This window comes from Desulfovibrio desulfuricans, assembly GCF_004801255.1.
Taxonomy (GTDB): Bacteria; Desulfobacterota; Desulfovibrionia; order Desulfovibrionales; family Desulfovibrionaceae; genus Desulfovibrio; species Desulfovibrio desulfuricans_C.
Genome location: NZ_CP036295.1, coordinates 2223524 through 2281194 on the forward strand (window position 1 = coordinate 2223524; position 57671 = coordinate 2281194).

Annotated in this window: 37 protein-coding genes and 1 pseudogene (2 of these 38 running past the window's edge); 25 read left to right on the top strand and 13 right to left on the bottom strand. The window is 60.1% G+C overall.

Annotation, left to right across the window (positions count from 1 at the left end; genetic code table 11):
- From DDIC_RS09365 to DDIC_RS09400, 8 genes are all read left to right on the top strand, one after another.
- Positions 1-133: the 3' end of an OmpP1/FadL family transporter gene (locus DDIC_RS09365; protein WP_136400190.1), read on the top strand. Its footprint begins 1148 nt before the window's first position; 133 of the gene's 1281 nt are visible here — the last part of the coding sequence; the start codon falls outside the window, past its left edge; it ends in the stop codon at positions 131-133.
- 295 nt (positions 134-428) lie between these two features.
- Positions 429-1106, top strand: coding sequence for an outer membrane protein (locus DDIC_RS09370; protein ID WP_136400191.1), 678 nt, complete (start codon positions 429-431; stop codon positions 1104-1106).
- 815 nt (positions 1107-1921) lie between these two features.
- Positions 1922-3472: a DnaA ATPase domain-containing protein gene (locus DDIC_RS09375; protein WP_136400192.1), complete on the top strand. Its 1551-nt coding sequence runs from the start codon at positions 1922-1924 to the stop codon at positions 3470-3472.
- Positions 3473-3727: 255 nt separating this feature from the next.
- Positions 3728-4480, top strand: a complete 753-nt coding sequence (locus DDIC_RS09380; protein WP_136400193.1) for a molybdenum ABC transporter ATP-binding protein — start codon at positions 3728-3730, stop codon at positions 4478-4480.
- Positions 4458-5225, top strand: a complete 768-nt coding sequence (modA, locus tag DDIC_RS09385; RefSeq protein ID WP_136400194.1) for a molybdate ABC transporter substrate-binding protein — start codon at positions 4458-4460, stop codon at positions 5223-5225. Before DDIC_RS09380 ends, modA begins: the two co-directional genes overlap by 23 nt.
- A complete protein-coding gene (locus DDIC_RS09390; RefSeq protein WP_136400195.1) occupies positions 5212-5910 on the top strand; it encodes a molybdate ABC transporter permease subunit in 699 nt (232 codons plus the stop codon). The genes modA and DDIC_RS09390 overlap by 14 nt, the downstream gene beginning before the upstream one ends.
- A gap of 69 nt (positions 5911-5979) precedes the next feature.
- Entirely contained in the window at positions 5980-6855 is an 876-nt protein-coding gene (gene modD / locus DDIC_RS09395; protein ID WP_136400196.1) for a ModD protein, read from the top strand.
- A gap of 15 nt (positions 6856-6870) precedes the next feature.
- Positions 6871-7077 carry a 2-hydroxymuconate tautomerase family protein gene (locus DDIC_RS09400; RefSeq protein WP_136400197.1) on the top strand — a complete coding sequence of 69 codons (207 nt, stop codon included), beginning with the start codon at positions 6871-6873 and terminating at the stop codon, positions 7075-7077.
- Between the two features lie 103 nt (positions 7078-7180).
- On the opposite strand, the gene DDIC_RS09405 is transcribed toward DDIC_RS09400, so the two are convergent.
- Positions 7181-8005 carry a nitroreductase family protein gene (locus tag DDIC_RS09405; protein ID WP_136400198.1) on the bottom strand — a complete coding sequence of 275 codons (825 nt, stop codon included), beginning with the start codon at positions 8003-8005 and terminating at the stop codon, positions 7181-7183.
- Between the two features lie 544 nt (positions 8006-8549).
- On the opposite strand from DDIC_RS09405, the gene DDIC_RS09410 reads away from it, so the two are divergent.
- The 5 genes from DDIC_RS09410 (at position 8550) to DDIC_RS09430 (ending at position 16524) form a co-directional block, all read left to right on the top strand.
- Positions 8550-10970 carry a methyl-accepting chemotaxis protein gene (locus tag DDIC_RS09410; protein ID WP_136400199.1) on the top strand — a complete coding sequence of 807 codons (2421 nt, stop codon included), beginning with the start codon at positions 8550-8552 and terminating at the stop codon, positions 10968-10970.
- 362 nt (positions 10971-11332) lie between these two features.
- Positions 11333-11971 carry a carbonic anhydrase gene (locus DDIC_RS09415; protein ID WP_136400200.1) on the top strand — a complete coding sequence of 213 codons (639 nt, stop codon included), beginning with the start codon at positions 11333-11335 and terminating at the stop codon, positions 11969-11971.
- A 611-nt stretch (positions 11972-12582) separates the two neighbouring features.
- Positions 12583-14565, top strand: a complete 1983-nt coding sequence (locus DDIC_RS09420; protein WP_168732521.1) for an ATP-binding response regulator — start codon at positions 12583-12585, stop codon at positions 14563-14565.
- A 417-nt stretch (positions 14566-14982) separates the two neighbouring features.
- A complete protein-coding gene (locus tag DDIC_RS09425; RefSeq protein WP_136400202.1) occupies positions 14983-15597 on the top strand; it encodes a rhodanese-like domain-containing protein in 615 nt (204 codons plus the stop codon).
- Positions 15598-15654: 57 nt separating this feature from the next.
- Positions 15655-16524 carry an MBL fold metallo-hydrolase gene (locus DDIC_RS09430; protein WP_136400203.1) on the top strand — a complete coding sequence of 290 codons (870 nt, stop codon included), beginning with the start codon at positions 15655-15657 and terminating at the stop codon, positions 16522-16524.
- Between the two features lie 154 nt (positions 16525-16678).
- On the opposite strand, the gene DDIC_RS09435 is transcribed toward DDIC_RS09430, so the two are convergent.
- Positions 16679-17992, bottom strand: coding sequence for a serine hydrolase domain-containing protein (locus DDIC_RS09435; RefSeq protein WP_136400204.1), 1314 nt, complete (start codon positions 17990-17992; stop codon positions 16679-16681).
- A 148-nt stretch (positions 17993-18140) separates the two neighbouring features.
- Here DDIC_RS09435 and DDIC_RS09440 point away from each other — a divergent pair, with 148 nt between their 5' ends.
- Positions 18141-19235: an NADH:flavin oxidoreductase/NADH oxidase gene (locus DDIC_RS09440; protein WP_136400205.1), complete on the top strand. Its 1095-nt coding sequence runs from the start codon at positions 18141-18143 to the stop codon at positions 19233-19235.
- A gap of 136 nt (positions 19236-19371) precedes the next feature.
- On the opposite strand, the gene DDIC_RS09445 is transcribed toward DDIC_RS09440, so the two are convergent.
- From DDIC_RS09445 to DDIC_RS09485, 11 genes and pseudogenes are all read right to left on the bottom strand, one after another.
- Positions 19372-19986, bottom strand: a complete 615-nt coding sequence (locus tag DDIC_RS09445; RefSeq protein ID WP_211088869.1) for a hypothetical protein — start codon at positions 19984-19986, stop codon at positions 19372-19374.
- A 153-nt stretch (positions 19987-20139) separates the two neighbouring features.
- Complete coding sequence (locus DDIC_RS09450; protein WP_432612333.1) at positions 20140-21204, bottom strand: sulfite exporter TauE/SafE family protein; 1065 nt, start codon at positions 21202-21204, stop codon at positions 20140-20142.
- A gap of 141 nt (positions 21205-21345) precedes the next feature.
- Positions 21346-21504, bottom strand: a complete 159-nt coding sequence (locus DDIC_RS13980) for a hypothetical protein (RefSeq protein ID WP_247647442.1) — start codon at positions 21502-21504, stop codon at positions 21346-21348.
- Positions 21505-21596: 92 nt separating this feature from the next.
- A complete protein-coding gene (locus DDIC_RS14065) occupies positions 21597-22088 on the bottom strand; it encodes a proton-conducting transporter membrane subunit (protein ID WP_282097267.1) in 492 nt (163 codons plus the stop codon).
- Between the two features lie 7 nt (positions 22089-22095).
- Positions 22096-22470 carry a proton-conducting transporter membrane subunit gene (locus DDIC_RS14070; RefSeq protein WP_282097268.1) on the bottom strand — a complete coding sequence of 125 codons (375 nt, stop codon included), beginning with the start codon at positions 22468-22470 and terminating at the stop codon, positions 22096-22098.
- Positions 22471-22931: 461 nt separating this feature from the next.
- Positions 22932-23132: a hypothetical protein gene (locus tag DDIC_RS09460; RefSeq protein ID WP_136400207.1), complete on the bottom strand. Its 201-nt coding sequence runs from the start codon at positions 23130-23132 to the stop codon at positions 22932-22934.
- A 37-nt stretch (positions 23133-23169) separates the two neighbouring features.
- Positions 23170-23256 (bottom strand): annotated as a pseudogene (locus DDIC_RS14195) (proton-conducting transporter membrane subunit); the annotation flags it as partial.
- Between the two features lie 148 nt (positions 23257-23404).
- A complete protein-coding gene (locus tag DDIC_RS09470; protein WP_136400208.1) occupies positions 23405-25066 on the bottom strand; it encodes a bifunctional diguanylate cyclase/phosphodiesterase in 1662 nt (553 codons plus the stop codon).
- A 70-nt stretch (positions 25067-25136) separates the two neighbouring features.
- Positions 25137-26045, bottom strand: coding sequence for an HDOD domain-containing protein (locus DDIC_RS09475; protein ID WP_136400209.1), 909 nt, complete (start codon positions 26043-26045; stop codon positions 25137-25139).
- Positions 26046-26905: 860 nt separating this feature from the next.
- Positions 26906-30361, bottom strand: coding sequence for an alpha/beta fold hydrolase (locus DDIC_RS09480; RefSeq protein WP_136400210.1), 3456 nt, complete (start codon positions 30359-30361; stop codon positions 26906-26908).
- Complete coding sequence (locus DDIC_RS09485; RefSeq protein WP_136400211.1) at positions 30361-47184, bottom strand: non-ribosomal peptide synthetase; 16824 nt, start codon at positions 47182-47184, stop codon at positions 30361-30363. The genes DDIC_RS09480 and DDIC_RS09485 overlap by 1 nt, the downstream gene beginning before the upstream one ends.
- A gap of 255 nt (positions 47185-47439) precedes the next feature.
- On the opposite strand from DDIC_RS09485, the gene DDIC_RS09490 reads away from it, so the two are divergent.
- From DDIC_RS09490 to DDIC_RS09535, 11 genes are all read left to right on the top strand, one after another.
- Complete coding sequence (locus tag DDIC_RS09490) at positions 47440-48549, top strand: KamA family radical SAM protein (RefSeq protein WP_247647443.1); 1110 nt, start codon at positions 47440-47442, stop codon at positions 48547-48549.
- Between the two features lie 10 nt (positions 48550-48559).
- Complete coding sequence (locus tag DDIC_RS09495) at positions 48560-49270, top strand: thioesterase II family protein (RefSeq protein ID WP_168732522.1); 711 nt, start codon at positions 48560-48562, stop codon at positions 49268-49270.
- A 2-nt stretch (positions 49271-49272) separates the two neighbouring features.
- Positions 49273-49983, top strand: a complete 711-nt coding sequence (locus DDIC_RS09500) for a 4'-phosphopantetheinyl transferase family protein (protein WP_136400214.1) — start codon at positions 49273-49275, stop codon at positions 49981-49983.
- A 235-nt stretch (positions 49984-50218) separates the two neighbouring features.
- Positions 50219-51367: an ABC transporter substrate binding protein gene (locus DDIC_RS09505; protein WP_136400215.1), complete on the top strand. Its 1149-nt coding sequence runs from the start codon at positions 50219-50221 to the stop codon at positions 51365-51367.
- Positions 51368-51407: 40 nt separating this feature from the next.
- Positions 51408-52010, top strand: coding sequence for a YcjF family protein (locus DDIC_RS09510; protein ID WP_136400216.1), 603 nt, complete (start codon positions 51408-51410; stop codon positions 52008-52010).
- Between the two features lie 266 nt (positions 52011-52276).
- Positions 52277-53959, top strand: coding sequence for an ATP-binding cassette domain-containing protein (locus tag DDIC_RS09515; RefSeq protein ID WP_136400217.1), 1683 nt, complete (start codon positions 52277-52279; stop codon positions 53957-53959).
- The gene (locus DDIC_RS09520; RefSeq protein ID WP_136400218.1) at positions 53956-54459 is read left to right on the top strand and encodes a hypothetical protein; all 504 of its coding nucleotides are present in this window, start codon (positions 53956-53958) and stop codon (positions 54457-54459) included. The genes DDIC_RS09515 and DDIC_RS09520 overlap by 4 nt, the downstream gene beginning before the upstream one ends.
- Positions 54456-55712, top strand: coding sequence for a prohibitin family protein (locus DDIC_RS09525; RefSeq protein ID WP_136400219.1), 1257 nt, complete (start codon positions 54456-54458; stop codon positions 55710-55712). Before DDIC_RS09520 ends, DDIC_RS09525 begins: the two co-directional genes overlap by 4 nt.
- Before the next feature lie 12 nt (positions 55713-55724).
- Positions 55725-55892, top strand: coding sequence for a hypothetical protein (locus tag DDIC_RS13800; protein WP_168732426.1), 168 nt, complete (start codon positions 55725-55727; stop codon positions 55890-55892).
- A gap of 52 nt (positions 55893-55944) precedes the next feature.
- The gene (locus tag DDIC_RS09530) at positions 55945-57060 is read left to right on the top strand and encodes an ABC transporter substrate binding protein (RefSeq protein ID WP_136400220.1); all 1116 of its coding nucleotides are present in this window, start codon (positions 55945-55947) and stop codon (positions 57058-57060) included.
- A gap of 10 nt (positions 57061-57070) precedes the next feature.
- A protein-coding gene (locus DDIC_RS09535; protein ID WP_136400221.1) for an MFS transporter crosses the window boundary here: on the top strand, positions 57071-57671 show its 5' portion. 1784 nt of this gene lie beyond the right edge of the window; the window shows 601 of its 2385 coding nt (coding positions 1-601); the start codon lies at positions 57071-57073; its stop codon lies beyond the right edge, outside the window.

The following is a 57671-nucleotide window of genomic DNA, read 5'->3' on the forward strand; positions in this document are numbered from 1 at the left end:
CCTGTGGATCAACTCGCTTGACTACGGCACAACCGACGCTGCCGGTATCTCTGGTTCTGCAGGCATCACCGGTGGCAACTCCAAGGATGTTTCCGCAAATATATATATGCTTTCAGTTGGTTACACGTTCTAAAAACAGAGTTGCCCCTGGTCTGCCAGCTGTAATTCTCCATTACGCCTGACGGTTGCAATACCGAAAAGGACCTTGCCCGGCTGTTTTATCCAGACAGCCGGGTTTTCTTTTTAAAGGGCACAACGTCCAGCCTTGCCCGACACAACAGAAGTAACACAAACGTCATGCAGCAAGACTGCATCAAATATACATTACAGGTACTTGCAATATAGAAAAAATATTGACATTTTCTAATGATTGTTTCAACTTTAAAGCTGCCTTCATTTTTTGAAGGAAAGTACCTAGGAGGACTGTCATGAAACGCTTTATTCTTGCGTTGGCGCTGGTGCTGAGCTTGGCACTGCCCAACATTGCCGCTGCCGAGGGCAACGGTATGTATCTGGCCCCCAAATTTTTGATGAGCTTTCAAAACTCTGGCCAAATTGAACGCTCCCGCGCTCTGGCCGGGTCGGGCGTAGACCAGTACAGCCAGTTCACCCTTGGTGGCGCTCTGGCCCTGGGTTACGACTTCTGGCCCCAACAGATGCTGCCCCTGCGTGCCGAACTTGAATTCGCCATGCGCGGCAACAACGAAAAAACCTGGAGCGACGGCGGAGCCCTCGTCAATCAGGTCAAAGGCACCTGGAACAGCTCGACCCTGTTTGCCAACCTGTTCTGGGACTTCCACAACGATTCCATCATGACCCCGTACGTGGGCGCCGGTCTTGGCATGGCCTTCAACTACGCTGGCTATGACTTTACCGACAATGCCGGCAACAAGTTCTCCGGCGACGAACGCGTCACCAACTTTGCCTGGAACGCGGGCGCCGGTGTTGCCTTTAACATCAACGACCACTTCGCCATCGACGCGGGCTACCGCTTTGTGAGCCTTGGCTACAACGATGTGAGCGTCACCTCTGGCGGCAACAAGTACGACGTGGGCAACCGCCCCTATAACAACGAATTCATGCTCGGCCTGCGCTACGGCTTCTAGCCGCAGCCTGATCCTGCGCCAGACAAAAGCAGCAGTGCATCCCTGCCAGGGGATGCGCAAGCGTGTGGGCGTGATTGCCTTGTTGTAAAACACAGTTATCTTGCACTGCGTCCAGCACGAACAAAAACCCCGGCCTTTGGCCGGGGTTTTTGCGTTGCGGGCCTGTCGCGACGCCCCCGGCGTAATACATAAAACAGGGCTTGCCCGCCAACGCGCAAGCTAAACTGCAAACGTTCCACAGCAGACCAGCCCGATAGAGAGCCTCCGAGTCAGACAGAATGGACCGACTATAGCCAAGCCCTCTCAAAATCCATAGTCCGGTCAGGCCGCGCCCCCAAGAGGCAACGCAATGCCCGTCCGCCCCATTTACGCTGTCTGCACAGCTGCTTGGAACTTTCTGGATTTTCTTTAAATTCAGCATGTTTTGAGAATCATGTTCACTAATGACAGCTGACGCGACCCGCAGACAGGGTCGAAAATTTCTTTTTCCCTCTTGACAATCTGCCTGACCGTGCAGTGCGCATGCTTTGGCATACCTATATTAAAAAACAAAGAATAAATGAGGAAAATTGAGTAAATTAAAATTCTTTTTGTTGAAAACTTTTTTTGGCATTGTGGAAAATATGACATGAAGGCAAAAAAGCCTTGCAGCCTAAGGATATCCCCCTAGGGGGCTGCAAGCCGCATACTCAAAAAAATTCGATATTCAAGCATATTAGGCACAAATTGGCTTGGGGATAAGAAATTGGCTCCCTGCCTTAAACAGCTCGTAATCCTCAATTGCCCCAAAATCTTATTTTGGGCTATAAGGCGGCATGCGCGAACAATGGTCAGAAATTTCTGAAAATCTCAAGAAAATGCTACATTCCGGCGTTTTCAAGGTCTGGATTGCACCCCTGCAGGCACAAGTGCACGCTGGGGGGCTTCTGCTCACCGCGCCCAATGCCTTTGTGGCCAGCTGGCTTGAAGGCAAGATGCTCCCCACCCTGCGCGAAGCCGCAGCCCCGGTCTTGGGGCTTGCCCCCGCCTCTGTTGACGTGCGCATCACTTTCGCCGCCGACGCCGTACAGGCCCAGGCAAACGCAAACGCCCAGGGTTCACCTGGGCAATACGGCATGCAGCCCCAATTTTCCAGCGCGGTGCGCACCGCCGACGACAGCATGGGCCACGACGAGACCGCTTCGCTGGCGCACGCTTCTTCAGTGCTGAGTTCGGCTTTTTCGGGCCTCACGGCAAACGGCGGCGCGTCCGCCAGCCAGCAAGAAACAACAGCGCTCACTGCCCCTGCCCGCGTGCAGGTGCAGGGCACGCTGCCCATCAGCAGCGCCCCGGCCTACCGGCTGGCCACCAACTGGCGTTATTCTTTTGCCGACTTTGTTGTTGGCCCCAGCAACAATATGGCCGTTGCGGCCGCCCAGGACGTAAGCCGCAGCAGCGGCTGCGTGCGTACCCTCTTTATGAATTCCGCTCCGGGTCTGGGCAAGACCCATCTGGCCCAGGCTGTGGGCCGCGCCATTGCCGAAGAACGCAGCGGAGCGCGCGTGGGCTACCTGACAGCAGAGGACTTTGCCACGCGCTTTGTGGCCGCCTTGCGCAGCCACGACATTGAAAATTTCAAGACCCGCTTCCGTGACCTTGACGTGCTGCTGCTTGAAGACGTGCACTTTTTGCAGGGCAAGGAAAAAATGCAGGACATGGCTCTGGCCGTTGTCAAAAATCTGCAGGCCAAGGGCGGCAGGGTCATCTTTACCTCGTCATTTTCGCCGCGCGAACTGCAACGGGTGGACAGCCAGCTGGTTTCGCATTTTTGTTCCGGTATCCTCACCGACATTGGCCGTCCCAACGAGGACATGCGCCGCCACATTCTTGAGCGCAAGGCCAGGAGCTTTCAGGTTTTGCTGCCCGACTCGGTGTGCGAGCTGCTGGCCTGCCGCCTGGACGGAGACGTGCGCCAGATGGAATCGTGCCTGAACAGCCTTATTTTCAAGGCGCGTCTGCTCAATTGCGGACTTAACCTTGATCTGGCCATGGAAGTGCTCAGCCAGTACACCGAGATTTCGTGCGGCCCGGACCTGCAGACCATTGTGCGCCTTGTATGCGAGAGTTACGGCCTCGACGAGCGCCAGCTCAACTCGCGCTCGCGTCGCAAGGAGTGCGTGCTGGGCCGCAACACAGTGTACTATCTGGCGCGCAAGCACACAGAACTCACTCTTGAGGAAATCGGCGGCAAGTTCAACCGCCGCCATTCCACGGTTATCAAGGGTATTACCAGCGTGGAACGCGAGCTTTCAAAAGAAACCAGCCTTGGCCGCCAGATCGCCAGAGCGGTAAAACTTATCGAACGTAACGCGGGCATGGGCGCGTAAGCGCCCGTGGGCCTGCAGCCCTCCCTGCCCCCGTATCTCCGCATTTTCCCCGTTTTCGCCCATTCGCAGCCGTTGCCGCCTGCAACGGCCCCGTCCCCTTGCGGTCTTGCGTCTGCCACATCACGCTTTTTGCGTAAACCGTGTATTCATTGATACATACCAGTGCGCCCCGTATGCTCTCAAACAGGTAGAGCTTGACGCTGCCGCCGCGTGATGCGGCCTGCAGAACCGCTGTTGCGTAGTCAGGACCGGGGCATGCTTGAAGTAAACATCAGACAAAAGCACGGCAATTTTGAGCTGCGGCTGGGTTTTCACCTGACCGAGTGCGGCATTGCCGTTATTTTTGGCCCTTCCGGATCTGGCAAAACAAGCCTCATCAACTGCATTGCCGGGCTTGAAACTCCCGATGCGGGCCATATCGCCTGCCACGGCGCGACCTGCTTTGATGCCGAACAGGGCATCAACCTGCCGCCGGAAAAAAGACGCCTTGGCTACGTCTTTCAGGATGCCCGTCTGTTTCCGCACCTCTCCGTACGCGACAATCTGCGTTTTGGCATGCGTTTTAACGCCGAGCCGCGCCTTGATGCCGCGCCGGGCGTTGACGATGTCGCCGACCTGCTCGACATAGGCCCCCTTTTGCACCGCCGCCCCGCGCACCTCTCGGGCGGCGAAAAGCAGCGCGTCGCCATTGGGCGCGCCCTGCTCTGCAGGCCCCGCCTGGTGCTCATGGACGAGCCGCTGTCGTCGCTGGACATGAACCTCAAGGAGGGGCTTACGACCTACATTGCGCGTATACCCCGCCAATGGCATGTGCCGGTGCTCTATGTTACCCACTCGCCCGAAGAAGCCCTGGCCCTTGGCGACAGCATGCTGCTGTTGCAGCATGGCCGTCTAGAGGCCCAGGGCGAGGTTGACGTCACACTGGGCAAGGCCCGCCAGGTGGGCCTGTTGCCCTACTCACCCCTTAGTCTGTCAGGAGCCCAGCATGAAGCCTCTTACCGTGCATGACCGGTTTTGCCTGTTGGTCGCGCTGGCCGCGTTCAGTCTGTTTTTTGCTCAGGCGGCCTGCGCTGGCGGGCCTTCGATCACCACGGGGCTGGGCTACAAGCCCATGGTGCAGCAGCTGTGCGCGGCCTACGCGCAGCAGACGGGCACGCACCCTACCGAGATGTACAGCGGCAACATCGGGCAGATCATTGAACAGGCCAGGGCTGGCAGCGGCGTCAGCATTATTGTTTCTGAAAAAGCTTCGCTGCAGGAATCCGGTCTGCCTTTTGCCGAATTTCACCCCCTTGGCGAAGCCGTGCTCGTACTGGCCTGGCGCAAGGGCCTGCACCTTGCCTCGCCGCAGGATCTCAGCAAGCCGGAATTTGCCAAAATCGGCTATCCGGACGCCAAGGCGGCCATCTATGGCCGGGCGGCAGTGGCTTTCATGAAGGGAAACAATCTTCTGGAACCGCTCAAGGACAAGCTCTCCATGCTTTCAACCGTTCCGCAGGTGTTTTCATACCTTGTTTCGGGCGATCTTGACGCCGCTTTTGTCAATGAGGCCGTGGCCCGCAAGCAGGGCGACGGCGTCGGCGGCTGGATGGAAGTGCACGAGGGCTACACGCCGCTGCTGCTGGTGGCGGGCGTTGTGGCCGGGCAGGAAAACAACGCCGATGTGCGGGCTTTTTTGCAGTTTTTAACAACGCCCGAAGCCCAGCGCATTCTTGCGGGCAACGGCCTGCGCCCGGCCCATGCCGCTAAATGAGCTGTGGCGCGCCCTGTGCGCGCCTGAAGTCAGCTTTTCCGTGCTGCTGACCCTGCGGGTCTGCGCCGCCTGCCTTGCCCTGCATGCCCTTACGGCCATACCCCTTGCCCGTCTGGGCATGGCCAAAAATCCCTGTCTGCGGCGGGTGGTCAATTTTGTCATCACCCTGCCGCTGGTTTTTCCGCCCATGGCCATGGGTTTTTTGCTGCTCATGTTCTTTGGCCGCAACGGCTGGGGCGGCATGGCCCTGCAGCAGACCTTTGGCGTCAGCCTTGTTTTTTCGCAGGGGGGCATCATCCTGGCCGCATGGCTGGCAGGGCTGCCCCTGGTCGTCAAGCCCGTACAGACGGCCCTGGTCAACCCCGAGCTTTTGCGCTTTGAGCAGGCGGCGCGCGTCTGCGGCGCATCGCCACGCAGCTGCTTTTTTCTTGTGACGCTTCCGCTTATCCGCCACGGGCTGGGCGCGGGCCTGCTGCTGGGCATCACGCGGGCCATGGGCGAGGTGGGCATCAGCCTGATGCTGGGCGGCAACATTGCCGGGCGCACCAATACACTCTCACTTGAAGTTTTCAACGCCGTCTCCACCGGCGAATTTCAACGGGCGGCCATGCTCTGCGCCGTACTGGCGATCATCAGTCTTTTGCTGTACCTTGGCATTGAATGGTGTCAAAAACGATCGTTTTAGGGCACGCGGCACTGAGGGGCTTTTGCGCGTCAGTGCCAAACCTGCCCCGACATTTATCAGGAGCGCGGCATGCACTTTCACTGTCCCGACAGCTGGCTGGACACACTGCTGGCAGACGACTGCCCCGGCCTTGACCTTACTGTCGAACTGCTTGGCATCGGTGCGTCGGAGGGCGTCATGCGGCTTGCCCCCAAGGCGGATTGCGTGATCAGCGGCGTTGAGCAGGCGGAGTTGCTCATGCGCAGGGGGGGCCTTGACGTCAGCCGCACCGCCGCCAATGGCGACAGGTTGCAGGCCGGGCAGCAATGCATCGAGGCCAGGGGCAAGGCCGCAAATCTGCACCGCTGCTGGAAGCTCGGCCAGACCCTTATGGAATACATGACCGGCATCGCCACCCGCAGCGCCCGCATGGTCGACCAGGCCTGCTCTGTAAACCCCGACGTACGCGTCGCCGTTACGCGCAAGAACTTTCCCGGCGCAAAGACCATCTGCCTTGAGGCCGCCATGAACGGCGGCGCAACGGTTCATCGCCAGAACCTCTCGGACAGCATCCTTGTCTTTGAGCAACACAGGGTTTTTTTGCCGGGTACGGCGCAGACCTCGCTGCGCAGCCTGGCGGCCATGATGGACAAACTGCGCGCACGAGCGCCCGAGCATAAAATCAGTGCCGAGGTCGATTCGCTCGAGCAGGCGCTGCTTGTGGCAGAAGCAGGCATCGATATTGTGCAGTGCGAAAAATTCGCCTATGAGACGCTGGCCGAAACCGTCGGCGCGCTACGCTCTGTGCGTGAAGACATTGTTATACTGGCGGCGGGCGGCATTAACGGCGACAACGCCGCCCAGTTTGCGGCAACCGGTGTTGACGTGCTGGTCACGAGCTGGCCTTTTTTTGGCAAACCGGCGGATATCAAGGTTGTAATGGAAAAAGCGCCCACCGAGTCATAACTTGCGGAGCAAACCATGCCTTTTATCAATATCAAGGTCACCGGCGGGGCCGAAGCCCCCACCGCAGAGCAGAAAGAAGAACTCATCAAGGGCGCTACGGAGCTTTTACAGCGGGTGCTGAACAAAAACCCCGCCACCACAGTTGTTATTATTGAAGAAGTTGCCACGGACAACTGGGGCATCGGCGGCGAAAGCATCACCAAAAGGCGGCGCAAGCAGTAGCCGCCCCTGTTGGCCGTATGGTCAGCGCAAAAAGGCCAGACGACAAGACGGCAGCCCAGGCATCAACCCGGGCTGCCGTCTGTGCATACGGTTGCCGTTGCGCCTACAGCCAGCTCACATCCAGAGCCTTGCGCGGCGGCCTGAAGTGAGGCGCAAGCAGGGGAAAGCCCATCATCTGCACCGCGTAGACCTGCTCGTGCGCCTGCAGGCCCGCAAAGGCATGCAGGTCGTGCGCCTCGGGATGCCCCAGCGCAAAGGTGACATAGCCGCCCCAACAACAGCCCACATGGTGAGCATGGGCCACCAGCTCAAGATAGGCAGCCGCAATGGCTGCGTCGGCCGGGGCCCAGTGCCCCTTGGGGGCAACAATCAGCGCCAGCTGCGGGGCATTGCGGCATATGACGTCGTAGCCGGCTTCCCAGGTGCGCACCAGGCTCTCGGCATGCGCGGCTCGGGCAGTTTCCGGATCCACTTGCGGCAGTTTGCGCATCCAGTCGATTACCAGCGCCGCCAGTTTTGCCGTCTTTTCACGAGATTCAAGCACCACCCAGCGCAGCTGCTGCGAATTTTTTGCCGTAGGCGCAAAGCGGGCCACGTCAAGAATGCGCGTCAGCAGGTCGCGCGGCACGGATTTGTCCTTGAACGTGCGGACCGAGCGGCGTGAAAAAACGAGTTCTTCGACCTGTTCGGCGCTCGGCATGAGCTGCCGCCGCAAAGGCTGGTTGTCTTGCGCGCGCATGCCTGGCGCAGAACAGGCATTGGCCGGGCAAAAGGCCATGCACTGGCCGCAGCCAATGCACACGCGGGCCTTGTGCGCCGACATGGAGGGGAATTCGCCCACCTTGGCGTCAATAATCTGAATTGGGCAAACCCTGGCGCAAATACCATCCTTGCGGCACAGGCTTGTATCAACGGTAAATGGATTCATACGCTCCTTGGCGCTAAAACGCGGGGTCAAAGCTGCAAACAGTAGCGCTGCGGCATGGGAGCCGCAGCGCGGAAATTTATGTGCTCACGTGGCGGCACGCGCCGCCCTGCTCCAACCAATACGGCATGCAGCTGTAAAAGGCAAAATCTGGTGCGCGCACGCGCCTTGCTGCCCGCCACGCCTTGCCCATAGCTGGCGCAACAGCGCCCGCAACCGACGCCCAACCACGGCTGGCTGAACAATCAAACACACTGCGCGTTGAGCTCCATTCTGCTGATTTCAACAGTTAAAATACTCTATTCATTGTGCAAGTCGCTTGAGAATAAATTCTCACCCCTGGGCATTGCCATCTAGAAACTTGTTTTTTTACACCAATATGTTATTGTAGACAACATTCTTGTTGTGGAAAGTTTCTATATGTTGCCTAAAACTCTACCAAAATGGCAACATCCATGCTTCATCATTGCCGTTCAGCAGGTCAGAACCATAATAATTTCTTTAAACCTGCCGATAAAGCAATCAAACTATTGCATATGGAGTTTTTATGCAATTACGCGCCAAAGTATGCACGCCTATCGCCGCCATCACTCTTGCCATAGGCATTAGCTGCTATTTTATAATTCAAAAGCAATTTGAGCAGCTTAACGATACAAACATACAGAACCTCGTGGAGGCCCGCGCCTCGCAGATGCAGCAGGCCATTGAGCTGTGCAGCGAGCAGGCCATGCGCATGGCTGCACTGGTGAGCAGATTGCCCGAGGTGGAAGCCGCTTACAAAACCGCTCTGGCGGGCAACATAGATGACGAAAACAGTGCGGCCTCGCAAAAGGGCCGCGAAATGTTGCGGACTTCGCTGGCCCCTATGATTGACGGCTTTACAGCTGTCATCGGCGAAAAACCCCAGATACACTACCATCTGCCCCCCGCGCGCAGTTTTGCGCGCCTGTGGCGCGACAAGCAGACAAAAAAGGGCGGCAAGTGGGTTGATATCTCGGACGATCTTACATCCTTTCGCCCCACGGTGCTCGACGTAAACAAAAACGGCAAGGCGCTGAGCGGGGTGGAGATAGGCAGCGGCGGTTTTGAAATCCGTGGTCTGGCCCCGGTTACCGGGCTGGCTGGCAACCGTCTGGGCTCGGTGGAAGTGCTGGTCAGTTTTACCCATGTGCTTGACGGCCTCAATTCCGGCGCGGGGCAGACCGCACTGCTCTACATGAACGCCGAACATCTGAAGTTTGCCACCGGCCTGCAGGATAAAGACAAATACCCCATTGTCGCCGAATCGTACGTACTTGTGAGCGGCACAAAAGAAGGCAAGGCCGAAAGGCTGACGACCAAGGCCTTTCTGGACGCCAGCCGCAAGGGCGTCACAACCCGGATTGTCGGCTCTTCGCTGCTTTCGGGCATGCCCGTTACCGATTATCAGGACAAGCAGATCGGCATCCTTGTTTTCAGTACCGACCTGACCGAGCAGCAGGGCATAATGAGCCGCGCGGGCATTATCATTGCCGCCGCCTTTCTTACCCTGCTGGTGGTGCCGCTTGTCATGACAGTTTTTGTGCTCAGCGTTACGGTATTGCGGCCTGTGCAGAGCATGCGCCAGACAATCCAGGAGATTGCCGAAGACCGCGCCGTGCTGGCCCACCGCCTGCAGTATGCCTCGAACGACGAAATCGGCACGCTGGCCGCCTGGTTTAACCGCCTGCTCGACAAGATAGAGAGCATGCTCTCAGAGGTGCAGGGCTACAAAAACCTGCTGGATGCCGTACCTGACCCCATTTTTGGCGTGGACGACGATTACCGCATCATCATCGCCAACACTGCCACAGAAAAGCTGCTCAAGCAGGACATCAGCAAGCTGAAGGGGCAGTTTTGCCACGACCAGTTCAACACGCCCGTGTGTCAGACAGACGACTGCCCCATTGCGCAGTCAAAGTGCAGTGGTTCGTCGGTGCTGGCGGGCATCATCGACATCGGTTCGGCGGAAAGCCCCCACTTTATCCAGCCGGTCAGCGATGTGCTGCGCGACGGTCAGGGCAACAAGGTAGGTTATGTGGAAATTGCCCGCGACGTTACCAGCCTGGTGCTCAAAGAGCGTGAAGTTGAAGTAGCCATGAGCCACATGCGCGAGGTCAACTCGGCCATTGCGCAGGCCTCCAGCCGTCTGGCCGACGCCTCGGCGCTCTTGACCGACCGCTTTGAAAAAGTCGCCGAGGGGGCTGATGCGCAAAACAGCCGGGCGCAAGAAACCGCCACCGCCATGGAGGAAATGACCTCCACTGTGCACGATGTGGCGCAAAACGCCGCAGCCGCAGCCGACCAGACCGAAGGGGCGCGGCAAAAGGCCCAGGCGGGCGCTGGGGTTGTCGATGAAGCCGTTGCCGCAATTTCGGAGGTAAATGCGCACGCCTCCGAGCTGCTCAGGGAGATGGAGTCGCTCGAAACGCGCACAGAGGGTATTGGCAGGATAATGGGCGTTATTTCAGACATTGCCGACCAGACCAACCTGCTGGCGCTCAATGCCGCCATTGAAGCGGCCCGCGCGGGCGATGCGGGCAGGGGCTTTGCCGTTGTGGCCGACGAGGTGCGCAAACTGGCCGAAAAGACCATGCTGGCCACCAAGGAGGTGGCCGAGGCCGTCACCGCCATCCAGTCAGTGGCGCGCAACAACATGCAAAAGATGCGCGAGACGGTCGACACCGTCAGCCGCGCCACCGACAGGGCCTACCAAAGCGGTTCGGCGCTTACCGAAATTGTGGAAATAGTCGGCAATGCAAGCAGCAGCGTGCACTCCATCGCTGCGGCGGCGGAGCAGCAATCGGCTACGAGCGAAGAAATCAATCAGGCCATTGTGGACGTGAAACATGTTGCGGAAAGCACCCACATGCTGACCAACGAACTGCACAACACCGTTGCAGAGCTCTCGCACCTGGCGGAACAGCTCAAGGATCTTTCGCAAAAATAGCGCTTGTTGCAGGCCCCAGACCAGCACGACCCGACGGCGATCAGCCAGAAACGGCTGGACTGGGGCCTTCTTGACCTTTTGGGCAAGATACCCTAGGCACTTTTTAGAGGGCAACGGCTCAGCCCAGGCCAAACATACACATTAGCGGCCCCTACCCTCGTGCAAAACCAGCCGCCCCCTGCATCACGGGGCAGCGCAAAAGTGGTTTGCAAACAGGCCCACCTGCCCAGACGCCCCTATTAGCAGCATATCCATGCCTGTGCCTCTGCATACTTCATTTTCAACATGGTCGGCACTGCCTACCGGCGGCCCTGTTGCGGCCACTGCCGCACCCTCTCCATCAAGGTTATTGAGGTTTTTTGATGAAAAATGTCGAACGCTTGCTTCAGGGAAACGAATTTTTTCAAAAAAACTATTTTTGCAAGCATGAAGAAGAGCTGCTTGAGCTGGTCTCCAGCGGCCAGCACCCAAAGGTGCTGTATATAGGCTGCGCCGATTCCAGGGTTATCCCCTCGCTTATCACCAACACCCCGCCTGGACAGCTTTTTGTGTTGCGCAACGTGGGCAACTTTGTAGCTCCCTACAAGCCAGACGAAGACTATCACGCCATGGCAGCTGGCATTGAATACGCCGTAACAGCCCTCAGGGTTGAAGAAATCATCATTTGCGGCCATACCTATTGCGGCGCTATCGCGGCCCTGTACAAGAACATCCACGGCGAGGCCTTTGTGCACACGCAAAAATGGCTTTCGCTGGGCAAAAAGGCCAAGGAACTGGCAACCCTCGCACTGGGCAAAAATGAGGAACAGGAAAAACTTTTGCGCCTGACCGAAAAGCTTTCCATCATTTTTCAGATTGAAAACCTCATGACCTACCCATGCGTGCGCGAAAAGGTTGGCACGGGCGAGCTGCACGTGCACGGCTGGCTGTACCACATCGAATCCGGCGAAATAAAATACTACGACCCCGACGAGCACGACTTTCTGGCCCTGAAAAAATAGCGTCCGGCAGACGCAGCAGGTGCGCCGGACACGCGCATTGTTACAGCAGCGGATTCCCAGCCATGGGAGCCCGCTGCTTTTTTACGCATCACCCGCTGGCACCTGACGTGTTGACCTGCTTCAGCTTCCGCCCCTGCCCCAGCCCGCCTGCGTGGCGGCAAGCCCGCACAAAGACTCGCAAGCAACCAGTGCACATAAAAAATCATATAAATCAAGCCAGATATAAATTAATTAGCGGGCACGGCAGCCCTGTATTTACACAATCTGCTTTTTATATTTAAATGAAAAGGAATAGAAAGTTTTTTTATAATTGTAGCAACATGCAAGGAACTACTTCCATGAATAACGATTTGATAAATCAATTTATAACGTGGAATGGTTCTGTAAATATCCCCTGTTGCCTCATCCAATGCACAGGAAACGACTCATATGCCGTAACAGCATACAACACTGCATTTTTTAATTTTTTAAAAATAGATGGTAATATTGATTCTCTTGATAATGTTATTAAAATTAAACAGCATCTAGACAACCTTATTTTTAATAATGGCGCAAAAGAATGGACAGAATACAGTGAAGAACTGAATACGTTTATTGACTGCCAGTGCCAGTTGATCAAGGAAAAAGCGTACGCGCTGTGGATTACTGCTGCAGAACACAAATCTACTGACATTCTCGGCAATATCCCCATTGGCATTATCCGCATGCGAGTCGCCCATGGCTCAACCGGGCTGCGCTGTTCATACATCAACAGCAAGGCCCTGAGCATGATCCCCACGTCGGGCCGCGATGCGGGCAATCTGCTTCAGACAAGCAAGATCATGCATGTCCATGATGCTGACGCGAGCGCCGTGGAACAAACCGTGGCAGCCTTTATTGGCGGCGGCGACGGGCATACGTTCGAGTGCAGGCTCTGCCCGCCAGAGGCTCAATGCCGCTGGATTCGCGCCAGCCTTGCGTGGATTATCCCGCAAAAGCTTTTGCAAATCGCCTTTGTCGATATTTCCAGTGAAAAACAGACCGAAGAGCACAACCGGCAAAACCAGCTGTTGCTGCAAAAAATTCTCGACACCACGCAGGCGGCTATATTCTGGAAAGATGCGGAAAGGCGCTTTATCGGCGTCAACAAAGCTTTTCTGGAATATTACGGCTTTGATTCAGTAGACGTTTTGCGGGGCAAAAATGATGAAGACATGGGCTGGCACAGCGACCCTGACCCCTACAAAAATGACGAATTGCGGGTTCTGCAGGGCGAAACAACCACGCGTGTTCCCGGCATGTGCTTTTGCAAGGGCGAAAACCGCCATATTGTTGCCAGCAAAAGTCCGCTGCTGGAAAATGACAAAATAGTAGGCCTGGTCGGCAGCTTTGAAGACGTTACAAACGAGGTCCGGCTGCGCAACGACGTTATTGAGCTGAATTCACGGCTGAAGGCGGCTCTGGAAAATGAACGGCAGGCCAACCACGCCAAGTCGGAATTTCTGCTGCGCATGAGCCACGACATGCGCACCCCGCTGACCACGATTATTGGTTTTTCAGACCTCGAGTTGCAAAAAAACCATGACCCTGACCTCATCAGGGTGTTTTCCACCATCAAATCCTGTTCCAATTTTCTTCTGGCCATCCTCTCGGATATTCTCGATCTGCAAAAAATCTCCAAGGGCAAGGTTGATATCAGGCCGACCATCTGCACCGGTGCGGAGAGCGCAAAAAATATCGAGGCGATAATACGCCCGCAGGCAGAGGCCAAAAAAATAAACTTCATCGCGCACTTCAACTGCGCTTCCACAAACTGCCATGTTCAGATCGATACGCGCAAGGTTCAGCAGATCATCGTCAACCTGTTGAACAACGCCGTCAAATATACCCAACCCGGCGGCACCATCACATGGCGCACTGTCATCAGCGGCGAAGAGGGGGACAATCTTTCAGTCACCCACGTCATCTCGGACAACGGACCGGGAATCAGCAAAAAATTTCAGGCCAGGATGTACGCCCCATTTACGCAAGAAAGTTCTTCCCCAAGCTCGGGCAGCGGCCTTGGTCTGGCGATTGTGAAAAAGCTGGTCGATCTTCTTGGTGGAAGCATTGCCTGCAACTCCGCTCCCGGCCAGGGAACAACCTTTACGGTTGTTTTGCCGCACAAAAAGGCAAATGAAATTGATATTACAGAATATTACGCGCAAAAAAACCGACAGACCGACACCAACGGGCTTAAAGGCAAAACAGTCCTGATCTGCGAAGACAACACCATCAACAGCCAAATTCTAAAAGAACTGCTCGAAGGCGAGGGCATGACCTGCGACCTGGCGGTCAATGGCCGCGAAGCCGTAACCATGGCCCGCAGCGCCCGTTACCACATCATCCTGATGGACATCCGCATGCCCCTCATGGACGGATATGAGGCCACGCGCGCCATACGCGATTTTGACATGGACACGCCCATTGTGGCCCTGTCGGCCAATGCCTTGTCAGACGAAAAACAAACTGCCTTTGAATCCGGCATGGACGATTTTCTGGAAAAACCCATCGTCCTCCCCCTGCTGTTTTCAACCCTGGGACAGTTTCTCTCCGCCCCCGTCCCAACCCCGTAGCGGTATTTGCACGGAGGCGCGAGCCCGCGCCTGACGGCGGGCTTTTAATCCATATTGCCTCCGCCTTGCAGGCGTTGCAGCAGCGCATTCTTCCCCACCACTCTGACAGTACTTGTCAGACGTTGCCCCGTGATTATTCTTACATACATGGTTGGATGCGCTGTAAATTGCATAGCGCAAAAGCAGACCAGAACAATATGGTATTACAAAGCAAACCAACAAAACATAAGGAGCTGCGGCAGCTTTGTTGCCCGCAGACGCTGGTTCGCTTTTTTATCACAGCCGTCAGTGCTTTGCAGTTTGCCCATGTTGGGATATTCTGCATTCGTGTAGGATACCAAAAGACATACAGCGGCAAAGGCAAAAAAACAGGGTTCGTCCTCCAATGCAACCGGGGGCCAACACCCAAGGAGGCCAATGATGACATCCGTTAAAAGCATCAGCGCCCAGGCCCTGCTGCAAAAAGACATAACACAGGCTCTTGTGGTCGATGTGCGCACGCCCATGGAATTTGCGGAAAAACGCCTCGCCCGCCCTGCTGCTCTGGCTCCGGTTACGGAGCTTGAACCGCGCGATGTCGCCCTGCGCAGCGGAGCCTTGCAAACTACCCCCATTTACACCCTCTGCGCCAGCGGCAGACGCGCGCAAACTGCGGCAGCAAAATTTGTCGAAGCCGGTTTTGCAGACGTCACCGTTATCGAAGGCGGCATAGCCGCCTGCAAGGAAGCCGGTTTTGCAACCGTGGGGCAGGCCCTGCCCAAAACAGGCGAGACCTCGCCCACGCTCGACAGGCAGGTGCGCCTTGCAGCGGGCGCGCTCACGGCGGCATTTGTTTTGCTGGGCCTTTTGGTGCATCCGGCATTTTTGCTCGGTGCGCTCTTTGTTGGTTGCGGGCAGGTTTTTTCGGGCCTGACCAACTGGTGCGGGCTGGCCCTGCTGCTGGCACGCGCCCCGTGGAACAACAAAAAAGGCTGCGCAGGCGCCGCCTGCCCCATCGGCGCGGGCAAAAGCCCTGGCGCAAGCTGCCAGTAGCCCCGCCTGCGTACAGCGCCGCACTTCATTCTTCAGTCTTTTGCAAAGGAGTTCGCCATGTCCGCACCAAACGTGCGCGGGTTTTTTGACCCCGCAACCGCCACCTGGACATATGTGGTCTGGTCCGACACCGACACCCAGAGCCGTTGCGCCATTATCGACAGCGTGCTGGATTTTGACCTGCATGCCTGCCGCACGTCCACGGTTTCCGCCGATACTGTCATCGACTTTGTCCGCCAGTATAATCTGGTGGTTGAATGGATACTCGAAACGCACATCCATGCCGACCACATTACTGCCGCCAGCTACATCAAGGAAAAAATGGGCGGCAAGATAGCCATCAGTAAACACATGCTGGACATCATCGCCACCTGGACGCCCATTTTTCAGACGCAGGAGGACACCCCGGCGGACGGATCCGCCTTTGACCACCTATTTGAAAACGACGAGGAGTTCACCATTGCCGACATGCCCGCCAAGATAATCCACACCCCCGGCCATACCCCGGCGGACACGACATATATTGTGGGCAACGCGGCCTTTGTGGGCGACGCCATTTTTCTGCCCGACGTGGGCTCCGGCAGGTGCGATTTTCCTGGCGGCAGCGCGGATGACTCCTATGATTCTTCGCGCAGGCTGTTGGCCCTGCCCGACAACACGCGTATTTACGTGGGGCACGATTACCCGCCCGAGGGCGTGCGCGGCCCGCTGTGCATGGCCACCGTGGGCGAGCAAAAGGCAGGCAACGTGCGCCTCAACCTGCAGATAAGCAAGGCGGATTTTGTGGCAAAGCGCCGTGCCGACGATACGGGCAAGGCGGTGCCGCCGCTGATTTTGCCCTCGCTGCAGGCCAACATGCGCACTGGCCGGTTTGGCAAGGCGGTCAACGGCATGCAGTACGTAAAACTGCCCCTCAACCGGATGTAAGTTTGACTGCGGCAGGCCGCGCCATTGAAGGATGCGGCAGCCATAAAACGTCAAGCCCCTCCGTGGCGCCAACGGCAGCGACACGGGGGGGCTGTATTTCCGCCATGCAGTTCAGGCCTGACATGCGCTGGGCAGCCAGACCCGACGATGCTCGCTATTTCTGACCGTACACGGCCCTTGCCAGCGATACTGCAAACGGCCCGGCCATGCCCGTGGGGGTGGTGTTGGTAAGCGCCACAAATGAAATTCCGTTTGCCCGGTCCATAAAAAAGTGGGTCCCGTAAGCGCCGCTCCAGCTCCAGGTTCCGGGCCCGGCGGCGTATTCCGCCTTGCCAGGCTGCAGCAGCACAGCCGCTCCAAAGCCAAAACCCCAGCCGGGTGCGACAACCTCTGTCGTTTTAGCGGCTGTTTTGTCCATCCGGCGAGAAAAAACCGGGCCAATCTGGTCGGCGGTCATGGACTGGGCGGTTTCCGGCATCAGGATGGACCCGCCGTTGTTGCGTATGGCTTCAAGAAATTTAAGGTAGTCCGCCGCTGTTCCCACCAGCCCTGCCCCGCCCGACGGGTAGGCCTGCGCGTCCAGCGCCCGGCCGGGCGCATAACGCGTTGCCGATACGCCGTTGGACACAGTCTCCGCCTCCGCCATGCGGCGAAGTTTGCCGTCGTCCCACACATAGGCGGCAGCCAGCATGTCCGGCTTGTCGGCCACAAAGCCCGTGGAGTCCATGCCCAGTGGCCCGGTGACAAACTTGTTTACAACCAGAGGCAGAGTGTCGCCCCCCGCGCGGGAAACAACCTCGCCAAGCACATCAATGGCCAGGGAGTATTTCCAGCTGGTGCCCGGTTCGTAATACAGAGGCACCCCCGCAAGCCGCCAGACGTTTTCCTCAAGCGTAATCGGTGGGTTGTCCAATCCGTCGGAGACCTCCGCCTGGGCCATGGGACCGTCCGGGGGCTCCAAAAAACCGTAAGAAAGCCCGGCCGTATGCGTCAGCAGCTGCCGCACGGTTATGGTCTGCTCCGCCTTGCCCTCAAACATGGGCGTAAAGGAAGGTACCCAGCGGGTAACGGGGTCGTCCAGCCCCAGAATACCCCTATCGATCAGGGCCAGCGCGGCAGCGCTAACAACGGGCTTGCTCATGGAGGCCAGACGAAAACGCGTATCGAGGCTCATGGGCGTGCCGTTTTCAAGATCGGCCATGCCCACGGCCCGCTGGTACACCACCTGACCGTTGCGGGCGGCGACAACAACCGCGCCGACTATTTTTTTTTGCGCAACGGCTTCGTCCAGCACGGCGTCAAGGCGTTTTGTCAGCCCGGAATCAACAGCGCCGGTGGCATCTGCCCAGGCGCTGCAAGCGCCGCCGCAGAGTCCCAGCACGCCCGCAGCCGCAACAAACAGCCACAAAAAAAACAAGGCACGAATTCTATCCGCAACCACGCGCCAACGTATCGGCCTATTACGCATGCAGCCTCCCGGGACAGGCTCAGCGCCTGTCGCAACTCTGCCGATTGAGCCATGTTTGTCAGCATATGTAAATACCGACGCGCCGCCTGGCAGAGGCTTAACAAATTAAAAGCGTTTTAGTATGATACCATATAAGCAGGAGGACAACATGAATCCACTCTTCTCTCCCATCAAACTCAAGGGTCTCACGCTGAGCAACCGCATCATCGTGCCCCCCATGGACCAATATTCGGCGGATGCGGGCATGCCGGGGCACTGGCACGCCATGCACTACGGAACCCTTGCCGTATCCGGTGCTGGCCTGCTGATTGTGGAAGCCACCGCTGTGGAAGCGCCGGGGCGTATTGCGCCGCAAGACCTGGGCCTGTGGAATGACGCCCAGGAAGCAGCGCACAAGACCATGATTGACGCCATCCGTTCGTATTCCGCCATGCCGCTGGGCGTCCAGCTGGGGCACGCAGGCCGCAAGGGCGCAACCAGTCGCCCGTGGGAAGGCGGCAAGCCCCTGACGACCGAAAACGGCGGCTGGGAAATATGCGCGCCTTCCGCCCTGCCCTACGCGCCGGGACACCAAACCCCAGTCGAGCTCACCAGCGGAGATATCGCCCGTCTGACAGAATCCTTTGCAGCCGCTGCAAAACGGGCTGTACGAGCAGGCTATAACGTCATTGAGCTGCACGCGGCCCATGGCTATCTGATGCACGAGTTTCTCTCCCCGCTGAGCAACCACCGCACGGACGCCTACGGCGGCCCCCTCGAAAACAGAATGCGCTTTGCCCTGGAGGTGCTGGCGGTCGTGCGTAACGCCGTTGCCGACGACTTTCCTGTGGGCGTGCGCGTTTCGGGCACAGACTTTGTCGAAGGCGGATGGAGCGTGCAGGAATGCGCCCTGTTTGCCCAGGCCCTGGAAAAAGCCGGTGCGGCCTATATTCACGTTTCTGGGGGCGGGCTTTCGCCGGATCAAAAGATCAACCTTGCGCCCGGCTATCAGGTGGAGCTGGCGGCTACGGTCAAGGCAGCCGTGACCAGCCTGCCCGTCATAGCCGTTGGCCTTATTACCGAGCCGGAACTGGCGGCGGGCATCGTGGTTACCGGTCAGGCCGACATGGTGGCCATAGGACGGGCCATGATGTACGATCCCCGCTGGCCCTGGCACGCCGCTGCCGCCCTGGGGCAGACCATTGCCGCGCCCGCGCAGTACCTGCGCTGCAAGCCGCATAATGTAAAAGACCTTTTTGCCTGAGCACGCGACCAAGCCAGACCATTTAACGGCAGAAGGCCCCGCATCTTTAGGTGATGCGGGGCCTTCTGCATTTGACCGCCGGGCAATCTGCGCGGGGCTCATAGCTGCGGGTCAAAACGGTGAAAGGTTTATCCGGCTAGGGCTTGTCCACGTTGCGAGGCTCGGCCTGCGTTTCCGCTTGAGGTTGGGTATGGTTCTCTGCGGGAGCCGCCGGGGCAAAAACCTGCGTCTGCGCCGGAGCCGCAGCCCAGCGCAGCTGCCAGCGCGTAATGGTTCTGTTGCTGAACATACGCAGTGGAATGTAAAAAAGGATAAACCAAAAGACCATGCTCGGCTGATTGCCAAAAAGCGGCAGGCTGAAAGGCAGCTCGGGGCTTATCAGACCAAAGCGCAGCTTCATCCAGGCCAGCACAATGGGCACAGGCCACAGCGAGGCCACAAACAGGGCGTTGCTGAGCGAAAAATAATACCCAAAGGCCTCGTGCCCCTGACGGTTCACAGCCTTAAAGGTCTCCTTGCCCGCATTCTGCAGGGCCGACTCGCTCAGTTCATGGTAATGGCGCATGTCGTCCTGCAGCTGCTTCAGGCGCTTATGGTGCATACGCTGGGCCATGCGCAGGGTGGCAATGCCAATGAGAGCCGTCAGCAGGGCAAGGGCGGCTGTTCCTAAAAAATAGGCAGCTTCGGGCTGCGGCACCAGACGGTACGGCAGTACAAAAAAAGGATCAAGCCAGACCAGGAGTTCTTCCATATGTTCAGCGGCTCCATTATCCGCGCGGGGCAGTGCGCACCTGCGGCACACGGCGCGGCAAGGGTTCAAAAGCAAGCACTGCACCCCCTTGGCAGGCCAGGGAGATGCAGTGCTTATGCATACTTTCAGCTCAGATCGGGCAGCGCCCGAAGCTTAGCCGAACATCTTGATGTTGAAGAAACCGCGCAGGATGTAGTCGGTGCCCACATACAGGGCCAGCACGATGAACAGGCGCTTCAACCAGATATCAGAGAAGAAACGCGAGGTGTAGGGGCCAACAATGGAACCCACGGCAATACCGGCCAGTTCAAGACCAACCAGATTCCAGTCCACCAGCGCGCCGTGCAGCATGAGGGTGGTGATGCCGGTAATCATGCTGAGCAGCACGGCCAGAGCGGAGGTGCCTGCAGCCAGATACATGGGCAGCTGGGTAACGCTGGTGATAAAGGGCACCAGCAAAAAGCCGCCGCCCACGCCCAAAAAGGCCGCGATGCTGGCGATGACCACGCCGCCCAGGAAGGGAATCAGCGGGTTGAACGAAAATTCCACACCGCAGAAGGTAAACTGGCAGGTGGTAAAGGTAAACTTGATGAGCTTCACGCCCGTGGGGGCGACAACGCCTTCGGCCTTGGACTTGGCAGCTTCAAAAGCCTTGGCGGCTTCCTTGGCCTTGGCCTTGGAGCGCTGACCAGCGGGGGAGGTCTCCCACATCAGGTACAGGCCAAGCACCAGCACGAACAGACCAAAATAGCCCTGATAGGACGAGAAGTTCAGCTTGCCAGCCGTCAGAGAAACAGCACTGAAAGCGCCCACAATGGAGCCGAGACCCAGAGCAAAGCCCAGGGGCAGCACAAGGCGCTTCATGCGGTAGTAGCTGAAGGTACTGATAACAGCGGAGAGACCGGCCAGCATCTGGTTGGAGGCGCGCACAGAGTCGGTAACAGACTTGTTGAGCGGGGTCTTGCCAAAAGACTTGGCATACGCGCCAAGGCCGTGCACGGTCATGTGGCCCACGCCAGCCATAACACCGCCAAAAGCGCCCACGGTGGAGAAAATCCAGCCCACCCACAGGGCCCAGCCAAAGGCCAGCATCATGTTGACCTTGGGGCCGCCGGGGATACCCAGATAGCCGGGTTCGGCCTGCATATTCAGGGTTTCAGGGGCAGTTTCCACCTGTTTGGCAATGGCATTGGCAAGCACGCTGCCGTCCGCCGCCATGGCGGCACCGCGGCCAGCACCACCAGCGTGGTCACCAGGCCCAAGAGTATCCATTTTTTTTTCATTCCAACTCCTCCCGATCAACGTCGCGCACGCGCAACGGATTATAATGCCGGAAACCGCCCCTCAGAAGCGGATTCCTTAAAAAAACACATGCACCCACAAAAGCAGCGTCTGCGGAAACACGCCCCACAGCACCACACCTGCCAGACAGCGCAGAAGGACAGCCCTCACGCCCGCACCACCCGAAGCTGTCTGCACGGGTGCGGGGTGATTTGCCGGGGCTTCCTGCGTGTACATGCGTCTTGCCACGCCAGATAATACCAGGCCGAGAGGCGCTGCTGACCGCAGCCACAAGCACCGTCATGGTATACCCTGCTAAAAAGGCCTCTTTATAGAGCAGGAATTTGCCCATAAAGCCCGCCGTCGGCGGGATGCCCGTCAGCGAAAAAAGAAAAAAAACAGCATGGCCGCAGCCAGGGCCTGATGCCGCGCGGCAAGGCCCGCGTAGTCGTCCAGGTCTTCCCCGGCGTCGGCCAGGGGGTATTGCCCAGCTTTTGCCCGTACACGGCAAGGTAGCCCATGATGGCAAAGGCCCCCATCTTCGTGCACAGGTAAATGGTCAAATACGCTGCGGTCGCACAAAGCCCGTCTGCGGTGCAGGCGGCGATCCCCAGCAGGGCGTAGCCCGCATGGGCTATGGCCGAGTACGCCAGCATGCGCTTGAGACCTGTTTGCATAACGGCGGCGATATTGCCCACCAGCATCGTCAAGGCGGCCATAAGGGCCAAAGCGCCGCTCCACTGCGCGCCAAGTTGCGTCAGGGCCATAACCAGCACTCGCGCAAGCGCGGCAAAGCTGGCCGTCTTGGCCGCCGCAGACATAAAGGCGTCAAGGTTGTGGGCGCACCTTCAACACGTCGGAAACCCAGACATGAAAGGGCGCGGCTGCCTCCTTGAATCCCATGCCTGCCAGCACGAGCGCCAAAGCAACAACCAGGGCGGGCAGCGTCTGCCCGTTTGCAACAACAGGCAGGGCGGCGGCCATCCTCGCCAGCTCGGTGTGCCCGGTAAGCCCATACAGCAGGGACATGCCAAAAAGCAACAAAGCCGAAGCGAAACTGCCCATCAAAAAATATTTGATGGCCGATTCGCTGCTGCGCGGATCGCTGGTGCGCAGGGCTGCCAACGCGTATATGGGCAAGGCCATAAGCTCAAGGCCCAGATAGAGCACAATGAGATCGCCAGCCGAGGCCATAACGCACATGCCCAGTGTTGAACATACTGCAAGACAGTAACATTCCCCCTGACGCATTGGGCATGTGAAAAAAAAATTTCGCTCATTAACGCCGTAAAAGCAAGTGCCATTACGCAAACTGCTTTAAACAGCGCACCAAAGCCGTCAGCGCAAAACATTCCGTCAAAGACGGTCACTCCACCGCCTGCGGAGACAGCTACTATGGCAGCAAGCGCTGTTATTGCGCCAACCACGGTCAACCATTGCAGAAAAGCCCTTTCATGCGGAAAGAACATGTCGCCGCACAGCAGATCGATGGCCGTGACCAAGAGGTCAGCTCCGGCAGCAGGGCCGGAAGGTCTTTCAGCAATGGCAGGGCCGAAAGAGGCGCTACGGATATGGCTGTCATGATAGCTCCTATGGTGTTGCCCTTGCGCCGCAGAACACCCGGCCCGTCGACCGCCCGCCCCCCCGGGAGACCTAAATACGCATTACGCTGGCGACCGTCGGCGGCCTTGGCCGCCCGGCCCGCCTGCCTGGTTTGCAGAAAAAGCCGCAAATGCCTGCTGGGTATCTGCCACCAGATGCTCAACCGAGGCGTGCCTGTATTCCAGCAGCGCCTTGGGGAAAATACCGATGCCGATAATCAGCACGGCCATGGTCAGCAGTATGGCAACCTCGCGCGCGTCCAACCTTTTACCAGCCAGCCCGCCGTACGCCCTGATTTTGCGTCAGGGCAAAAAGCCCCAGGGTCACAAAGCCCATATGGCGCACCGAGCTGTAGGCGATGAGCCGCTTTACATCCGTCTGCGCAAGGCAGACCAGCGCGCCGACAGACAACATGTGCGCGTTATAATGCATTACAGACGGCAAAGGGGAGTCTGCGCGGAAGAGACCACGTGGGCTTCAGAGAGGTAAGCCGCCGCAACTGTGCGGCGAGGGCGAGGGAAAAAATGCGAAAGAATCAGCCGACAGTGGAGGCAAGGGCGACGATTTCTTCAATCTGGGCAGACGTCAGCTCCTGCAGGCTAAAGCCTGGTCTGGCCAGATAAAACCCCTGGGCCAGATCAAAACCCAGGGCAATTACGGTTGCCAGTTCTTCGTGTGTTTCAACGCCCTCTGCCACCGTCAGTATGCCCTTGGAGCGGCAGTAGACGAGGATGTTGGACAAAAACTCACGTTTGGAGGCAGAGGCCTTGTGTATGGAGCGGATAAAAAAGCTGTCGATCTTGAGAATTTCTGGCGAAATATTGAGCAGCCGCAAGGCGTTGGAGTGGGCGCAGCCAAAGTCGTCAATGGCGATAAAGGCCGCAACCTGCGAGCGCAGCTCGCGTATTTTGCGCGTAAGGCCGTCCTCGCTGGTGGCTGTCTCAATGATTTCAAACACCATGTTGCGGCTTATGGCCTCGTAGCGCGGGTGCAGCTTGCTCAGCTCGGCCACGTCCAGGTATTGCGCGGAGATGGCGTTGAAAAAAATCCTTTTGCTGCCCAGCGAATCGAGGTGCTCGCCCATCCAATTAAAAATCATCCTGAAGGTCAAATACTCCAGCTGGGGCAGCTTTGACTGAGCCTCAGCCAGCTGCAGCATGTCGAGCGGCGAGGCAAAATGCGGCGTCGTGGAGCGCATGAGCGCCTCGTAACCGTAAAGGGAGCCGTTTTTGAGGCTGACTATGGGCTGAAAGGCAAACCGTATCAGCTGGTTTTCAAGCAGTTCGTCCAGGCGCTCCTGACGGCTGAGAATATTGGCCTTGGCCCGGTATACCTCGGGGTTAAAGCGCATCAGCGTGCCGCGGTTGAAGTTTTGCACCTCAAACATGGCATGGCTGGCGTAATTCATCAGCACGTCGGCGGTCATGGCGTCGCTGGGGTACACCGCCACGCCCAGAGACGCGCGGATGCGCACAATTTCGTTGGGCAGCTCTATGGTGGTGTTCAGCAGGGTTTTGCGGTTGTCCTGCGCAAAGCGCAAGGCGCTTTCTTCGTCGTCAAAGCTGTGGGCGTATACGGCAAACTCGTTGCCTGCGGTACGGGCCAGCAGCACCGAGTCGTTTTCGCACATACGCAGGGCTTCAACCACCTTGGCAATGTACAGGTCGCCGCAGTCATAGCCGTGCGTGTCGTTGACGTACTTAAGATTATCGAGTCCGCACGAAAAGAGCACGCCAAACTTGCCCGGCTGCATCTGCAGGGCATCGCGCACGCCGCTGACAAAGGCCTTGCGGTTCATCAGGCCGGTTTCCACATCGTGGTTCTGATCGTGCTCGACCTGCCGTTTGCAGGTCTGCGCCTGATTGACAAGAAAATTCAGGCCGTCGGACAGGTCGCCCATGTCGTCAACGGTGGACATGGGATACCCGGTGCTGAAAATAAGCAACTGGCGCGCCAGCCGTTTAAGCTTGGCGTGCAGGCTCTCAAGGTGCGTCGAAAGATTGCGGCACGATTGCGGCGGGCGGACAGTCAGATTGCCCTCTGCCAGCGCGGCGGCGTAGGCGGAGAGGTCGGCGCAGGCGCGCGTGAGTTCGCACAGCTTGTCCGCCCCCGGTTGCTGCCTGCAGGCCTCAAACTGGGTCAGCGCGGCAGCAAATTGCCCGTGCAGCAGACTATCAAGCCCGGTTTCAATATCCATGCACGCGCCTCAATAATGAGCCTCAAGAACTGTGGGAGCAAACATCTGCCGCATCCGGCCCGGGCACGGGCTACGCATCAAGTTCAGCAAAACCGGTTTCCTGTGCTTTGGCTATGCTCGTGACCACCGCCGAGCACACGGCATCAGGATCGCAACCCCTGGGCAGGTGCGCAAGCACCTCATCGTTGAGAGTCGCGGCGGCATCAAGGCTGCCGCGCGCCAGACAGTTAGCCGCTGCCAGCAGGTGCGACTCCATCCTGTAAGTAGTGGCAAGCTCTGGCGAATGGTGCAGATTTATGGGTTCAGTAAGCACCAGGGGCAGTTTCCAGTGGTGCAGCACCGCCGCTCCGAGGAGCGCGTGGTCCATGCCCCACTCGGCATTTTCCGCTTCAAAGCTGCTCATTGACTCCGCCTGCTCCATCTCGACTACTTTTTCCCATACGTCTGGTCGGGTAGCTGCCAAAAAAACCTTGCCCACATCGTGCAGCAAGCCCGCTATATAGGCCTCGTCCGGCACCATCACCAGACGCTCGCCAGCTCTGGCGGATGGCCCGCACACGCCTGACGCTCCGCCCAAAACCTCAGCGAGGGCTCTGGCGATGGTCGCCACAGAGAGCAGGTGATTCCAGAACCTTTCCGTATCAAAGGCCTTGGGAAGCTTCGCTTCGCGTATAAACGACGACATGCCCACCATCAAGACCAACAGGCGCACCTCGCGCAGGCCCATGATGCTTATGGCCCGTTGCAGGGTGGAAACCTTGAATTCAAGCCCATATGCCGCCGAATTGGCCACGGCAAGCACACGCGTCGTCAGCCGGGGGCTTTTTTCAATCAGGGCAACCACAGACTTCACGGAGGCGTTGGAGCCCTCCTGGGTAACCGCAAACAACAAGGGCAGCAGCTTGGGTTCGAACGGCAGCATTGGTGGATTTTGCAAAAGCTTTTGCAAAAACAACCTGGAATCTTTTTGAGACTGCATAACAAAATCCTGCCGGGTTGCTGCCCGTGCACTCGGTAATACGACCTGTCCAGCCTGCTCGCCTGAACTCCATAGTTCTCATATACGAAAACCCAGGGCAAAGACAATAGGTACTTAATTTTTAATAACTAATACCAAATCGCCCCTAAATTGACAGGCCAAGATATAAAAACAGATATTAAGCCGACGTCTGCACCGCCCGAAAAAACGCATGGCCCAGCAAAATCATGGGCAATATATCCTTCAGCCCCACTCTAATCGGCTTTCAATAAAGCCTGCCCAACCATCTGTGTAAGCTGCGTGGGCGAGGTACACAAAACGATTACATGTTCACTGTAGCACGGAAATAAATAATTCCATTTACTCGCCACCACATAAGCGCGACTACTCTAGCATGGGCTGCGCCCCGGCCTGTTGGCCTGCGGGCATAAAAAAAAATCGGGTCATGCGCGCTCGCAAGGGTGTGGCGTTTTTTTGCATATTCTGCGGCAGGTTGCCGCCGCTACGGTTCGTGTGGGGGTTGGGGGCTGTTTTGGGCTGCACCCCGCCTTTTCGGATCCCGCCTGGGGACAAAAAATAAAAAAATGCCGAAAAAAAACAGTCTTGCAGACGTAAGGACGACTGTTCCACTCCGACAAATAAAATTCAAGAAAAAACTTTAGGGGAAAACAAAAAAAAAATTTACCACTCTTCTGAACAGTTTTTTGGCGTTTCTAGCGTGCATTTTTTAACCAAACGAGCAAAATTATGCACACCCTGAATCAAAATACCACTTTTTTTGTAACGGCAACAGTTTTACAACATTATCAAGAAATACTCCGAAACATTTTCTAGCTTTTTTATAGATACTTTTTGAGCATCTATTGCCGCGCCAGATACTCCAGAATCAGAGTCGCCACATGGGGAACCAGCCCGGCTGAAAGCATGGACTCGTGGGTTCCCTCCGTCCAGCGCAGGTCAATATTTTCCTTTTTCAAAAAACGGCTCCAACCCTGGTAGTCGTCGTCGATCAATATCTGCGGATTGTTGACAAAATCCAGCGCCCGCACCAGCAGCACCCTGATGTCCGATGGCGTTGGCCGTTCGTAACGCGCCGCCGCCAACGCGTTGCCGCGGTAAGTCAGCAGCAGGTTGTCCATCTGCACAGAGCTGAAACCCGCCGGCAAAAGACCACTTTTTTCACCGCATTCCACAAGATACTCGAGCTGCCGCGCGCGCGGCATGACGCGCAGTTTTTCCGGATCAAATGCCAGCCCCTGCTGCAGTATGGTCTGCAGCAGTTCTATGTCGTCCTTGGCCGCCATCTGCTTTGCCCGGCTGTTGTCAGCCACGGAATCAAGAATGATGACCGGTCCAGGTTTGTTGCCCATGGCGGCATACTTGCAGGCCGTCTCATAGGCCAGCACCCCGCCAAGGCTCCAGCCGCCAAAAATGATGTTCTGGCTTTCAACCTTGAGTATTTCGGCAAGGTAATACTCCGCAAGCCCCTCGACAGTGTGCAGTTCAATGGACAGGGCGCTGCGCTTCTGGCTGAACCCGGCCGCCTCGACCGCGTAGACAGTGTACTTGTGGCCCAGCAGCCGAGCCAGATCGCTGTAGCAAAAAACGCTGCCCCCCAAGGGGTGGAACAAAAACAGGTTTTTGCCGCCCTCGCAGTGGCAAAGCCTGATGACGGGGCTGTCGCGCTTTTCGGTTTTGCCGTCCAGCAGCTCGGCCAGCCGCGCTATGCTCGAATGCGTAATCAGCTCATTGACCGCCACATGTACGCCCAGCTCTTTTTCAATCATGGCGATAAGCCTGATGGAAAGGATGCTGTGCCCCCCAAGGCTGAAAAAGCCTGCGTCGGCGTCTGTTACATCCACACCCAGCAGACGCTTCCAGATTTCGGCCAGTTTTTCTTCCACCGGTCCGGCGGGTTTGCGGCCGCCCTGCGTTTTTACGCCGCCAAGGGGCGAAGGCAGGGCCTTTTTGTCTATCTTTCGGTTGAGCGAAAACGGCAGCTCCACCATGGGGACAAAATACTCCGGCACGCAGTAGGCGGGCAGCTGCTGCTCAAGGTAGCTGCGCAACAAGGCCATATCCACCTCGCCGACCACATAGGCGGCAAGGCTTTTTTCCGCCCCGGCGCGAAAGCTGTCCGCCACCACGGCCACCTGCCGCACACCGGGAAAATCCGCCACGGCTTTTTCCACTTCGCCAAGTTCTACCCGGTTGCCGCGTATTTTTACCTGCTGGTCTTCGCGCCCTCGGTAGTACACAAGACCGTTCTGCACAAAGCCGTTGTCGCCCGTGCGGTAATGGCGCTGGCCGTCTTTTTCCACAAATGCGCCGGGGCCCGCGTTGTCCAGATATCCCCGCGACACGCCGTCGCCAGATATCCACAGCTCGCCGGTGACGGAATCGGGCACCTCACGGCAATTTTTGTCCATCACAGTGATGCGTACGTCCTGCAGCGGTCTGCCGATGGGATAGGCGGTAAAATCCTGATAATTGTGCACGTCAATACGAAAGGCGCTGCTGTCAACCGTGCATTCCGTAGGGCCGTACACGTTGTACAGCACCACGCCCTCATGGCCGGGTATGGCGTAAAACTTGCGGATAACGTCGGGCCGCAGCACCTCGCCCGCCAACAGCAGCGTCTTGAGCGACAAGACTTCGCGCCGTTCGGCCAGCCAGTCGACAAGCACGTTGAAAAAGGCCGGGGTCATATCGCACAGGTCAAGCCCGCGCTGACGCACGCAGGCGCAGAACAGCGAGGGATTTTTGCGCTCCTCGTCGGCAAGCGCATAAAGGCTCTTGCCGCAAAAAATGGAAACCGCCAACTGCTGCACCGAAGCGTCGAACGAAAGCGGCGCAACCAGCCCCACGCGTGCGCAGCCCGCCGCATAGGGCCGCAATGCCCGCAAAATATGCATAAGGTTGCGGTGCTCGACCACCACGCCCTTGGGCGCGCCCGTGGAACCGCTGGTGTACACGATGTACGCGGCCTGATGCGCCTCGCAGGCAGGCAGCGGCTCACCCGTGGGCAAGGGCAGATGCCGCGCCGCAAAGCGCGAGGGCTGCACGGGCCTGCGCCCGCCGCCACGGCGAATGACCACATCGTACCGGAAAGCCTGGCCGCCTGCCGGGTCGCAGGCAGGGTCGCAAGCCTGACCCAGGACGCAGGGCGTAAAGGTCACTTCCACCGGCTCGGGGCACTGGGCGGCCCATTCCGCAAAAAAACGGCGGGGAACAAACAGCTCGCCAGAGGCGTCGTGTCGCAGCAGGCCCGTCTGGTTGCCCGTGGCAAGACCGTACGCCTGCAGGGCGGCCCGCAGGTCGTCCTGGGTTTCCAGATCGCGCACCGCGCCCACAAACAGTGTGCCGTCCGGGGCCAAGAGCCGCAGAGCGGCCCCAAGTACCCTGCGCAGATAGTTGTAACCGGGAAAGTTCTCCACAACGCCATTCAGCACGACAGCGTCGAACTCCTTCCCTTCAATAAAACGTATGTCCGCCGCTTCCATGCGGCGGGCAGTGACCTTTGCCCCCGACTGGCGGCAGGATACCCGCTCAAGCTCGTTGCGGGCCAGATCCACGGCAGCATATTCCGTCGCCGCCGCTGCAAGGGTTTGCGCAACCAGTCCCGAGCCGCTGCCCACATCAAGCACCCGCCGGTTGCGGCTGTGCGCAAGCCCGCATTTTTCAAGCACGGCTGCGGCCATGGCCGCCAGATGGTCCGCCGGGCAGGGGGTAGCGTCAAAGTCGCTCTTCCACCCCATGTCGCTGCCCGCTTCAGCCACCTGCTCCCAGTATTCCGTGCTGGCAAGTCCTGAGCCTTTTTCGGCGGCGTCCTCGTATTTCTGCTCGTCAAGGCAGAGCACATGCCGTATGCCGGGGTTGCGATAATGGAAATATTCGGCGTCCCGCAGGCAGGCGCTGTCGGCGATGATCAGGCTTGCGGGCCGCAGCATGGCCTCTTTGCGCGCCTGCGGCTGTTCGCTCTCGACCGGCAGGTACACGGCCCCGGCCCTCATGACGCCAATAGCTGCCGCCAGATACCGCGCGCCGCGCGCGCAAAGCACGCCCACCACAGCCTCGAGCCCATAGCCGCGCTCCATAATGAATCGCGCAATGCGCTCAGAAAGGACATTCAGCTCGCCAAAACTCAGGGTGCAGCCCCCGCTGGCAAGAGCCTCGGCATCGGCATTTTCTGCGGCAAGACTGCGAAACAGGCTTTCAAGCGAGGCGTGCTCCGTTTCGGCCTGTCTGGTCTCTGCGGGCGCGGCGCTGGCTGCTTTTTTATCCGGCGCGGTAAAAGAAAAATCAGATAGTTTCATTATGCAGTCTCTTGGGTGATACCTTCAAGAAAACGCCCGTAATACTCCAGCCAGTCCCCGGCTGTTTCTGCGGAAACCTGCCTGGGATCGTACGCAAAACTCAAGGCGAAGCCGTCGCACAATTCCCGAACCTGGCAAAAAAGGCCATAGCCAGCGAAGGGGAGGTTTGTGCTGGGAGAATCTGCGCAGGCGTAGCCCGCCCCGGCGACCGCTGCGGAGGACGCAACTGGCGCGGTTGATGCCAGGGGCGCGTAGGCGAAACCCAGCCGCAGACCGGGCCGCGCCGCCGCGCTGGGGTCTGTGGAACCAGGGGCTACGGCCCCCGACGCCAGACCCGCCTGGGTGCGGGCCAGCAGGTCGCCAAACTCCATATTGTCGCTGAGCCCAAAGGCGACGGTACGGCCCGGCGGCACGTCGATCGTCAGCCGCTCGCTCTGGGTGACCCTGCCCACCAGCACCGCAAATACCGCCAGCATCACAGCTTCATGGCTCGCGCCCTTTTGCGCCGCCAGGGTGCATATCGCCCTGCGCAGCGAGGCCGCAACCGTAGTTTGATGCCGGGCAAGCCCGGCCCTGTCGCCATCGGCGGCAGGCAGGGGCGCAGGGGCAAAGCGCAGCGTTTCGTCCAGAGCGCTGGTGGTCATGAGCTCAAGAATGCGCACATAGTCGCTGGCCATGCGCCGCACATCGGCCTCGCTGAACAGGTCGGCGTAGTACTCAAGGGCAATGCCTATGCCTGCGCCCGTGTCGCTTGCAAAGACCGAAAGATCCGTCTTGCTGGCGTGTTTGCTGAAACGCAGGGTTTCAAACAGGCCCTGCCCCTCGGCGGCAAATTCAAAATTCATGTACGAAAGTATGATCTCCGACAAGGGCGATCTGTCCGGCCAGCTTGTCTGCCGCAAATCGGCCAGCAGGCTGTTGAGGATATAGCCCCTGTGACGCATGGCCTCGTTGCTTGTCTGTCTGGTGGCCCGCAGATGCTCGCCCAGCGGACGGGCGGGGTCCAGGCTGAAACGCAGGGGCAGCACAGAGGCCAGCATGCCCGCAGTATTGAGGTGCTCACCGCGACCGTCCACCGACACGGCTACAACCACATCCTGCGAGCCTGTGTAGGCTTGCGCCAGCAGGCTCCAGGCGCAGAGCGAAACCTGATAGTTTGTCAGCCCTTCCTTGCGGGCCAGCGTTTTGATGCCCTGCACCAGTTCTGGCGCGAGCTCAAACTCGTACATGCCGCCCCGACCCGTATGCACACGCGGCCTGGGATACGACGCGGGCAGATCAAGACGCGGCAGCTCGCCGCTGTAAATTCCCTGCCAGTAGGCCGCCGCCTCGGCATCGGGATGCGTGACCTGCCGCCAGGCGATGTCCTTCATCTGCGCGGTCACAGCCTCAAGCGGCAAACCGTGATACAGGCGGTAGAGATCAACGTTGAGCAGCGACATGGTTCTGCCGTCGCCAAGGGCATGGTGCACGTCAAGAAACAGCACCCTTTCGCCCGCGTCGGTCAACAGCAGACAGGCGCGGAAGCCCCCCTCCCTGCGCAGGTCAAAGGGCCGGATAAGCGCATCCTTGCGCGCAAGATCTGCAACACGCCTCTGCTCCAGCTCAAAACCCGCAAATGGATGAATAACCATGGCCGGGCGCTCCGCCTCAAAATCGCAGAAGGTGGTTCGCAGCACTTCGTGCCGTTCCACCAGCCGCGCCAGGGCCTCCTGTAGCCGGGGCACGTCCACATCGTGCGGCATAACAAGAAATACCGGCAGGTTAAAGCCAAGGTCTCCCTCGCTGACCATGTCTGCATACAGGATGGCCAGCTGCTCGTTGCCCACGGGATACCTGTCGAGCGCGGGCGTTGCCTCCACGGCTTTCTGTTTTTGCTGCGCGGGCTGTTGCAGGGCCTGGGCGCGGTCCACAATATCGCCCAGGGTATCGCTCTCAAGCAGATCGGACACGCTCAGGGCCAGACCAGCCTCTTTTTCCAGCCGGTTGACAATACGCGTGGCGGCAATGGAATCGCCGCCCAGATCAAAAAAGTCGTCCTCCCGGCTCAACGGCTTGTCATAGCCCAGGCAGTCGCGGATAATTTCAAGCAGCGCGGCCTCGCCCACATTGGCGGCGGCCCGCGACGGGCTGACCGAAGCGGCGCGGCTGGCGGAAGCAGAACCCGTAGCCAGGACGGATTCGCCTGCTGCCGCAGACCCGCCCTGCCCCGCGGCCCGGCCCTGGCCGGGCAGATTGTTGAGTTTGAAATCCGCCGCGTTTTCGCCGCTCATGCCCACGACCACGGTTGCCTCGCCGCTGGCAAGGGCTACCGCCAGCACCTCAAAGGCCTGCTGCGGATCAAGCATGCCCGAGGCTTCCGCCCCTTGAGCCAGCCCCTCGCGGACAGCCATGCCCACGCCCGACCAGGTATTCCAGCAAATGGACAGGGCGGGCAGGCCCAGGCTGCGGCGGTAGCGGGCAAAGGCGTTGAGATAGGCGTTGGCCGCCGTATAGTCGCTCTGCCCCGGTGCACCCGTCAGGGCTGTACGCGACGAGGCCAGCACAAAAAAGGCAAGTCCATCGCCAAGGGTTGCATTGTGCAGGTTCCAGGTTCCCGCCACCTTGGGGGCCAGCACGGCCTCGTAATCCTGCCTGCGGCTGGTGAGCAGATATCCCCTGCCCGCCACGCCCGCCGTGTGGATAACACCCTGGATGGGCCCAACTTCGCGGCGTATCGCCGCAAAGACGGCCTCGACCTGCGCGGCGTCCGTCACGTCGCACTGGTACGCCGTAAACGGTCTGCGGGAAGATTCCCCGGCAAGCATATCGGGCGGCAGCTGACCGCTGCGGTGCAGCAGCACCACGCGCGCGCCGCAGTGCCCGTTAATCTGCCGCGCCAGCGTGCGGCCCATGCCGCCAAGGCCGCCGGTAATCACCACGCAGCCCTTGCCGGTAATCACCGGTCCGGCCCCAGGGCCGGATGCAGGTGCAGACGGCAATTTGACAAGCGTGCGCACGCGCGCCGCGCGGTCGGCAGCCGCCACATAGGGCCCGTCAATGCGCCCAAGACCTGCCGCTAGAGCCAGCGCTGCAGATGCCGCGTCGGCCTGCGCCTCAAGCTCCACATAGGCGCATGAAATACGGGGTTCCTCCCACGGCAGGCAGAGCAACGGCCCCTGGTGCAACGGCCCCTGATGCAGCGTGTCGGGCGGAGTATCCGGCACAAAGGCCCCGCCGCCCACAACCGTCACCCGCAGGGGACGGCGCGCACCGCCGCGGCAAACTTCCTGCAGCAGGGCGCAGAGCGTCCAGGCGTTGTCCTGTGCTGCATCCTGCGAGTCGGGCAGGCAGAGCAAATGATCAATATCCGCATCCAGAACTTCATTGGCAAGCGCGCGGGCGTCGTCCGCCTGCACGGGCCAGATGCCCTGCGCAGCAACCTGCGTACCCAGAGCCTGCTTCAGGGCTGGCGCAAGCACCCCGCCCTGTCCGCCAAGCAGCATGATTTTTGTATGCCCGGCGCTCAAAGGGGCAAGGTCGGCATTTTCCCAGCCCAGCGCGTACAGCTCAGGCCTTGGCCGTTCGTCCGCAACCTGACGCAGGACCATGAACACCAGCCCGCTGAGTTCCACCAGCACCTGGCCAGCGGTATCCGTCACCACGCAATCAGCCGTGATCATGCCCGGCTGGCGGTCGGTAATGCGTGTAAGCGCGTACACTTGCGGCGTAATGGCGCTATACAGGCGCGCCGCTTTGCATGCCGCAGGCACAAAGCCGTGCACATCATGCAGGGCAAGACTGGCGGCAATATCCATCATGGCCGGATGCCAGCGGAAGGTATTAAAATCACCCCTGTAGGCCTCGGGCAGGCAAAGCCTGGCCAGCAGGGTGTTGCCGTCCTGCGAGAGCCAGAGCCGCTCGCGGCACTGCCAGCGGCCGCTCACATTGAGCTGCGGCCCGCCGTGCGGCCCATTTTGCGGCGTTCTTTGCGGCACGGGTTGCGGCACGGGCTGCGGTTCAGCCTCGCGCAGATTTTTGCACAGCGCTTCCACATCCAGCGGCGCGGGGTGGGTGGGCGGCGCGGTCATCAAGGTCAGCCGCGCACTTGCGGCTATGCTCCAGTTTTCAGTGCGCCCTGCGCCGGGCTGGCTGTTGTGCAGCTCCACGGACAGAGAGTCGCCCTCCTGTCGCGTCAGCAGCGCCACGCGGCAGCCGGGGCCGCAGATCGCAGGTTTGCGCCAGCGCAGATCGCCAACGCTCAGAGGGGCAGCCCCGCCGACCCAACCCAGGCAATCCAGCAGGCCCATGCCCACCAGCAGGGGCGTACCGTCAACGTTGTGCTCTGCGGCGGGCCAGAAATCCGGCCTGTCCACGGCAAGGGCAAAGGCCTTGCCCGTCGGGGTAACCACAGGCGCAGACAGAAATTTTGCCGCAAAACGGGGCCACAGCGTTGCCCCTGCAAGAGGAGCCGCGGGCAGGTGCAGCCTGTACACGGGTTTTTCCGGGGGCCACACGAGGTTTGCCCCGGCAAGGTACGCGGCGGCGGCAGCCTGGGCTTCGGCCCGACCGGCAAAAAACGCGCCCCCGACCGTCTGCGCGGTGCCTTGAGGGGCGTCCGCCTGACAAGTTGCCGCCTGGCGAGTTGCCGCCTGTCGGCCAGCGGCGGACACGGTCACGGCGGTCAGCCCGGCTTCAAGCTGCTCAAACAGATCCTGCCGCGAGCTGGCAACGGCAACGGCCCGCACGGGCAGCGCGTCGCGCCCGGTCATCAGCGTGGCGGCAATGGCGTGCAGGGGCCAGTGGTTGTTGCGCGCAACCGCCGCGGCCGTCGCCTGGACGTAGTCATGCAGCGCGGCCTCATCCTGGGCGGAGAACACCACGCATTGCCAGCTGCCGTCGTCCTGCGGCAGCGGCCCGGCCTGATGCTCGGTCACGATAACATGCGCGTTCACGCCGCTGAGGCCAAAAGAGCTGACCCCGCAACGCCAGGGGCGCTCCTGCTCTGGCAGCGGCTCAAGCCTTTGAGCGACGCGCACCGGAGCTGCCTCAAAATCGATATGCGGGTTGGGACGCTCAAAATACGGCTGCGGCGGCACAAGACCGTTTTCGATGCACAGCACGGCCTTGGCGAGGCCTGCAGCGCCTGCGGCGGCGTCCAGATGCCCCAGATTACCCTTGACCGAACCGATGAGCGCTTTTTGCCGCCGCGCTGCTCCCTGCCGGGCAAAAGCCCTGCGCAGGCCCTCAATTTCCACAGGGTCGCCCAGCACGGTTGCCGTGCCGTGGGCCTCAAAAAACTGAATGTCGGCCAGCGAGACACCCGCATCCTGCGCCGCGCGGGCTATGACCTCGGCCTGCGCCTCTGGGTTGGGGGCGGCCATGCTGGAGGATTTGCCGTCCTGATTGACGGCGCTGCCGGGGATAAGCGCGTGGATGGCGTCGTGGTCGCGCAGGGCCGCGTCCAGCGGCTTGAGCAGAAACACCGCCGCGCCCTCGCCCGCGCCCACGCCTTCCGCGCCTGCGTCAAAGGTTCTGGTGCGGCCCGAGGCCGACTCGATGGCAAAGGCCGCATCGGCCTTGACGGGCAGGTCAATGACGTGCGCGCCGCCCACCAGAGCCAACGCGCACTCGCCGTCGCGCAGGCTGCGGCAGGCCTGGTGCAGCGCCGTCAGCACCGACGAGCAGGCGGTATCCACGCTGGCCGCAGGCCCGTGCCAGTTTTTCATGTAGCTCAGGCGGGCCAGCACGTTGGAGGGCACGTTGATAAGGTACGTCTGCTCCGCCAGATCGGGGAAGGCTCTGGTCACTGCCGTCTGGAAAAGACGTACCGGGCTTGCCCCCGCAAAAACGCCCACATCGGCGCTTTCAAGGGCACTGCCGCCGTAGCCCGCGTCGTCCAGCGCGCGCAGGGCTGTTTCAAGAAACACGCGTTGGGCCGGATCCAGCAGACTTGCATCGTTGGGCGAAAGCCCAAACCGGCGGTAGTCGAAAGAAGAAATATCCGAAAGATACGCGGCCTCACGCAGCCGGGCTTCGTCAAAGGCGAGACCCACGGCATCAAATATCTGCCGTGTTTCACTGCGGCGCTTTTCGGGCATGGGCACATTCATGTCCCTGCCGCTGGCCAGGTCGCGCCAAAAGCTCGCCAGATCGGCGTAATCGCCCAGCCGCACGGCCATGCCGATGATGGCGATGGGCGCAGAGGTTGCGCGGAGGGCCACCGCCGCCGCATCCGCAGGATGCGCCCGTGCGATAAACGCCGCCTGCGCACGCATGGTGCTTTCAGAAAAAAGACCGGCCAGCGTAAATATGCCCGGCCACTGTTTGTCGAGCAGGGTGTGCAGCCGCACCAGCAGCAACGAATTGCCGCCCGCTTCAAAAAATCCCAGATCAGGTCCGGCCGCAACCTCGGGCATAACCTGGCGCCACACGCCTCGCACGGCTTCAAGCAGCGTATCTGGCAGTGATTCTGCCAAAGCGTCAGCCCGAGCATTGCCGCCAGATGCAGCGAGCCGTGCGGCGTCAGCCGAGCGCGCGGGCAGGAGCGTGCCCTGCAGACGCTTGCGGTCGGCCTTGCCCGAGGGACTCAGCGGAATGTCATCCAGCACATAAAACAGCGAGGGGTGCATGTATTCGGGCAGCAGCCCCGCAAGTTCTGACCGAAGGTCCGCAAGCTGGAGCCGCGCGCCGCCCTGCGGCAACAAAAAGGCCTCCAGCGCGGCATATTCGCCAATGCGGCCAGCCCGCACCACCGCCTGTGACACGCCCTTGCAACGCGCAAGCGCCGCCTCGACCTCGCCAAGCTCGATGCGGAACCCGCGTATCTTTACCTGATCGTCGTTGCGGCCAAGGTATTCAATACTGCCGTCGGCCAGCCAGCGCCCCAGATCGCCCGTGCGGTACATGCGGCTGCCGGGGGCAAAGGGGTCGTCCATAAAGCGCTGGGCCGTAAGATCGGGCCGGTTTACGTATCCTTTGGCCACCTGCACGCCGGAGATATAAATCTCGCCCGCTACACCCAGTGGCTGGGGCCGCTTGCGCTCGTCAAGCACATACAGACGGGTATTGCTGACCGGGCGGCCAATGGGCACGGCGTGCGGCGGCGTCTGCAGGCAGGGCTGCCACGAAACATCCACCGTTGCCTCTGTGGGGCCGTAAAGGTTGTGCAGCTCTGCGTGCAGCTGTTCCGCAGCCACCAGGGCGTTCCACCTGGCCACCAGCTCGCGGGGCAGGGCCTCGCCGCTGGTAAACAGATAGCGCAGGGTATGGAGTTTGCGCGCCGCAGCCGGGTAGGCATCCAGATAATCCAGAAACGCCCGCAGCATGGACGGCACAAAATGCAGCACCGTGACGCGCCGGGTTTCTATGGCCTGCGCAATGAGGGCGGGATTTTTCTCCGCCCCCGGCCCCAGCAAGGCAAGGCTTGCACCCTGCCAGGACCACCAAAACAGCTCCCAGACCGAAACATCAAAGGCAACCGTGGTTTTTTGCAGCACCACGTCGCCCTGCCCGATGGCAAAGCGCGACTGCATCCAAAGCAGGCGGTTGGCCACGCTTGCATGCTCCACAAGTACGCCCTTGGGCCGCCCGGTGGAGCCGGAAGTAAAGATCACATAGGCAGGGGCGTTTGGCGGCAGCGGCTGCGCCGTCGGGTTTGCCCCATGCCCGGCGTTGGCCGCATGCATAACCTCCGGAGCAGGCGTGAGCACCTGCTGGCCGCACTGGCGGAACACCCCGGCAAAACGTGCATCGCAGATCACTGCGCACGAGCCGAGGTCTTCCAGCACCGGGCGCAGCCGCTCCGCAGGCATGCCGGGAGCCAGCGGCACATACACCGCGCCAAGCCGCAGCACGGCAAAAATGCAGGCCATCATCAGGGGCGAGCGCTCAAAGCACACGCACACGTACTGCCCGCTCTCCACGCCCTGCCCGCGCAGCCATTGGCTTACGGCCTCCACCTGCGCGTCAAAGTCCGCATACGACACAGCCGCGCCCGCAGCGTCGATCACAGCCGGGGCCTCTGGCGTGCGCGCCGCCTGAGCGCAAAAACGGCTGTCCATATCCGCCTGCAGATCAAATGGCTCGGCCGTGTCGTTAAAGGCGGCAAGCTCGGCGCGTTCCTGCTCCGGCAGAATATCCAGATCAAGCAGCGGGCTTGCGTCGTCAGCCAGAACAGCATCGGCCAAAATGCGCAGACGCTCGGCCATGCGGCTGACCGTGCGGCGGCTGAAAAGCTCGGTGCAGTATTCCAGATGCACTTCGTAGCCGCCGTCCGCGCGCTCTTTAAAGTAAAAACTCAGGTCAAACTTGCTGCACTGGTGCGGCAGACCAAGGGCCTCCATGTGCAGGGGCGCACGCCCAAAATCGTTCCAGCTGGCGTCTTCCAGCGCGGTAAATACGTCAAACAGCGGGTTGCGGGCCGCGTTTCTCTCTACCTCCACGGCCTCGATGACCTTTTCAAAGGGGCAGTTTTGCGCCGCCAGCGCGTGACGGAATGCTGCGTCCACCGTGCGCGCCAGTTCCGCAAATCCGCCCTGGGCGTTCATACGCGTCCGCACCACGAGCGTGTTGACAAACAGGCCTACAAGACCCTGAACCTGCTCGTGCTCCCTGTTGGCGGCCGGGCAGCCCAAGATGACGTCGTCCTGCCCGGTGTGGCGCAGCAAAAAGGCGTCCACCAGCGCCAGCAGTACGGGAAAAACCGTCAACTCCCCCTGCAGCGCCCAGCGTTTGATGGCCTGGCTGCGCTCGCGCCCCAGATCAAAAATCAGCACATCCCCTTCAAAGCGCTGCACGGCAGACCGGGGAAAATCCAGCGGCAGGCGCAGGCGCTCGGGCAGAGGTGTGAGGTCGTTGCACAGCGGCTCCAGCCCGCCTGGTTCGCGCTGCGAATCCCACAGGGCGTAACTGGCAAAATCCAGTTCCAGAGGTCGCCACTGCGGGGCCGTGCCCTGCAACACGGCTTCGTAGGCTTCGTTGAGCTCGCGGGTAAAAATCTCTCCCGACCAGCCGTCAAAAATAATGTGGTGAAAACAGAACAGCAGCACATGACTGTCGTCACCCTGCCGGAACAGGGCCACGCGGGCCAGGGGCCGCTCCGCGCCCAGCGGCAGCGTCATGCCAAGATAGACGGCCTCGGTAAAGGGCGTGTCGTAACACTCAAGCCGCAGGCCGCCCGCAGGGGCGACCGTCTGCTCCGGCGCGTCCAGCGCCACGCGGATGCGCAGGGCGTCGTGCCGCTCTTCAAGCAGGGTCAGGGCATTTTGCAGGGCCACGGCATCCACCGGGCCGCGCAGGCGCGCGGCAAAAGGAATCACATATACCCGACCGCTCTCGTGCAGCTTTTGCATAAACCAGATACGCTGCTGCGCGGGCGACAGAGGGTAGCGCTCCAACCCCGCCATACGCGGAATAACTGCATCCGGCACTGCCAGAGCGCTGATGCGCACGGCCAGGGCACGGGGGCTGGGGTAGCCCATGACGTCTTCAATGCCGATGGCAACCGACAGGCTTTTGCTCAGGCTGGCAAGCAGACGCATGGCCGAGATGCTGTGCCCGCCAAGCTGAAAAAAGTCGGTGTCTACAGAATCAACCGGCTGGCCCAGTACTGTGGAATAGGCCTCGCGCACGGTCTCGGCCAGCGAGGCAATATCCTGCCCTCCGGCTACTGCAGCGGGCGCAATGACAGCCGCTGCAATTTCACTTGCTGCAACGGCACTGGTGGGCGCGGCTTTGCGCTGATCGGGCACATCCGTCACAGCAGCTGCGGCAGCAGCCTCAAGATCAAGGCATGGGCGGCCCCCGCCAGCCACAGCCGCCCGCAGCACCGCATGCAGACCGTTGCACAGGGCAAGGGTGCTGTTGTGCGACAGCCGCCCGGCATCGTACAAAAAGCGGAAGCGCAGCCGTGCGCCGGGGATAACCGAAATACCCAGAGCGTAGGGGATTTTTTCAAAGCCGCGCATGTCGCACAGCTCAACGCTCCCCTCGTCAAAGCTCGTGTCCACGGGATAGTTTTCAAAAACCATCAAATGGTCGAGCACGTTTCTGCCCATGGCCGCCAGCGGCACATAGCCGTAGCGCATATGCTGCAGGTTCTGCTCTTTGACATAGGCCAGCAGCTCGCCAAACGGCTCATGGGGCCGCCAGCGGGCGCGCAGCGGCAAGGTCTGGATAAACAGCCCCACAGCGGATTCGATGCCCGCCACTTCTGCCGGTCGGCCAGAGGTGACCACGCCAAAAACCACATCGCGGCTGCCCTGGTTGACAGCCCCAAGCACTATGCCCCACAGGGCCTGCACCAAGGCGGAAAGCGTGACGGACTCGGCCGTGGCCAGCGCCTGCAGACCGGCGGTCAAAGCCTCGTCCAGCTCAAGCTCCATGGTTTGCGGTTCGGTAAATTCTGAGCTATCGCCGCCGTCCTTGGCCGTGACGTCTCCCGCCACGCCTGTGGGCCCGGCAAAATCCTGCAGCAGCCCGGCCCAGTAGGCCCGCGCTGCCCGCTCGTCAAACTGCGCCCGCCAACGGCTGTACGTCTCAAGCGGAAACGGCTCGGGCAAACGCGCGTTTATGGACCCGCCTTCGGTTTTGGCCAGGGCAAAAAGCTCGCGCAGCAGCACGCCCATGCACCAGCCGTCCATCAGCAGATGATGGAAGCACCAGCTCATCACCGCGCCGTCGTCTCCACGGCGGAAAAACCTTGCCCGCAGCAGAGGCCCGCGCTGCACGTCAAAGCCGCGCTGACGCTCCGCCCGCAGCAGGGCCTGCATCTCCGCCTCGGCCTCGGCCTCCGGCAGGTGCGAAAAGTCGTGGTATTCCATGCTGGTGCGGGCCTTGCGCAGCACCAGACGGTAAAACTCGCCCTCCACCGGCATGGGAAACAGCGAGCGCAGGCTCTCGTGCCGGGCCGTGAGCAGTTGCCACGCCCGCATGAGCGCAAAGATGTCCACTTTGCCGCTCAGGTAAAATTCCACCTGCTGGGTGTATACGCCCGACTGCGCCAGCATCGACTGGTACAGCAGCGGCTCGTGCCCGCCGTCTGGCTGGGCGATGTGCTCCACCTCGTCAGCCGTGCAGCCGCTGGCGGCAAAGATGGCGTCAAGCGTCTGCTGCGGCAGGTAGGCAGGCAGGGTTTTGAGGGCCTCGCGCCAGCTGTCGAGCAGATCGCCGACCCAGTCTGCGGGCAGACACTGGGGGCTGAACCAGGCCTCAAGATGCAGTACGCCCTGCAGGTCAAAAAATACCGAAAGCTCCAGCGGCGCTTCGGCCCGCATCTCGCTGTGCACAAGCCCGGGTACAAGCCCCGGCGCAAGCGCTGAAAGCACCAGCTCGGCCTCGTCATCGGGCTGGCCCGTCATGCGACCCAGATAGTTGAAGGCAATCTGCGCCGCATAGTCGAACGTATCGGGCTCATCCTGCCGCAAGTATCCATATGCGTTGCAGTTTTCTGGGGTGAAATACTGCGCCAGCCATGGCCCCACGGTTTCGCGGGCCTGGGCGCAGGTGGCGGCAGGTTCAAGGGGCATGGGACATACGGCGGTAAACCAGCCAAGGCTGCGGCTTGCGTCAAAACCGGGCAGGAGTTCGTCGCGCCCGTGGCTCTCAAGCGTTACCTGCACGGTGGCCCTTTGCCCCTGCGCATGCAGGGCGCAGGCCAGCGCGGCCAGCAGATCGGCCTTGGCGTCGTGCGAATATTCAAACCGGAACCCCTCAAGCAACACAGCCGCGCTGACGCGCTCGGCGGCTTTGTCCCGCCCCTCGGGCAGCCGGGCGCGCAAGGGTTGCGCCGGTACGGCGCAAGCTGCAAGCCAGAGGGCGCGCTGTTCTTTGCTGGGGAAAACCCCGGACGCGCGCAGGCGCTCAACCTCGCGGGCGCGCAGAGCAAGCCCGTGAGACTCGCGTTGCAAATCGCCTGTGCGGCAGTAATGGATAAAATCCTGCCGCAGCGTTTCAAGCGACAGCGCGTCCAGCGCAAGATGGTGACCCGCCAGCACCAAAAACCGTCTGTCGCCCTGCCGGGCAAGCACAGCCCCCAGGGTGCGGCCGTCCTCCGGGTTCAGCCCGGCGACAATCCGGGCTACGGCCTCGCGCAGCAGGGCTGTCTGCTCCACCGACTGTCCGTATTCGCGGCACTGCAGGTGGATGGCCTGCGGCTCGGCGAGCACCGTTGCGTGGTCTGGCGCAAAGGCCATGCGCAGGGCCTCGTGGGTTGCGGGCAGGCTGGCGAGCCATGACTCAATGCCCTCTGTCGGCACCCCGGCCCGTATTTCCAGCGGCAGCAACATAAAAAACTGCCGCCAGTGCAGGGGATGCGCCGCCGTAAAATGGCGGGCAAAGGGCAACAGGGGCACCCGCTCGCCAGGGACAACCGGCGTGTAATCCACATTTTGGGCTGGCACTGGCGCGCTTACGCCGTCTTGCAGCAAGGCGCATATATCCGCAAAGCGGGGCTTGCGTAAAAAGTCGGGCGCGCTCAGGGCGGTGATGCCGCTGCGGCGCAGAATGCCCGTTATCTGGATGGCCTTGATGGAGTCGCCGCCCTCGCGGAAAAATTCGCTGTCGTCGGCTACGGCTCCTGTGGAGCCGGGGTGCAAAATTTTGCGCCAGGCATCGGCCAGCATCTGCCGTGGATTGCGGCGGGCAAGGCCCGCGCAGGCGCGGCGCATGCTCTGCGCAAGCTCTTCAAGCAGGGCCGGGGCATCCGCCACGCAGCCGGCGTCGTACTCAAGCACAATGCGCGAGGCGGCCCCGGTTACGAGCGTAAAGCTGGCTGTAAGTTTGCTGGCCCGCAGCTGTAGCCCAAGCCTGCGAACCTCGATGCCGGGAGCGCTCAGCGGCTCAAAATGCGCGTGCGTGGCCAAAAATTCGGGCACGATGTCGGCAGCGCCGTAACGGCTGTGCTCGATGGCCTGGCGCATCTGCTGGGACGCTTCCGCCAGGGCGGCGCTGTCCTGCTGCCCTTCAAGCCGTACGCGAAGGGGCACGGTGTTGACGTAAAACCCGGCTGCGCAAAATTCGTCCTGCGTTTCTCGCAGACCCATGGGCACGCCGAGCAGCAGCTCCTTGCGCCCAAAGCGCTGGCAAAGGGTGCGCCCTGCCAGCGCCACAAAACAGGCCAGTACGCTTGCGCCAGCGTTTTTTGCCAACATTTCAAAGCCGTGCGCGGTCGCCGCATCAATATCGATGCCCGTCATGGCTCCGGTGCGGCTGGCGGCCCCGGCTGCCGCATTTACCGGGGCGACCGGCGGCGTAAGCACCAACTGCCAGTACGCCGCATCCTCCGCGCAGGCGGGCGACGCCGCGTAGGCGCTCTGCCTGCGGCAAAAAGCCTCCTGCGCCGCGAGCTGTCCGCGTACAAGCGGCTCGCCGCGCAGATGGCGCAGGGCATTTTGCAGCAGTATCTCAAGGGTTTCGCCATCGCCCGCCACATGGTGCACCAACACCAGCACCTGCACGCTGTGGGGCAATGCGGCCGCCACCAGACGCACCGGCAGTTCCACGCGCAGATCAAAGGGCGTATGAATCTGCTCGTCAAAAAAAACGGCGGCCTCGCGCTCGTTGGCAAAAGCCACGCTGCGCAGGAACACCTCGTCCTTGCCGCTCTGAAAATGGGGATTGTCTATATCGCCCGCCACCGTGCAGTGAAAAAGCTCCTGGGCGTTGGCGGCCCGGCGCAGCCCCTCGAGAAAATCCGCCGTTCTGTCGCCGCGCAACTCAAGCAGAAGAGGCATATTGTAATCAATTGAGCCCTCGTTGACCTGCTGGTACGCCCAGATACGGTACTGTCCCATGCTCATGGGCGCGGTTTGGCGGGCGCCGGTCGATTTGACCCGGCCATTGCCGAGCAGCGCCTCCACATCAAACAGGGTTTCGCAGCTCGCAAAACTGCGAAAGGAAATATCCACATCAAAGGTTTTGCGGATTGAGTGCAGCAGGGACATGGCGTTGAGGCTGTTGCCGCCCTGATCAAAAAAGCTTTTGGCGGGGTTGTAGGTACGGCCAAGCACTCGCTCAAAAATACTCACAAGGCCCGCATCCACCTGCCTTTGCCCGCTTGTCTGCGTCTCGCCCTGCCTGGCAATGGCATGCAGGGCCTTACGGTCAATTTTGCCCGTGGGGGCCACTGGCATGGCCTCAAGCACATGCCATGCGGAGGGAATCATGTACGGCGGCAGGTTGTCCCGGCTCCACGAAACAACGGATTCGATGGCTGCCCCCGATTTGAGCACAAAAAACGCGGCAAGGCTGGTCTGACCGCCGGCATCCTTAACCGCCAGCACGGCAGCCTGGCTGACGGCCTCGCAGCTTTCGAGCAGGCAGGCCACTTCGACCAGTTCCACTCGGTTGCCGCGAATTTTTACCTGATCGTCGGCGCGCCCCAGCAGCAGAATCTCCCCCCTGGACGACCACAGCGCCAGATCGCCCGACGCGTAAAACCGCGCGCCGCCTTCCTGCGGCAGGCGTACAAACCGCTGCCCGGTCATATCCGGCTTGTTGTGGTAGCCAAGGGCAAGGCTGTCCCCGCCGATCCACAGTTCGCCCGCCATGTCCGCTGGCAGCTCGCGCCCTTCGGCATTGCGGATGGAGAGCGTCACATTGGGGATGGGCCGCCCTACGCCAATGGGCTGCGGCTCAAAAGGCGAAACCTCCTTCATGGCAGCGCATACGCAGGTTTCTGTAGGGCCGTAGGCGTTGAAATAGCGCAGTGATTTGGCGTAGTGCAGGGCGTCCGCCGCCACAGGGGGTTCGCCCGCGGTGATGAGCACGCGCAAACCCGGAAAGGGTTCGCCCTCAAAAAGATTGAGGTACGAGGGCGGCAGGGTTGCCACGCTGATATCATTGTCGATCATGTACTGTCGCAGGGTCCACGGCGCGTTGCGGCACGGGTCGCTCACAGGATAAAGCCCCGCCCCGGTCAGCAGGGCCATAAACATCTCTGAAAGCGAGGCGTCAAAAATGGGCGGCGCAAACTGCAGTACGCGGTCGTCCTGCTGCACGCCAAAAAGCTCTATCTGCCCCTGAATCATGTTGGCAAAGCCGCCGTGCGGGGCCAGCACGCCCTTGGGCTTGCCCGTAGAGCCTGACGTATAGATGAGGTAGGCCCCGTCGCTGGCTGCTGGCGCTTGCGGCAGAGGGATGATGGCCGACTGCCGGTAAGCCGCATTGTCGAGGTCAAGGGTAATGTCCGCCCCTGCGTCTTCTATTATATAAGCCCGCCGGTCAGGGGCCGCCTTGGGGTCTATGGGCAGATACGCCGCGCCCAGCCTCTGGATGCCCAGCACGACCTCCGGCAGGTTGGCCGTGCGCTCGGCCTCCACCGCCACAATGCCGCCCCGCCCAACGCCCTGCTCCGCCAGCCATGCGGCGCAGCGCAGGGAATTTGCGCGCACCTCGGCGTAAGAAAGGGCATTGCCCCACTCGTCCTTTACCGCCGTGCGTTCGGCAAACTTCTCTGCCGCGGCGTCAAAGAGTTCGGGCAGGGAGCGGATGTCGTACCGCCTCGCAGGCCCGACGCGCCACTGCGCCAGCTCGCGCTTTTCTTCATCCAGCAGATAGTCGAGCTGCGGCGGCTCGACCCCGGCCGCCAGCTGACCGATAACGCACTCGACCCGCGCCACAAAGCGCTCCACGTCCCTGTCGCTCAGGTGGTTGCGGCTGTTGCGCACGGTGAGCGAAAAACAGCCCGAACACAGCTCCTGCATAACCAGGATGCCGAAAAGAATCGGCTCTTTGGCGCTGTGGCGCTGCGCTGCCTCAACAATGGGAAATTCCGCCGTGCCGGGCGGCGTGTTGGGCAAAAAATTGACAAACGTATCAGCCAGAAAGGCAAAATTGCGGCCTTCAAGCTTGCGCGCCGCCAGCTGATACGGCGTACGCACATGGCGGTAAAACGAGGTGTTTTGGGCGCTGACGGCCTCAAGCAGTTTGGCGAAGGTTTCGTGAGCGGTAACGTTGACCAGCAGAGGCGGCAGCGACATCATAGCGCCCTGCCGGCGGTGCAGCACCTTGCGCTCGCCGTAGGCCACGGGGGCAAGGGCGACGATGTCTTTTTCGCCGCTCATGAATGAAACGATCAGCGAATAAATGCCCGTAAAAAAGACCGCGGGGCTGACCTTGTGCGCGGCAATAAGCGCCGAGGCTTCACGCGAGGCTTTTTCAGAAAGAATGTACTTGTGATGGCGGCTATCGCCCAGCACGTCGGGGCGACCCGGCAGGGCGCGCAGCAGCCTTTTTTCGGGCAGGCGGGCAAGGTGCTCCTCCCAAAAGGCCATATCCTTCTGAAAGCGGGGCGAGGCGCAGTGTGCCTGGTCTTCGAGATAGGCTTCGTCGCAGGGGCACGGCTCGCCGAGGTCGGGAGTTTCGCCGCGAGCAAGGGCCGTGTAAACATTGGCAATAACCGCAATATGAAAAAAGATGGCCAGCCCGTCGAGCACGACGTGCGAGCACTTGATGGCAACGATGCAGCTTGCCGGGCCCGTAAGCACCAGCGCATAGCGGATAAGGGGATTCTCTACCGGCTCTTCAAAGAACTCGTCGATCATGCGGTCGGCGGCAGCGCTGGGGTCAGGCTGCGCGGCGGCATCAAGAACCCGAAAGTCGGGTTCGTGTTCTTCACCATCTATGAGAAAGCGAGGTTCTTCTTCGTCCTGACACAGGACGGCGGCGGGCAGGGGCGTAAAGTGGAGCGTACGCCGTATGGCCTGACGCAGCAACCCGGGGTCGAGCATGGCGTCTATACGGTAGCAACCCCTGATGGAAGTTTCTGCATAGTCGGACAACGCCGCCTTTGCCGAGAGCCACAGTTCCTTCTGACAACCGGTTAAAGGCACAAACTTTGCCATTCCGTCCCCCACTGCGGCTTTTCGATCATAGCGCCATGCCGAGCAAAATAGCCTACAGTGAACATATTGGCAAGTTTTACATATACTTTGGACAATTTTTGCCGTAAATTCTTACCAGAACGCAAGACCCGTCCTCTGAGTTTTTTCCCCATGAAACCTCCCGGCAGGCAACGGTTCTTTCATAAATATAGCTTCGCAGAAATCCAGTCGCAAACCGAGGCCAGAATAATGCTCGCAGAACCTTGCTGGAAATGCATGGATTGGAAAAAGGAACTTGCCAACAATGTTGTCAGCATCGACCAGCTGAAAGAATACGCTTCTTTCAGCCCCGCTGAGGAGGCAACCCTGCGTGAAGTAGCCAAAGTGCATCCTATCAACATTCCCCGCTATTATCTGAGCCTCATCGACAAAAACGACCCCCGCGATCCTATCCGGCGCATGTGCTTTCCCGATGCCGAAGAGCTGGTGGTTGCCGGGTCCATGGGCGCGACCACTGCCGACCCCTATGGCGACGACAAGCACGACAAGGGCAACGGCGTGCTGCACAAATACGACTGCACGGCACTGCTGGTCACCACCGAATGCTGCGCCATGCACTGCAGGCACTGCTTCCGCCGTCGCATCGTGGGGCACTCAAACCAGCAGACCCTGCGCAATTTTGCCGGGGCTCTGCAATATATTGCCGACCACCCCAAGATCAACAACGTCATCCTGTCGGGCGGCGACCCGCTGACCCTCGCTACCCCGGTCTTGCAAAAAATGCTGGCCGGTCTGGCCGAGATAGACCATGTGGATTTTGTACGCATAGGTACGCGCATTCCCGTCACATACCCCCTGCGCCTGTTTGACGACGCCCTCATCGAGGTTCTGCGCGCTTTTGCCGAACGCAAGGCCCTGTACATCGCCACCCACTACAACCACACCCGCGAGATAACCCCCACATCCACAGAAGCCATAAAAAGACTGCGCCTGTGCGGGGCCGTCATCAACAATCAGGCGGTGCTGCTGCGGGGCGTAAACGACACGGCGCAGGACATCGCCGAACTGATGAACCGACTGCTGGCCATCGGCGTAAACCCCTACTATCTCTATCAGTGCATGCCGGTATCGCGCGTGCGGCACCATTTTCAGCTGCCGCTCAAACAGGGCATCGCCATTGTGGATAAGGCCAAGGCGCTGCTCAGCGGCTACGGCAAACGCTTCAAGTACATAATCGGTCACGACATCGGCAAGCTTGAAATTTGCGGCATCAGCGACGGCAACATTATCCTCAAGCAGATGCACGCCCGCATCGGCCATGAGGAACAGGCCTCGCGCATCATCATCCAAAAACTCGATGACGACGCCGGCTGGGTTGATCTGTAGGTCTAACAACATGCAACACGCTGACACAACTCTGTTTTGCATTCCGCATGCGGGGGGCAATGCCGCCTATTTTGCGCAGTTTGGCGCGCTGTTTCCTGCTGCAATCGAGGTCAGGCCGCTGGATCTGCCGGGCAAGGGCCGCCGTTTTCGCGAGCCGCTGCCCACCAGCATGGAGGCCATGGGGCGCGACCTTTTTGCCCAGATGCGTCCTACAGCCCTCAACAGGCCCTACGCCATCTTTGGGCACAGCATGGGCGGGCTGCTGGCCTTTGTGTGCGCACGGCTGGCAGGCGAAACCAGCATCCCGCTGCCAAAAGCTATTTTTATTTCTTCGGTGCACGCGCCGGACAAAATCAATACGGGCATTCCCGGGCCGGTGTCGCAGCTGCCGCCGGGCAAGCTGTGGGACCATGTGCTGCGCATGGGCGGCACGCCGCCAGACGTGGCGCATTCCAATGAATTTCGCAGCTATATCGAGCCATTGCTTGCGGCGGATTTTGCCGCTGTGGAGAGCTGGCAGCCAGCCCCCTGCCCGCCCCTGCCCATGCCCATACACATCGTGCTGGGCAGCGAAGACATCATCACCGAGGCCGACGCCCTGCACTGGCAAAAGCTGTCTGCCGCCCCGGGCACCGTGCGCACCTTCAGCGGCGGCCATTTTTACCTGCAGAACCACTGGCAGGAGCTGGCCGAACACCTCACGCGCACGCTGGCGGCATAACCATGCTGGCGCGGCTGTTTGGTCAGTGGGCCGTGCCGACCGCAGAGCCGGGTACGGTTTTGTGCGTGGGCCTGCATCTGCAGGATATGGCTGCCTGGCCCGACTGCTGCCGCCCCTTCACCACCGTTTGCGAACAACGCGCGGCAAGACGCTTTGCCCAGGTTGCCGACGCGGCCCGTCACCTGGCAGGCCGGGCGCTCGCGCGGCGCATGCTGCACGCCCAGACGGGGCAAAGCATGGTTGACGACTTTGCCCGCAACCCCCATGGCAAGCCCTTTTGTCCGCTGACAACAGCTGAGTTTTCCATCAGCCATTCGGGCGACATGGTGTGGGTGGCCGTGTGCCGCAGCGCCCCTGTGGGCATCGATGTGGAAAAAATGCACCCCCTGCCGGATGCGGCCGAGCTGACCGGCCAACTGCACCCGCAGGAACGGCAGGCCCTGCTGGCATTGCCCGAAACAGAGCTTGAAACGGCATTCTACCGCTGCTGGACGCGCAAGGAGGCCCTGCTCAAAGCCGTGGGCACAGGGTTGAGCACGCCGCTGCAGAACTTTTGCGTGCGCATTGACCAGCAGGACGACAACTGGGTGCTCCTTGCGCCCACGCTGGCAACCGGGCAATGGACCTGCCGCGACCTAGCCGTTGCCGACGGTTACCAGTGCAGCGTGGCCGCCCAGGTCCCGCGCCTGCGCATAGAGGTGCATCATGTCTGACCGGCTGCGTCGCATGCGCAAAAAAACACGCAATCACGCCGCATTCGCCCCCAAATTCATGTGGACGATACCGCTTTTTCTCTGATATATTGAAATATGCGCGCATGGCTTTACGCCCGCGTCATAATTGGGTTTACACTTCCAGACAGCTCAAGGCGTCGCGTACTGTCCTGGCAGAGCCGCCGTGCTGCGGACGCACTGCGTTATCGAGAACGCGTCAAAGGTATATTGTTCCATGAGCAGCCGCCTCAGATCGTTACTCGCCATACTTGCCGCAGCGCTCGTTTGCGTCATGACGCTGTGCGCCGGAGTGCAGGCCGTCCAGCTGGGCGCGACAGCTGTTTCAGCGCCTGCGCTGCAGCCCGGCCAGTCCCAGAGCCCGGCGACATGGCAAGAACCCGGCCGTCCCATGGTCGCAGCCTATTTTGAGGCTGGCCCCTACTGGGAATTCAGCCTGCTGCAAAAAGAAATCATCAAGGCTCTGCAACAGCGCGGCGTTGCGGCGCGTATCGTGTTTCCCGACGACCTTCACATCAGCCCCGGCTGGGACGCCCCCAACAGCGTGTACCGCGCCGAGGCCCGCAAGCTGATGTCCAACCCCGCCATAGACGTGATCATAAGCATGGGCACAGAGGCTACCAAGGCCCTGCTGGCCGAAAACAACGGCAAAACCCCCATCATGAGCGTGGACGTGGCCGACCCTGCTGGCGCGGGCATTGTTGACAGCGTTACCGGCAAGGGGGCAGCCAACCTCACCATCCGCTACACCAAGGACAAATGGTTCAAGGTCTTTGCGCTGTTTCACGAGGCCCGGCCCTTTCGGCGTCTTGGCATCATGTACCACGACAGCCCCGAGGGGCTCTCGTACTCCAATGTGCGCGAAGCCCGCGAGGTGGCGCGCGATCGCGGTTTTACCCTCGTGGAATACCCCTTTCTCGACAAGGCCGAGAGCGTTGAATCGTGCGCAAAAGGCGTAAACAGCCTGTTGAGTCAGGGCATCGACGCCTTTTACATCTCGGCGCTCAACTGCTTTGACTGGACCCAGGCCAACCCGCAGGGCATCTTTGACACGCTCAACGCCAAGGGCATCAAGACCTTTGCGCGCGACGGCAGCGTGCATGTGAGCCGGGGCGCGCTCATGGGGCTTTCCACCCTTGATTATGTCCCGCTGGGCAAATTTTACGCCGACCACATGGCCGCGCAGCTGGGCCTATTGCCGCCCAACGCGCAGCTCGAGGAAGCGGCCTACACGCCCAAGATAGCGCTCAACCTTGTGACGGCGCAAAAGATGGGCATGGATCTGCCGCTGGTTCTGCTTATTTCGGCAGACGAACTTTTTGACGCAACCCTGGCTGGCGTTGATAAAACGCCCGCCGTACAATAACTTTCCCGTAACCCTGAAACCGATTTCATCGAGGTTGCACATGACGAAAGATACATTGGAAAACACTGTTGACGGCGCTGAAGATCAGGCTGCCTGCCAGACGGAAGAAACCTGCGAATGCGCCTGCCCGTCGGTGGAATCGGTGGACGCCATCATTCGCAAGCGCGTCTACGGCGCCATTGGCATTGGCTTTGTGCCGGTGCCGCTGGTGGATTTTTTGGGCCTCTCCGCCCTGCAGCTTGAACTGATCCACGCTCTGGCCAAGGCCCACGGCGTCGAATTTAAAAAGGAACGCGTCAAATCCATCATTTCGTCGCTCTGCGGCGGCATTCTGACCACGGCAAGCGTGCCCCTGGCCGCCTCTCTGCTCAAGAGCCTGCCTGTCATCGGCATCACCGCAGGCGCGGCCACCATCAGTCTCATGGGCGGCACAACCACCTATGCTCTGGGCTGGGTTTTTGACCGCCACTTCAGAAAGGGCGGCAGCCTCGTTGATTTTGACGCCGAAGAAGCCAAAACCTACTTCAAGGAAAAGGTTGAAGAAGGAAAGTCGTTTATCGGCAAAATCAAAAAAAAGGTAAAGAAAGACGCTGCGGTCGAAGCTGAAGCGCCCGCCAAAGAAACGAGCACCGACGCGGCCTAGATACGGCAGCCCCTGACCGGTTTCGGGAATCTGACGCAAGCCGGAGGGCCAGACGGCTGGCCCTCTGGCTGCCTTGCGGCGAACAGAAGCCGCACGATATCGGCAGCCTGCAGGATTTATAAGCCATTTTTGCGCTCATGGCCGCTCAGCGGCGGAGCGCATACGTTGTGTTTGCCCAAAAACCGCGCGACAGCCGGTGCTGGCAAACAGACCGCCGGGCATGCCGCACGGCGCGGCACACCTGAACACCGGGGCCACAGAACCACATGCTGCAACTGAAAAAATCGCTTTTTCTCAAACTTCTGTGGGAGCAGGCTGGCGACGAGGGCAACAAGATTGTCGCCGCGTGCCTTGGCTCTGGCATCATGCAAGGGCTTGCCGTTTTTTCGGTTCTGCAGGGTCTGGAAGAGCTTTCGGATGACGGGCTGCAGTTCCATACTTTTTTGGCCTTTCTGGTCAGCCTTACCGCATTTTATTTTTTGTTTCGGCACATTACGGGCCGCTCGGCGCAGATTGCCCTGCGCGGCATCATGGAGTGGCGCATGCGCATTGCCGCCAAGCTGCGCGGCGTTTCGCTGCTGGAATATGAAAAGCTGGACAAAAACCGTATTCAGTCAGCCCTGCTGGATGGCCGCGAAATGGTTGTCGAAGCCGCCCGCATGCTTGTGGCGGCCTCGGCCAATACGGTTATGGTGGCGCTTTCGTTTGTAAAAATGGCCACCGTGTCCATACCCGGCACTCTGGGCATTTTTGTGCTGCTGGGCATGGGGTTCTGGATTTTTTTACACCTCATCAACAGCGTGCATGCGCATATGGGGCCCGCCATGCGGGCCGACCAGCGTTTTTGCGCGGGTCTGCGCGACCTGTACGCGGGCCTGCTGCAGCTCAAGATGCACAAACCCAGAACAACTGCCCTTTTTGGCGAGCAGATCATCCCCGACCTCTCCGTCGCCTCTGAAGCGCGCGACGCCACCGAACGCAGACACGCCCTGGGCATTTCATTTTTCGCCATGTTCAACCTGCTGATACTCGGGCTCATACTGTTCATCATGCCCAAGGTTCTCGGGCTTGAAACCTCGGAGACATCCTCGCTGCTGGTATTGTGCATGTTCAGCCTGAGCCCCCTCATCAGCCTGATCACCTCCGTGCCCATGATGGCCAAAGTCGAGATGAGCCTGCAGGAGCTGGCCAGCGTGGAGGCGCAGATCGATTCTGTAACAGAGCCCTTTGAAACCTCTGGCGTTAACGCCCGCTGGCAGCAGCCCGACCCCGCCGTGCCCGACTTTACCTCCATCTCCATGCGCCAGGTGCGCTTTGACTACCGCGACCGCGCCGGGCTGCGTCTGTTTGGCATCGACGTTGAATCGTTTGAGCTGCGCAAGGGCGAAATGGTCTTCATACGGGGCGGCAACGGGTCGGGCAAATCCACGTTCATGAACGTGCTGGCCGGGCTGTACGCGCCCCAGGCCGGAGAAATATTTTTGAACGACGCCATGCTTTCAGACGTAAATATGGAGTCGTACCGCAACCTCTTTACCATCGTGCCCACAGATTACCACCTGTTTTCACGCCCCCTGGGGCTGCGCATTACCGCCGGCCAGCTCACCGACGTACTGCGCACCCTGCATATGGAAACAAAGGTAACCCTGCTTGAAGACGGCACATTTTCTACACTTGATCTCTCCGCCGGGCAGCGCAAACGCCTGGCCCTTGCCTGCGCGCTGCTCGAAAAACGCCATATCTACCTGTTCGACGAGGTCGCCGCAGACTTTGACCCAGTATTTCGCCGCTATTTTTACGAAGAACTTTTGCCGGACATCATCCGGCAGGGCGGAACCATCCTGGCCATATCCCATGACGACCGCTACTTCCATGTGGCCGACAGAGTGCTGACCATGCGCGAAGGCGGATTTGTGGAAGACCCCTTTGACGAAGGGGCATCGGCATGAATTCCCCGCTGACGTATCTGCACAGGCACCTTGCGGCGCTGCTGTGCCTGTGCTTGTGCCTGTGCCTGCCCCTTGCGGCAAAGGCCAAGGACCTTACCGGCAATTCAAACATCCAGCTGGTGCGCGAGCTCTACGACAACGTGCGCGACACTCTGCCCTCTGAAATAAACGCCGCCGGAAACACGCAGACCATACAAAACAGGCTCAGATGCTACGAAAAAAACCACGACTACGGGCAGCGCATACAGATCTGCAACAACAAATACGTTAAAAACATCGTGCATCTTGCTCGTAAATCCATCCATTCTCGCCCCAACCTTGGAGAATTTGTGCTCAATGTTGATCTTTGCCCCATTCTTTACAACATCTGCATGGGGCAGACGCAGGATGACAAGGAACGCTGCATCCTGTTTGAACGGCAGTGCATAGATTATACGCTTGATATGTTCTGGCGCGGCTCTGCGCGATATACACAGCAAACCTACCGGTTGGATCAATGAAAAGCCTCTGTGCAAGCATACGGGACATGGTGCGCCGCAACCGCATAAGGATCATCTGCGCGGGCGTGGTTACCACGCTGATCATCCTGTTTCTCTGGCCGAGCATCGTCATTTCCATCAAGCCCGGCGAGCTTGGCGTGCTCTACGCGCGCTTTCGCGGCGGCACGCAGCTGCAGCAGACCTACGACGAAGGACTCCACCTTATCCAGCCGTGGAACATCATGTACATCTATGATGTACGCGTGCAGGAAGAAACGCAGAACATCGATGTGCTCACCGTGGACGGTCTGACCATCAACGTGCAGATCTCGTTGCGCTTCCAGCTTTTCCGCGACCGCCTGCCCGCGCTGCATCAGGAGATAGGCCCCAACTACCGCGAAAAGGTTGTGCTGCCCATCATGAACTCGGCCGTGCGCCAAACCATCGGCAGTTACCGGCCCGACGACCTCTACTCCACCGCACGGCAGGAGCTGCAGGACCAGATGCTTGTGGACGCTGTGGAAGAAATGGGCCGCATCCCCATTCTTATTCAGGGCTTTGTGGTCAAAAGCATTACCCTGCCCGAAGTGCTGCGCGACTCCATCGAGCGCAAACTCGTGGCCGAGCAAGATTACCTGCGCTACAAGTACATTCTGCTTGAGGCGCAGCAGGAGGCGCGGCGCAAGATTTTTGAAGCCGAGGGCATCAAGGCGTATCAGATGCTGGTCAACGAGCATATGACGCAAAACTTTTTGCGCTACGAGGGCATTCAGGCCACCAAGGATCTTGCCTCGTCGTCCAACGCCAAGATTGTTGTTATCGGCGGCAAGGACGGCCTGCCCGTCATCCTCAACGCCGATTCGCCAGCTGGCGCGGCTCCGGTTGACCCGGCAAGCAAGCCCGCCGCCCAGGGCGCGGATTCCAGGACGGCCACGCAAACAGTCGGCAAACAGGATGCAGCCCAACCAGAGGCAGCAAAGCCCGACGCTGGCAAACCCGACCCGTCAAAGGGCCCGCAGGGCAAAAGCACAGATTCACGGCCAGATGCTGCCAGATCAGCCGCCCCCAGGCCAGATGCTGCCAGATCAAACATGGGCAGACCCAATGCCGTCCGCCCGGATACCCGGTCAGAAGCCCGGCAGGACAAGGGGACGGAGCAATCCCCGTCTGACGGGTTCGGCTGGATATCGCCGGGCGAAAGCGTGTCAGACTACATTCAGCGGCTGGACAAATCACTGCTGCAACCCCACCGGGGCGGCCCGGTGCGACAGTAAAGGAGGCCCGTCGTGCCACTGTTCATTACCATTTTTGTTTTGAGCCTGCTTATCGGTCTGCTGGGCATCAATTCACGGCTGGGTTTTTGGGGCAACTTTTTTGCCAGTATCCTGCTGACCCCGCTTGTGGGCCTGCTGCTTGTGATCGCTTCGGGCCGCAAAAGGCCCACGCACTGCTGACCCGCACAGGGCTTGGCGCAAACACGCACTCTTTTTACTTGGCGCGGTAGGCATGTTTTTTTTTGCATCAGCTCGTAACTCTTCCATGTCCTTGGGCCTCAAGCTCTCCCGCCAGTTTTGCCGCATGCGCGCGGCGTTAGCGCTGCTTGCGCTGACGGTTTGCCTTGCCCTGGTCAGCCCAGCCCTCGCCAACCCGCCCGTCATGCGCATCGGCTACCTCGAGGCCGGGCCCTTCTGGCTGTTTGACAATACTTGGAACGCCTTTCGCGACGGCATGGCCAGGTACGACGACATGCGCTGCGAATACCCGGCAAATGCCCGCCTGAGCCCCGGCTGGGAGCCGGAACACATGCGTCGCCTGCCCGAGCTTGCCCGGCAGCTGCTGCAGCGCAAGGATATTGACCTTGTGGTGGGCATGGGCACAGCCGCCGTCAAGGCGCTGCTGGCTGTCAACGATGGCCGCCTGCCCATACTGGGCATGGGCATGGCCGACCCCATTGCCGCTGGCGTGGTCAAAAGCGCGCAGGATTCGGGCGTGGACAACTTTACCTGCCGGGTGGAGGTTGACCGCTGGTCTTCCATGTTTCGCGTTTTTTACGACGTGGTGCGGTTTCACAAAATGGGCATCATGTTTCAGAACAGTCAGGAAGGCCGCGTGTATGCGGCCCTGGGCGACGCCCAGGCCATTGCCTCGGAGCTGGGCTTTACGCTGGTGCTCTACGACGGGCTGTCCTCTGCCGAAAGCCCGGACGAATGCCGCAAGGGCTTGGACGAACTGCGCAAGCAGGGCATGGACGCCTTTTTTATCGGCCCGCTGAACTGCTTTGACCTCGGCGGCGAGGGTATGGCCCCCCTGCTGCAAAAGCTCAATCAGTGGAAAATCCCCACCTTTGCCCGCGACGGCTCCGAATACGTCAAGGCCGGGGCGCTCATGGGCTTTTCGACCTGGAACTTCGGCCCCAGCGGCATTGCGCTGGCCGGGCAGGCCCACGCCATCCTCAGCGGAACAAAACCCCGCGACCTGCCCATGCTCGACCAGTCCGAACCTTCCATCGCTCTCAACCTTGCCACAGCCAAGGCCATTGGTTTTGATTTTCCCTTTGACGTGCTGGTAACGGCCGACGAACTGCACGAAACCATCAACCAGCCGCACCCCGGCACGCCGTAAGGATCGCCCTGTGCTTATCCGCGCAACGCGCAAACTGCGCATCAATGCCCTGCTTCTCGGGCTTGGGGTCCTGCTGGTTACCCTGGGGTTCAACGTGCTGCTCTCCGTTTCAACGCTGAACACCCTGGCAACCGACATGGTTCTGTCGGGGTACCGCAGCGGGGCCGAGCGCCTCGCCCGCGACATAGAACGCGGCATGCGCTTTGGCAAACCGCTGTCCTCGTTCGCGGGCATGGAAGAAATGCTGGCGGAGCAGGGGCAGAACACGGCGGGCATAAACCGGGTTATTGTGGTCAACGCCGCAGGCGAGGTGCTGTACTCCCAACCGGCGCTTGACCCTGCCAGCCCGCAACCGCGCAAGCTCGACCCTGCGGCCCTGTCGCCCGACGACGCTGCAGGTCCGCAGGCCGCTCTCAAGACCGACCAGGGCTACCGCCTGGCCATCCCCCTGCAGAACAAAGCTCCTGTGGGCTGGCTGGTATTGGACATTGACGGCAAACGCATCAACGCGGCTACCGAAGACTTTTTGCGTTTGTCGTCGCTGCTGCTGGCGGCGGCCTGCATTGTGGTGGGGCTGATTCTGGCTGGCCGCCTCGGCCTGCTCACCGGCC

Coding starts and splice junctions, on each gene's coding strand:
- DDIC_RS09370 (WP_136400191.1), top strand. CDS start 429: ATGAAACGCTTTATTCTTGCGTTGGCGCTGGTGCTGAGCTTGGCACTG.
- DDIC_RS09375 (WP_136400192.1), top strand. CDS start 1,922: ATGCGCGAACAATGGTCAGAAATTTCTGAAAATCTCAAGAAAATGCTA.
- DDIC_RS09380 (WP_136400193.1), top strand. CDS start 3,728: ATGCTTGAAGTAAACATCAGACAAAAGCACGGCAATTTTGAGCTGCGG.
- modA (WP_136400194.1), top strand. CDS start 4,458: ATGAAGCCTCTTACCGTGCATGACCGGTTTTGCCTGTTGGTCGCGCTG.
- DDIC_RS09390 (WP_136400195.1), top strand. CDS start 5,212: ATGCCGCTAAATGAGCTGTGGCGCGCCCTGTGCGCGCCTGAAGTCAGC.
- modD (WP_136400196.1), top strand. CDS start 5,980: ATGCACTTTCACTGTCCCGACAGCTGGCTGGACACACTGCTGGCAGAC.
- DDIC_RS09400 (WP_136400197.1), top strand. CDS start 6,871: ATGCCTTTTATCAATATCAAGGTCACCGGCGGGGCCGAAGCCCCCACC.
- DDIC_RS09405 (WP_136400198.1), bottom strand. CDS start 8,005: ATGAATCCATTTACCGTTGATACAAGCCTGTGCCGCAAGGATGGTATT.
- DDIC_RS09410 (WP_136400199.1), top strand. CDS start 8,550: ATGCAATTACGCGCCAAAGTATGCACGCCTATCGCCGCCATCACTCTT.
- DDIC_RS09415 (WP_136400200.1), top strand. CDS start 11,333: ATGAAAAATGTCGAACGCTTGCTTCAGGGAAACGAATTTTTTCAAAAA.
- DDIC_RS09425 (WP_136400202.1), top strand. CDS start 14,983: ATGATGACATCCGTTAAAAGCATCAGCGCCCAGGCCCTGCTGCAAAAA.
- DDIC_RS09430 (WP_136400203.1), top strand. CDS start 15,655: ATGTCCGCACCAAACGTGCGCGGGTTTTTTGACCCCGCAACCGCCACC.
- DDIC_RS09435 (WP_136400204.1), bottom strand. CDS start 17,992: ATGCGTAATAGGCCGATACGTTGGCGCGTGGTTGCGGATAGAATTCGT.
- DDIC_RS09440 (WP_136400205.1), top strand. CDS start 18,141: ATGAATCCACTCTTCTCTCCCATCAAACTCAAGGGTCTCACGCTGAGC.
- DDIC_RS09445 (WP_211088869.1), bottom strand. CDS start 19,986: ATGGAAGAACTCCTGGTCTGGCTTGATCCTTTTTTTGTACTGCCGTAC.
- DDIC_RS09450 (WP_432612333.1), bottom strand. CDS start 21,204: ATGGCGGCGGACGGCAGCGTGCTTGCCAATGCCATTGCCAAACAGGTG.
- DDIC_RS13980 (WP_247647442.1), bottom strand. CDS start 21,504: ATGTACACGCAGGAAGCCCCGGCAAATCACCCCGCACCCGTGCAGACA.
- DDIC_RS14065 (WP_282097267.1), bottom strand. CDS start 22,088: ATGTCTGCGGCGGCCAAGACGGCCAGCTTTGCCGCGCTTGCGCGAGTG.
- DDIC_RS14070 (WP_282097268.1), bottom strand. CDS start 22,470: ATGTGCGTTATGGCCTCGGCTGGCGATCTCATTGTGCTCTATCTGGGC.
- DDIC_RS09470 (WP_136400208.1), bottom strand. CDS start 25,066: ATGGATATTGAAACCGGGCTTGATAGTCTGCTGCACGGGCAATTTGCT.
- DDIC_RS09475 (WP_136400209.1), bottom strand. CDS start 26,045: ATGCAGTCTCAAAAAGATTCCAGGTTGTTTTTGCAAAAGCTTTTGCAA.
- DDIC_RS09480 (WP_136400210.1), bottom strand. CDS start 30,361: ATGAAACTATCTGATTTTTCTTTTACCGCGCCGGATAAAAAAGCAGCC.
- DDIC_RS09485 (WP_136400211.1), bottom strand. CDS start 47,184: ATGGCAAAGTTTGTGCCTTTAACCGGTTGTCAGAAGGAACTGTGGCTC.
- DDIC_RS09490 (WP_247647443.1), top strand. CDS start 47,440: ATGGATTGGAAAAAGGAACTTGCCAACAATGTTGTCAGCATCGACCAG.
- DDIC_RS09495 (WP_168732522.1), top strand. CDS start 48,560: ATGCAACACGCTGACACAACTCTGTTTTGCATTCCGCATGCGGGGGGC.
- DDIC_RS09500 (WP_136400214.1), top strand. CDS start 49,273: ATGCTGGCGCGGCTGTTTGGTCAGTGGGCCGTGCCGACCGCAGAGCCG.
- DDIC_RS09505 (WP_136400215.1), top strand. CDS start 50,219: ATGAGCAGCCGCCTCAGATCGTTACTCGCCATACTTGCCGCAGCGCTC.
- DDIC_RS09510 (WP_136400216.1), top strand. CDS start 51,408: ATGACGAAAGATACATTGGAAAACACTGTTGACGGCGCTGAAGATCAG.
- DDIC_RS09515 (WP_136400217.1), top strand. CDS start 52,277: ATGCTGCAACTGAAAAAATCGCTTTTTCTCAAACTTCTGTGGGAGCAG.
- DDIC_RS09520 (WP_136400218.1), top strand. CDS start 53,956: ATGAATTCCCCGCTGACGTATCTGCACAGGCACCTTGCGGCGCTGCTG.
- DDIC_RS09525 (WP_136400219.1), top strand. CDS start 54,456: ATGAAAAGCCTCTGTGCAAGCATACGGGACATGGTGCGCCGCAACCGC.
- DDIC_RS09530 (WP_136400220.1), top strand. CDS start 55,945: ATGTTTTTTTTTGCATCAGCTCGTAACTCTTCCATGTCCTTGGGCCTC.